Here is a 53,382-nt window from a genome sequence, read left to right as displayed (position 1 = left end):
CGAAGACATGGCCGAGGTGGGAGCCGCAGCGGGCGCAGCGCACTTCGGTGCGGACCATGCCGTGCGAGCGGTCGGCCAGGAGCTCTACGGCGTCGGAGTCCTTGGGGTCGTAGAAGGACGGCCAGCCTGCGTGGTTCGCGGATTCACACTTCTCGGGCGCCTCATGCTGTGCGCCCACGCCCTGGTCCCGCACCAATCGAGTAGGCGAATTCTCTTGTCTCTGGGCGTCCTCCAGCCGGCGACGTCTCGCCCCCGGCCGGGGACCTCAACCACCTACCTCACCAGGGAATCGAGGACCCTCATGTCCGACACCACATCTGACAGCACATCGACGCAGCACCCCGTACCCGAACCGCTGACCGGGCTGACCGAAGCACAAGCCACCATCTACATCGAACTGGTCGGACGCACCGAACCGGCCACGGTCATCGAACTCGCCCTCGCCGCAGGCGTCGGCAAGTCCACTGCCGGAAGGGCACTGGCCATGCTGGAAGACGTGGCCTGGCCGTACGCACCCCGGGCGGTCACGACGGCCCCCGCCGCATGCCCGACCTCTGGTACACCGCCGCCACGGCCAACGAAGCCCCCAGCACGCCGTCGAACGACGACGCCCCCGCACCGGCCCGGCCAGAGCCCTGCACGGACGACACCACCGAGCCCACCAGCAGCTCCCTTGAAGGCAACGACAGCTCCCAGGAAAAGCCCACACCGGGCACCACGGCCCTCGAGACCGACAACACGGACACCTGTGCCGAAGAGGAAGCCAACGCGGCACAGAGCGCCCCGTCTCAGGACACCGAGCACAACGACGGCTACGACACCAGCCAAGACGGTACGCCCAGTGAGGAGGACAGCAACAACACTTCCGCGCCGCAGGAGAACCCCGAGCCGCCAACCGCACCGGCACCACCGGCACCCAGCGCGGAAGGGCGACTCGCGCCGGGAGCACTCCGGCAGATGGTCATCGACCACCTCCGGGCACACCCCGCCGACGCATTCACCGCCACCCAGATCAGCCGCATCATCGAAAAGTCATCAGGCGCCATCGCCAACGCGCTCGACAAACTGGTCAGCCAGGGAATCGCTACGCAGGTGAATGACCGACCGCGCCGATTTCAGCTCGCCAACTCGACCGTGAACACGACGCAGTAGCTGCGCTACCGGTACGGAACCGGGTGCACCCCGCGCACCGCGCGAGGTGCACCCGGACGTCCTCTTGATCACAACCGGGCGGCCGACGCAGTGCGGATCGTGGCGGCCTCAAACAAGCCGACTGACGGGTGTAGGCGGGCGACCAGGTGCCGCTCAGGAGTTATTGATCGCTGCCCATACGGCGCAGGCCACAGCGGCTACCAGCCAGATTTCCGAGAGCCAAGAGACTGCACATTTCCTGCGAATCACAAAGTCAGACACTGCCGCTTTTCCGGCGACATGGTTGCGGACTACCTTTGCCGCCCTGTCCGCGCTGCCCACAAAGGAATCAATGAGGGAGCCGCTGTAGGCTGCCACGAAAATCTCACTGCCGTCTCTCGCCTCGATCTTCATATTCCCCCGGATGTCAACGAAAGCTTCCTTTATCGCCCCGGGTTCAACGTGGTATTCAAAGATGGCGTTCACCACCTGCACGTCACCGGGGGAAAGAATGATACGAGAGCGGAGGATTCGCTGCTCGACGAAGATCGTCCCGAAGATCGCCGTTAGGCCAAGCGGAGCGCCGTTCGGGCCATCGGTGCCCATTTTGGCAACCATCAGAGCAGCCAACGCCAGGAAGAACACGGTGAAGAACCATTGCAGTACTCGATAACCGCTCCTACGCAGCTTCCGTGCTCGCTCTTTACGCTTCATCGGCTTGCTCCCTGATTCCCATCCAAATCGGGATGACCCAGCAAGCGGGCCATCCCGACAGTCGATCTGTCAGCAGAATTTTGGAACGCTTGACGCCACTACGTTCAACAGATTGCCCGCACTAGAGGCGTCTGCTCCACAGAAGCCCACATTGAATGCACCGTTGATACTCATGTTGCCATAGGCCTGTTTCCAGTTTATTGGTCCGCGAAAAGTTTTATCGATGGTCCAGGTTTTCCGTCCGCCGCCTACACCTGCAACTACAGGGATCTTGGTTTTGTACATTCTTGAAGTCCTGGTGAGGGGGCTGCCCCAATAAGCTTCAGACCAGCTCTTCGCCCCTCCGAATGCCCTACCGAAGGCTGCGGCAGTTCCACCGCCCACTAGCGTCCATGCCAAGTCTTTCGAGTATGACTTGACGTCGAAGTTTCCTGTTTTCATTCCGTCACCCGCAAATTTGAGGGTAGCGACAGCCACTCCCGCACCGACACACAATCCTGCCGATGCAGCCAGACATGTGACGAACCCTGCGACCGTCGCAACCGTCTTGATGTCGTCCCAGTGGTCGCTGACCCAGCCCGATGCGGAATTCCACGCCTTCTCCCACCAGGGTTTCGGCTTGGGCGGCGCCGGCTTCGGCTTGGGTTTTCCATACCCGGCGTCCTTCCCCGTGCTCACGTAGTCCCGGTACCAGCTGGAGCTGTAGTAGCTGCGCCAGGTCTTGTTGTAGGAGCTGATGAAGCGCTTGTACTTCCTGGTGGGGTGGCCGTAGCGGTCGGTGTATCCCTGGTCGCGGTACCAGTTCCGGTGGGCTGTGCTGTTGCCGTAGCCGAGGCCGGTCTCGCGGTCCTGGAACTGTTGGCCGTCAGGGTCGGAGGCGGTGACGGGAGTGTTGTTGGCGTAGGCGTAGGCGTTGGACTGCTGGGGGTCGTCGGGGTCGAGGAGCGGGTCGACGGAGAGGAAGGTTCCTAGGGCCGGATCGTACTCGCGGGCGCCTATGTGGGTGAGTCCTGTGCCTTCCTGGGTGCCATCGACGAATCCGTGTGTGCCGGGCCAGGACGTCGGTTGAGCAGTGCGGGGTGCTCCGAAGGGGAGCTGAGTGCGGCGGGTGATTGCCTGGTCGGTGGCAGCCACGGCGGTCAGTGCCGTGCCCTGGTGGTCGGTGAAGAGGTAGGAGAGGCCTCCGGTGCTGGTGCGCACGGCGACGGTGTCCTCGCCGTGGTTGTAGTAGCGGGTACCGACCGTGGAGCCGTCGTCGTAGGTCTTGAGCTCGTTGCCGTTCGGCAGGTAGAGGGTGGTGCTGCCGTCGCTGTTGTGGGTGAGGAGTCGGTCGCCTTCGGTGTCGTAGAGGTAGCTGGTGTCCTTGCCGTCCTCGGTGACCGCCGCGAGGCGTCCTTCGGCGTCCCAGGTGAAGGTCTGGTTGCGGCCCGCTTCTTGGCGGGTGCGGAGGTTGCCGGCTTCGTCGTAGGTGAACTTGTCGACGTCACCGTTGGCAGGGCCGCCCTGAGTGCTGACGGTGGTGACGGCGTGCGGCCGGTCCTTCTTGGCGTCAGGGAAGTCGGAGTTGCGGGTGACGTCTTGTCCTGTGGTGGTTCCGGAGACCTGGTGCTGTGTCTCCTTCTTCCGGTTGCCGACCGCGTCGTAGGTGTAGCTGCGCCAGTAGGGGGCTGGGCCGCCCACGGTGGTTGTCGAGGGCGCGGTGGTGCAGTCCTTGGTGGTCGTCCAGGCTTCGGTCAGGCGGCGCAGGGCGTCCATGGTGAAGCACTGGGTGTCGGTGGTTTTGGTTTTGTCCTGGCCGCTGGTCGTGGTGAGACCGGTGATGTTGCCGGCGTTGTCGTAGGTGTAGGCGATGTCGTCGATGCGCTGGGGGGCTGTGTCGCGGTCGGTGGTCTGCCGCATGAGGTCGCCGGTGTGTTCGTCGTAGCTCTGTGTCTTGTAGAGCTTCTTGCCCAGAGTGCCGCCGTATTCGGTGCGTAGTGGTCGGGAGAAGGGGTCGTGCGAGGTCTGGTTGACCAGGACCTGCGAGCCGGCAGTGGTCTTTTGCGGGAGGTTCCCGTCGCTGAGGACGGTGGTGACACGTTCGGAGGGGAGTCCGCCGAGGGCGGGGTTGAGGGTCCACTCCTGGATGCCGGTGTAGGTGTTGTAGCCGTATTTGAAGGTGTAGTCGGTCGTGGTGCCTTGTTGGCCGGGGAGGGTGACGGTGGTGGAGGTCGGCTGGTAGCGGTCGTTGTAGCCGCCGGTGCTGGTGGTGTATTCCTTGCCGTCTTCGATGCGGGTTTCGGAACTGAGCTGGCCCTTGGCGAGGGTGTCGTAGGTCCACCTGGCGCGGAGGGTGGAGCCCTGCTTGAGGGTGGTTCTGCGGCCCAGGGCGTCGTAGCCGGTGGTCAGGGTGGTGCCCCGTGCGTCGGTGACGGTGGTGGGGCGGTCGGCGTTGTCGTAGGTCGTGGTGGTGGTGCCCTTGTCGGGGTCATGGGCGCTGATCTGGCGGCCGCGGGCGTCCTGGGTGTACGTCCAGGTGTTGCCTGCGGGGTCGGTCATGCTGGCGAGCTTGTCGTGCTGGTCATAGGTGTAGGTGGTGGCCTGGTAGTCGCTCATGCCGCTGGAGGTGTACTGGCGCAGTTCGGTGGTGCGGCCACGGGCATCGGTGAGCGTGGTGGTGGCGGTCGCCCCCTTGGGCGGGATGACGGTGGTGCGGTCGCCGCCGTAGGTGGTGGTGGTGCGCCGGGTTTCGTCTCCGTACCTGCGTGAGATGGCGGCGGTGATGCGGCCGCTGCCGTCGTAGGTGTTCTCGGTGAGGTGGGGAACGGTGTTGTCCGCTGCCTTCACCGGGGTCGCGGAGGGTTGGCCGTCGGCGTAGTAGGGGTTGTAGGTCTTCCAGGTCCAGCCGTGGGTGTCGTAGAGGGTTTCGGCGATGAGGCGTCCGCCGCCGGGGGCCGGTGTCTGGGTTTCGCGTTCGCGCAGCAGGCCGTCGTAGAGGGTGTAGGTGGTGTGGTAGCTGGCGTCGTACTGGAGGGTTTTGGTGGTGACGACGTTGGGTGTGGTGGTGGAGAGGGCGTAGGTGTATTCGGTGGACGGCATGCCGGGGTGGTCGGCCTTGGTCCAGCCGGGCTGCCACAGTTTGGTCAGGCGTCCGAGGGCGTCGTAGGTGGCGTCGGTGCGTTTGCCGTTGGCGTCGATGGTGGCAAGTGGAGTGCCCCGGGCCGGGTCGTCCTGAGTGGTCTCGGTGTGTCCGAGCGGGTTGGTGGTAACGGTGGTGAGGGGGGTGGCGCCGGTGGCGGGGGTGAAGTCGGTGGTGGTCGTGGCTCCTGTGGCGTCGGTGGAGGTGTGGACCCGGCCGTAGGCGTCGTAGGTCCGGGTCTCGGTGGTCAGGAAGCCGGTGCCGGCTGCGTCCTGGCCGTCGGTGCGGGTGATATCGCCCTTGGTGGGTGGGGCCGCGAGGGTGGTGGAGCCGTCGTAGTAGCTGCGTTCGACCGAGACCAGGTCTTTGGGCAGAGCGGGGGTGGCGTCACAGTCGACGGCTACGGTCTTGGCCTCGGCGACGAGGTCGAGGATGTTGGCTTGAGTGTTGCGTGCGTAGCGGGTGGTGGTGCAGCGTTCGTCGCCGGTCTTCGCCGTGTCACCGGTCTCGGAGGAGGTGGTGATCTGGCCGTAGTCGTCGAAGGTGTTGTCAGTGCGGGTGCGTCGCCATGCTCCGCCGGTGATGGCCTCGCGGGTGGCGGTGGTCTTGGTGTCGGTCATGTAGGCGACCAGGTCGGGCAGTCCGGCGCGGGCGTGGGCGGCGGTGGGGGCGGAGCGCCAGGGAGTGGTGACCGTGGCCTTGAGGATCTTGTCGCTGTCGCCGTCGTAGGTGATTTCCTCGCGGGGCATCCCGGCGAAGGCTTCGTGGTCGTCGGTGGTGTTGCCTTCCGAGTCAGGGACCTTGGATCCGTTGATGCCTCGGAAGTACCGGGTTTCGGTGAGGGTGGTCTTGTCGTTGCCGGCACCGACGCGTTCTTGGACTCTGGCGTAGCCGCGCTGGTCCCCGTAAGTGCGGTATTTGGCCTTGGTGAAGGGGTCCTGGTCCTTGGCCCATGCTGCTCCGCCTGGGTAGCTGTAGGCGGTCTGCTTGATGGGCGCTCCGGCGGTGTTGTCGGATTCGAGGACCTGCGTGACGACGTAGGAGTGGAACCAGTCGAGGTAGGGCTCGCCGTTGGGGCCCGGGGAGTCGGGTGGCGACCACATCACCGGGTAGCAGCGGGTGATGTTGCTGTCGGGCTGGGGAAGTGAGGTGGCGGTGCAGCCTGGCTGGGAGTAGGTGACGCCGATCGTGCCGCCGCTCTCGGTGTCGATGCCGTAGATGCGGTAGCGCACGAGCGGGGGTATCTCTTCGTGGACGCGCTCGACGCGGTTGGCCAGCTGCTGGCCGCGGAAGGAGACGGCGGGCAGGGTGACGGCCGGGTCGGCGGTGTGGCCGGTGCGCTGGATGGAGGCGAGCCACAGTGCGGGATCGGACCCGTCGCCGGTGGAGGGGAACTGGTGGGTCAGTTTCCAGGCGTCCACCGTCTTGTAGGTGCTGCCCACCAGGAGGTGGGTGGTCATGTCGGTGAGGCGTTTGCGGGTCCAGAAGGAGGGCGAGTACCTGTTCTTGCACTCGTCGCCTTCTTTGCAGTACTGGTCGAAGGGTACGTCGGGCCAGTTCTTGGCGTGGGTGGCGTCGAAGGTGGTGCACTCATCGAGGCATCGTTCGGAGGTGCCAAAGGTGACGGTGGCCGTGGCGCCATTGGTGGCGTACATGGCGGTTGCGCGCAGGCCGTATTCGATGCGCTTGAGGCTGCCGCCCCGGACGTACGACGTGGCGGTGGATGTGCCGGTGGTGTCGGAGACGTTGCGCCCGTAGTAGTTGGTCTCCTTGTCCCAGTAGTAGGCCATGGCATTGCCGTGCGGGTCGACCACGTAGTCGAGGTTCCAGCGCCAGGCCTGCTGGCACCAGGAGTCGGCGAAGGCGGTCTGGTGGCAGGGTTCGCCGGGATGGTTTCCGAAGACGGGCACGGTCCAGGTGGAGTTGGTTTCGGTCTTGCCGCCGCTCCAGCCGGGCAGACGGTTGTAGCCGTAGTAATAGCTGGTGCCGTCGGGTGTGGTGACGCGCCAGTATTCGCCGTTGTTGTCGCCGTTGCCACGGTCGGTGTTGCTGAGCTGTTCGACCTTCGTGCCGTCGTCGTCCTTCAAGTGCCAGACGGTGGGCTTGTCGCTGTCTTTGTTCTCCGTGTCGTCCTTGACGAGTTCGTGGGACTTGCCGGCGAGGGAGAGGGTGGCGTTGTCGGTCTTCCAGCACAGGTCGCCGACTTTGGTGGTGTTGTTGCCGCCACTGTCGTCGTCCATGCAAGGGGTGTAGCGACGTTCTATGCCGCCTGGTTCCATCGACCAGCCGTCGCCGATCCAGTTTGCCTGGTTGTTGGTTGCCGCGGTGCGGCCATCGACGGACTGGGAGGAGTAAGACAGGCCGAGGTCGGGGGCAAGGTCTCCCGGTACATCCGGAACGTCGAGGTCGTAGCTCCAGGAAAAGGCTCCGGAGGAGCCGCCGGCTGTCCATGTGCCGGAGGGAGAAAGGGCGGTGGCTTTGAAGTCACCGGACGCTCCGGCAGGTGCTGCGGTGGCGGCGAGCAGGGTCACGTCGTTGCTCGCCGCGGTGAGGCCTTGGGGGGCTTTCGCCGACGTGGGTGTGTGAGCCAAGAGGGCTTTGCCTGAGGGTGCTGTGCGTGCGGGCTTGAGGCTGAGGGCGCCGGAGAGCTTGCCCGCGGGGACATCGTTGTGGGTGTCGAGCGGGATAGCGGGGCCGCAGGGGTGCGACGCTTTGGTGGTCAAGGCGCATGCGGGGAGGCGGCGCAGGGTCAGGCGTGACGCCCAGTCGCCGCCGTAGGCGTGGCGGAAGCCCGAGTAGTCGAGTTCGACCTCGACCTTGCCTGCGGATCCGCCTTTGCCTCGTACTGCGAGGACCACGCCCTCCATGCCGAGGGCCTTGGTGGCGTTGCGGTCGAGGACCTGGATGTCGAGGCGCTGGGGGCCGGTCGGCTCGCTGGTGCGGGCACCTGAGAGGCTCCGGGCCTTGAGGGGTAGCGTTCCGGCTGCGGCGAACGAAGGGACAGCCTTGCCGTCGGCTTGCAAGGAGACTGTCGCGGTCTGGGCCTTGGGCCAGGTCACCGTTGGGGGGCGTTTCCACGCGTGCGCGCGGGCTTGGTCAGGCTTGGGGACACTACGGCCTGGGCTGGCTTTGACGGGTACGGGCTTGGTCTTCTGTTGTGCGGGCAACTCCAGGCCGGCCGCTGCTGCCGCTATCGGTTCTCCGAGAAGCCCGCCTAACAGGCAAGCGGCGAGCACCGTCGCGATTCCTGTCCGTGCGCTTCTTCGTCTGCCTCTGGCGCGCCCGCATTCAGCCATGAACACATTCCCCCCATTGATTTCACAACATCCCCATCAAGTGGCCCGGAAGCTAAAAGCGCCCTCGCGAGTCACGCCAGGGCCAGTGAGACCACACAGATCCCTGGCCGCCCTGGCCGCTGTCGCCACGATGACGACGGTCTTGTCCGCCCTGGCCGAACCATCGACCGCATCAGCGACGACGAACAGTGCCGCACATGCATCAGCCGCCACCGCAGTCCGCGACTCTCTGGCAACGCAGGCGGCAAAGGCCTCTCAGCAGGCGGCGGATACCGGGGAGCCGGTCGAGGTTCTCGGCCAGCGCACAGAGACCTCGCAGGTGTTCGCCAACCCGTCGGGCACCTACACCGAGGAGCGCTACGCAACCGCCCAATGGGTCCACAAAGACGGCAAGTTAGCCAGCATCGACACTTCTCTCGAGAGTGACGGCCGCGGCCGATTCAACGCCAAGGCAACCGAGGTGGCGGTGTCGTTGTCAGGGGGTGGCAGCGGGCCGCTTGCCACCGTCACGCGCGATGGCCGGAGCATCTCCCTTGCCTGGCCCAAGGCCCTCCCGACCCCCGAGGTGGACGGCGACACCGCCACCTACCCCAACGTCCTTCCGGACGTGGACCTGAAAGTGCGCGCCGACCCGGCCGGTTTTGGGCAACTCCTGGTGGTCAAAACACCCGAAGCGGCCACCAACCCGGACCTTGCCACGTTGCAGTACAGCATGGCCAGCAACGGAGTCGACGTATCCGTCGACGAGCATGACAACCTTCGAGCGGTCAATCCGGCAGGTCAGGAAGTCTTCACCGGCCCCACGCCGCGGATGTGGGACAGCACCACAGAACCTGCAGGACAGCCGGCCGCCAAGGTCCCTGCCTCGGCGTCTCCACCGACCCAGGGCGCAAGGAACGACGACGAGTTCATCCCCGGGCCCGGAGCCAAGCAAGCACCGGTTCAGATCGACGTCCACGGCAAGAGCCTCCAACTCACCCCGGACCAAGAGCTCCTCAAGGGCAAGGACACCAAGTACCCGCTCTACATCGATCCGTACATCGAAGGCTCGCGCTACGCCTGGACCATCGCCTACGAGAAGTACCCCAACAGCGCCTTCTACAACGGTGCCGGCTGGATCGAACGCGATGGCAAAAAAGGGACCACGACCGCCCGGGTCGGCTACGAGAACGAAACCAACGGCCTGGGACGTTCCTACTTCCGCATGAACACCAAGAACCTGTGGAGTACCAACAAGAAGGTCCTCCACTCCACGTTCCGGATCATGAACAAGTGGTCGTGGTCGTGCAGCAGCCGCCCGGTGGACATGTACCGGACCGACACCATCAGCTCCGCCACCACCTGGAACAACCAACCCGCCAAACGCGGCAAGCTCGACACGGTCAATGACGCCAAGGGCTGGGGCACTGGATGCCCTGCCGGTAATTTGGCCTTCGACACCACAACAGCGGCCAAGGACGCCGCGTCGGGGCACTGGAGCACCATCACCCTGCTGCTCCAGGCCGCCGACGAATCAGACGTCTACGGGTGGAAGAAGTTCGACGCGAAGTCGGCGGTGCTGTCTACCGAGTACAACACCGTCCCCAACGCTCCCACCGGCCTGTACACCCATCCCTCCAGCGGGTCCAAGTGCGGTGCCACCGCGCCCTACACGGTGATCGGCAACACCGACATCACTCTCGGCGCGAAATTCGGCGATCGCGACGGCGGTACGGTCAAGGCCCAGTTCGTCCTGTGGCCCACCGGCCACGGCGGCGCCGACAACGAAGTCCGCAAAACCATCTCTGTCACCTCCAACACCCTCGGCAAGCTCGTCGTCCCCAAAGCCACTCTCACCTCCCTTCTCAAGAACGCCGGAGTGGCCGGCACCGGCACCTTCAGCTGGTGGGCGCAGACCTCCGACGGCTCCCTGGTCAGCGCCTGGAGCCCCCAGTGTCACTTCCAGTTCGACGCCACACGCCCCAGCCACCCCCCTACAGTGACCTCACCTCAGTTCCCCGACGGCAGCGACGGCTGGCCCGCAGTCACCGGCTCCGTCCGCAGCCCCGGCACCTTCACCGTCGCCAGCGGCGGAGTGAGCGACGTCGTCTCCTACACCTACTGGACAGAGACCGACGACACCCGCCGCACCACCAAACCCGCCACTACCGGCGGCTCAGCAACCCTGGCACTCACCCCCACCCTCACCGGCGCCAACCAGCTCTACGTCCAAAGCTCCGACCGCGCCGGCAACCGCTCCGACACCACCACCTACCTCTTCTACGCCAACGGCCCCAAACAGCCCGACAAGCCGGGAGATCTCAACGGTGACGGCAACGCCGACCTGTGGGGCGTCGACAAAGACGGCACCCTGCACCGCTTCTACGGAAGCGGCAACGGCACCCTCACCGAAGCCAACGCCACCGCCTCCCAGGCCACCTGGAACAACACCAAGATCACCCACCGCGGCGACTGGACCTCCGACGGCTACGAAGACCTCATCTCCCTGAGCAACGACCCCGCTCTGGGCGCCCAACGCCTATGGGTCCAACCGAACAACGGATACGGCTACGCCTGCACCGACTGCAGCGGCGACGGCACCCAGCGACAAGAACTCACCGTCTACGACGAAGCCAACAACCACTGGAAGAACGGGGCCAAACAGATCCTCGCCGTAGGCGACGTCGACGGCCCCCTCGACACCAACGGCGACGGCACACCCGACACACCCGGCTACCCCGACCTGGTCGTCAACGACGGCACCTACGTCTGGCTCTACTACGGCGGCCCCGACTACCGCCTCGACACCGAAGCCGCCCCCGTCCTCCTCGGCGGCCCCGACGACCCCCTGGCCGAAGGCGCATCAAAGATCAGCGAAATCACCCTCGCCGCAGCCGGAGACTGGAACGCCGACGGGACACCCGACCTGGTCGCCCGCTACGACCGCGCCGACGCCGGCGGCCTGTACGTCTTCAACGCCACCAAGGAAGACGGCGACTACGGCATCAGCCTCTCCCACCGCACTCCCATCGGCCCCAACTTCTCCACCACCACCGTCCCCAACTTCACCGCAGCCCCCGACGCCAACAACAACGGCAAACTCGACCTGTGGGCCACCACACCCAACTCCGGAAGACTCCGCGCCTTCCTCGACCTCACCAGCACAGGTACCGGCCAAGTGATCAGTGCCTCTGAAAACTTCGCTGGTTACCAAACCATCAGCTGACCCTTCCCACACAACGGTCAGGGATGGCGACAGACGCCTGGGTGCTCTCACCGCGCGGGGAGAGCACCCAGATGGCATCAACCTCAGACCTTCAGCCCCCGTCGCTTCACACGTCATGTCGCTGGTGGGGCGATACGGTGGAGCACGCGCGGGGGATGGTCCCGTGCGGAGGTACGGATGCCTGGAGTGTCCGAACTACTCCCCACGCGTCAGCAAGTGGCCCCGAGATGCTGCTGGACACGCTGGTCTATGGCCTGTGCTCCCCATGCGAGCGAGGACGGTCCTCCTCAGGGAGCAGCCGCAACGAGATCGAGTTGATGCAGTACCGCTGGTCCGTAGGCGTCGGGTACCCCTCGCCCTCGAAGACATGGCCGAGGTGGGAGCCGCAGCGGGCGCAGCGCACTTCGGTGCGGACCATGCCGTGCGAGCGGTCGGCCAGGAGCTCTACGGCGTCGGAGTCCTTGGGGTCGTAGAAGGACGGCCAGCCGCAGTGGCTCTCGAACTTGGTGTCGGAGCGGAAGAGTTCGGCGCCGCAGGCGCGGCAGGAGTAGATTCCCGACGTCTTGGTGTCGGTGTATTCGCCGACGAAGGCGGGCTCGGTGCCGGCCTGGCGGAGTACCTGGTACTCGGCGGGGGTCAGCTCGGCGCGCCACTGCTCATCGGGCTTGTCGATCTCGTACGGCATCTGGGGGCCTCCTCCGGCTCAGCTGCCCAGTCGGGTCAGGATGGCGGGGCCGAGGTCGGTCACATCGCCCGCGCCCATGGTGAGAACAAGGTCACCGGGCCGGGCCATTCCTGCGATGACGTCCGGGACGGCGGTCTTGTCGCTCTCGGCGGTGACCTCGGCGCCGGCGGCGCGCGCGGCGTCGATGATCAGGTCGCTGGTGACGCCCGGGATCGGGTCCTCGCGGGCCGGGTAGATGTCCAGCACGACGGAGGCGTCGGCGAGGGCGAGCGCCTGGCCCATTTCCGTGCCGAGCTCCTGGGTGCGGGAGAAGAGGTGCGGCTGGAAGACGACCAGGACGCGGGCGTCCTCGGCGGCGCCGCGGATCGCTTCGAGGTCGGCGGTCATCTCCGTCGGGTGGTGGGCGTAGGAGTCGATGACCTGGACGCCGGCCGCCTCGCCCTTGAGCTGGAGGCGGCGCTTGACGCCGGTGTACTTGCCGAGGGCGGTGGAGAGGTTGTGCGGCGGCAGGTCGAGGGCGACGCCGGCGGCGAGGGCGGCGACGGCGTTGTGGGCGTAGTGCCGGCCGGGGACGGAGACGGTGAAGGTGAGGATCTTGCCGCTGGTGAGGCTGACCGTGACGTCGCTGGTCAGGCCGTGCGGGGTGACCTGGAGGATGCGGACGTCGGCGTCCTTGGACTCGCCGTAGGTGACGATCTCGATGTCCTCGCGGCCGGAGACCCGGGCGGTCAGCTCGCGGGCGCCGGGGTGGTCGGCGGCGATGACCAGGGTGCCGCCGGGGCGGATGCGGCCGACGAAGGTCTCGAAGGACTCGTAGATCTCGTCCATCGAGGCGTAGTTGGCGTGGTGGTCCAGCTCGACGTTGAGGACGATGGCGACCTCGGGGGCGTACTTGTGGAAGCTGCGGTCGCTCTCGTCGGCCTCGGCGACGAAGATCTCGCCGGCGCCGTGCTCGGCGTTGGAGCCGGGGGCGTCGAGGTCGCCGCCGATGGCGTAGGACGGCTTGAGGCCGAGGGCGCCGAGGGAGACGGCGAGCATGGAGGTGGTCGTGGTCTTGCCGTGCGTGCCGGCCACGGCGATCGGGCGCAGGCCGTCCATGAGGGCGGCGAGGGCGTCGGAGCGGTGCACGACGGGGATGCCGCGCTCATGGGCGGCGGCCAGCTCGGGGTTGTCGGGGCGGATCGCGGAGGAGACCACGACGCTGGTGGCGTCGGCGGCGAGGTGCTCGGCGGCGTGGCCGAGGTGGACGGTGACGCCGAGGGCGCGCAGGGCCTCGGCGGTCGGGGAGTCCTTGGCGTCGCTGCCGGCCACCCGGGCGCCGCGCTGGGCGAGGATCTTGGCGATGCCCGACATGCCGGCTCCGCCGATACCGATGAAGTGCGGTCGGTCCATCGAGGCTGGGATGGCGGGTGCCATGGGCGGGTCTCCCTGATCGTCGATCATCGCGAGCGGTGGTGCGGTCGTGCGGTTCTGCTGCCGGGCCGCCGGTACCGGCCCTGGTGCGGCCGGCGCGGCTGTCCCGCTGCCGAAGATTGTCGCACCCGGCACCGACAGCGGCGGTCCACGGACCCCGGACGACCGCGGACCGGGCCGCACCGGGCCCCGAGTCGGTGGTCAGCGGGTCAGCGGGTCAGCGGCGGATCAGGCCCTTCGCGGTGGCCGCGGCGACCGCGGACGTACGGGAGTCCACCCCCAGCTTGGAGTAGATGTGGACAAGGTGGGATTTGACGGTCGCCTGGCTGAGGAAGAGCCGCTTGCTGATCGCGGCGTTCGACAGGCCGTCCGCGACGAGCTGGAGGACCTCGGTCTCGCGGCGGGAGAGCGCGGTGGCGGGCGCGCGCATCCGGTCCATCAGGCGCAGCGCAATGGTGGGCGCGAGCGCGGACTTCCCGGCCGCGGCGGTGCGCACCGCGGCGGCCAGCTCCTCGGGCGGGGCGTCCTTGAGGAGGTAGCCGGTGGCGCCGGCCTCGATGGCGGCGAGGATGTCGGCATCGGTGTCGTACGTGGTCAGGACCAGGACGCGCGGGGCGCCGGCCCGGGCGGTGATCGCAGCGGTGGCCTGCGAGCCCAGCATCCGCCCGCCGAACTGGAGGTCCATGAGGACCACGTCCACCGCGCACCGGCCGGCGAGCTCGACGGCCTCCTCGGCGGTGGGCACGTCCGCGACGACCTCGAAGCCCGGTTCGGTCTCCAGGACGGCGCGCAGCCCGGCCCGTACTACGGGGTGGTCGTCGGCGAGCAGCAGCCGGATGGGGGGCGCGGGGCTGGTCACGGGGTGGCCTCCGGGGTGGCGGGCGCTGCCGGGCAGGGCAGGGTGACGGCGATGGCGGTGCCCTCTCCCGGGGCGGACTCGACGGCGAGGGTGCCCTGGAGGGCGCGGGCCCGGGCGCGCATCGCGGCGAGCCCGAATCCGGTGCCCGAGGCCGCGGCGGAGCCCGGTGCGGGCACCTCGGCCGGGACGAATCCGGCGCCGTCGTCGACGACGTCGAGGGCGACCTCGGTGTCCATGTAGCTGAGGGTCAGCTCGACCCGGCCGGCCGCGGCGTGCCGGACGGTGTTGGCGAGCGCGGACTGGGCGATGCGCAGCAGGGCGACCTCTTGCGGGGTGGGCAGCGGGGTGGGCGCGCCGGAGACCTGGCAGTGCACGGCCAGGCCGGAGGTGCGCGCCGTGGTGGCGCACAGCCGCTCCAGGGCGGCGGGCAGCGATCCGGTCTCCAGATCGGGCGGGCTGAGCGCGCGGACGAACCGGCGGGCCTCGGCGAGGTTGTCGACCGCGGCCGTACGGGCCTGCCGGACATGCCCGAGCGCCGCCCCGGGCCGCTCGGGGAGGGCGCGCTCGGCGGCGCGCAGCAGCAGCTGGATGCTGGACAGGCCCTGCGCGAGGGTGTCGTGGATCTCCCGGGCCAGCCGCTCCCGCTCGGCGAGCACGCCGGCGGCGTGCTCCGCGGCGGCCAGCTCGCTGCGGGCCGCGGTCAGCTCCTCGATGAGGCGGCGGCGCTGTTCGCTCTCGCGGTAGAGGGCTTGGTATCCGAGGACCACGGCGACCGCGACCGCCGCCCCGAGGGCCGGTCCGAGGACCGTGCCGACGCCGAGGGTGTGGGTGTGCCATCCGAAACCGGCGACGGCGGCGAGGGTGGTGGCCGCGACGACGGGCAGCGCCCAGCGCAGCGGGAGGAGGTGCAGCTGGACGAAGAACAGCGGGAAGGCCAGCCAGACGCCGTCCGGGGTGAGGGCCAGCAGCACCAGCCAGACCAGCCCGACGGCGGTGAGCCAGAGCGCGGCGGCGCCGGTGGAGCCGCGCAGCCTGGGCAGCCGGGGGCCGGCGACGTAGAGCGCGAACAGCACGACGGCGGTGGCCAGGATCGCGGGTGCGTGCGGGCGGTGCTCGGCGAGCGCGCGGACGGCGGCGAGCCCGAGCAGCGCGGCCACCATCAGATGGAGGCAGCTGCGCAGGACCCGCAGGACGGGGGTGAGGGAGTGGGCGGTCACGGCTTCTTCGGTCACGGCCTCTTCAGGCTACGGGCGGGTACGGCCTCGGGCATCAACCGAAGGGTTGATGCCAGGGCGCACCTTTCGATCTCCACGGACCACTCCGCGGCGCGATGCCGCGGCCCCCTCCGGCGGGCGACGGTGGGGTCCAGCCGCCGGGCAGTGGGTCCGGCGTCCGACCCGGAGGATGGCCGAGCCCGTGTTCGTCGCCTGGAGAGATCTGAGATTCGCCAAGGGGCGGTTCGCCCTGATGGGCACCGTCGTGGTGCTGATCACCGTGCTGGTGGGTCTGCTGTCGGGCCTGACGGCGGGCCTGGGCCGGGAGAACACCTCGGCGATCACCGGCCTGCCCGCCGACCACCTGGTGTTCTCGGCGCCCCTGGAGGGCCGTGCGGTCACCTTCACCGACTCCCGGCTGACCGAACGGACCGTACGGGAGTGGGCCCGGGTGCCCGGCGTACGGCGGGCCGAGCCGCTGTCGATCGCCACGACGAAGGCGGAGGCGGGCGACCGGACGGCCGCGGTGTCGGCGTTCGGGGTGCGCCCCGGATCGCCGCTGGCCCCGGCGCCGGGGCGGACCGGTGACGGCACGGTGGTGCTCTCGGAGAAGGCCGCGGCCTCACTAGGGGCGCGGGCCGGCGGCTCGGTGTCGCTGGGCGGGCGCACGTTCCGGGTGGCGGCGGTGTCGGGCGTGGCCATGTACAGCCACACCCCGGTGGTCTGGACGTCGCTCGCCGACTGGCGGGGCCTGACGGGCGGCACCGGGAGCGGCGGCTCCCCGGGCGCGACGGTGCTGGCGCTCTCCACCACGGGGACGCCGGGCCTCGCCGCCGCCGACCGGCGGCTGGGCACGAAGACGGTGCCCCTCGACGACGCCCTGCAGGCCATCGGCTCGTACACCGCCGAGAACGGCTCGCTCCAGCTGATGCGCGGCTTCCTGTTCGCCATCTCCGCGCTGGTGATCGGCGCGTTCTTCACGGTGTGGACGATCCAGCGCAGCGGCGACGTCGCGGTGCTGAAGGCGCTGGGCGCCTCGACCCGCTATCTGCTGCGGGACGCGCTCGGGCAGGCCGTCGTCCTGCTGGTGATCGGGACGGGCCTGGGCACCGCCGTGGCGGCGGGGGTGGGCGCGGGGATCGGCGGCGCGGTGCCGTTCGTGCTCGATCCGCCGACGGTGCTGGTCCCGGCCCTGGTCATGATCGCGCTCGGCGCCGCCGGGGCCGCGCTGTCCATCCGCCGCATCACGTCCGTCGACCCGCTGACCGCCCTGGGGAGTGCCCGATGAGCCTGGAACTGACCGATGTGACCCTGACCTACCCCGACGGCGAGGAGCGGCTGACCGCGCTGGACGCGGTCTCGCTGACCGTGCCCGCCGGCTGTCTGACCGCGGTGATCGGGCCGTCCGGGTCGGGCAAGTCCAGCCTGCTGGCGGTCGCCGCGACGCTGATCCGCCCGGACCGCGGACGGGTGGTGATCGACGGCACGGACACCACGGGCCTCGGCCGCGCCGAGCTGACCGTGCTGCGCCGGACGGCCCTCGGCATGGTCTTCCAGCAGCCGAACCTGCTGCCGTCCCTGACCGCCGCCGAGCAGCTGGAGGTGATGGCCCATCTGGACGGCCGCTCGCCGCGCAAGGCCCGGGCCAGGGCGCGGGAGCTGCTGGCGGCGGTCGGTCTGGAGGGGCTGGCCGGCCGGCGGCCGCACCAGCTGTCGGGCGGTCAGCGGCAGCGGATCAACATCGCCCGGGCGCTGATGAACGACCCCGCGGTGCTGCTGGTGGACGAGCCGACCAGCGCGCTGGACCACGAGCGGGGCGCCGCGGTGCTGGAGCTGCTGCTGACCCTGACCCACCAGCGGGCGACGGCGACGGTGCTGGTCACCCACGACCACAGCCATCTGGACGTGGCGGACGACATCGCGGAGGTGCACGACGGGCGGCTGCGCTCCCGCCCGGCCGCCCGGCTGTGACGGTGCCGGGGGCCGGGCCCGGGGGCGCGGTCAGCCCCCGGGCGTCCCCTGGGGCTGGTCGTCGGCGGCGTGCGAGAAGAGCTTGAGGACCGGGACGCCGACCTTGTGGCGGGCGCGGGAGGCCCAGTCGCGGTGGAAGAACTCCTCGACGAAGTGCGGGGCGGTCAGCACGATCACCTCGTCCGCCCCGGTCTCGTCCACGACGGAGCGCAGCAGGTCCAGCGGATGGTCCTCGACGACCTGTCCGACGGCCTGCGCACCGGCCGCGCGCAGTGCCTGGAGGGTCTGCGACAGCCCGACCTCGGCGGGGGCCCCGCCCTGTGCCCCGCCCGGTTCGGCCCCCTCGCGCACGGCGTCGTCGAACTCCCCGAGGGCGACGTCGTCGATCGCCCGCAGCAGGACGTCCTGCTTGCCGCGGGGCTGCATGAGCACGACGAAGGAGACCCGGTCGTCGCCGTGCAGGGTGGTCACGAACTCCACGTCGGCGGGCGTCAGTGGTTTCTCGATCATCAATACGCTCGTGAACACGACGGACGCCCTTCTTCTCTTCAGCGCCGCATTGCGCGGAGCCCGACAGACACCATCCTGCCCCGTCGCCACGCGGGACCTGTTGGCTTTTAGTGTGCCCAATGGAAGCTAAGCGGAACAGATAATTCCGCTGTTTGTCAGGGCCGACGGTAGCGAGTGAACAGGAACCCGGCCTCCTCCAATACGGATGCCAGGGTGAACCGCTCGGGAACCTCGACGGCCGGCCCCTTCATGATCCTCGGCGCCTCTCCGACGGTTACCACAGGAGCGAGCGTCAGACACATCTCGTCCAGCGCACCGGCCGCCGCGAACTGCCCCAGCAGCATCGGCCCGCCCTCGGTGAGCAGCCGGGTGTGACCGCGTTCGGCCAGGACACCGGCCACCCGCGCCGGGTCGACGCCCAGCCCCTCGCCGGCGAACAGCACCTCCACGCCGGCCGCCCGGGCCTTGGCCACCCGGTCGGCGGGGGCGCCCGCGCCGGTCAGGACGACGGTCGGCGCCGGCGCCTCGGTGAACAGGGGCAGCCCGAAGTCCAGCCCGAGCCCGGCGGTGACCACCGCGATCGCGGGCGCCGTGGTCTGCCCGGCGGCGGCCCGGCGGGCGGCGAACGCCTCCCGGACGCGGGCCGGCCGGTAGCCCTCCTGGCGCACCGTCTCCGCCCCCACCACCACGACGTCGGCGACGGCCCGCAGCACCCCGAAGATCCGCATGTCGGCGTCGCTGGAGAGCGGCTGCGAGCGCCCCTCGTGGTGGGCCGCGCCGTCCAGGGAGGACACCATGTTGGCGCGCAGCCAGCCGGAGCGCCCCGCGCGCGCCGGGTCGTCCGCCGCCGGGTAGGCGTAGGCGTCGGCCAGCTCGTCCAGCGTCCACTCACGGTCGTCGGCACCGGTCACCGCGGGCGCGGCGGCCGTCCCGTCGGCGGCGGGTACGGGCGGGGCGGGGAGGGGGAACAGGCGTCGCATGGCGGCAGTGTGACATGCCTCGCCACACGGTCCGGCACCTCGGGCGAACGAGATAGGCTGGACGGCTGTGTCACCTTCCCAGCCCTCCGCGCCGCAGTCCGACCCGATAGCCGGACCGCCGGCCGACGCGGACGACGCGGCCCCCGCCGCGCTCACCGCCCGCGCCCCGCACGTCCCGGCCGACCGCCTGGTCGCCGAGATGGTGCCGCCGCCGCGCTTCCAGGACGCCCGGTTCGACACGTACATCCCGGACCCGAAGCAGCCCAGCCAGGCCGAGGCGGTCCAGGTCCTGAGCGACTTCGCGGACTCCATCGCCGGCGGGGCGGACACCGGCGGCAAGCGCCGCTGGTTCGCCAGGAGCCCCAGGAAGGCCGTCCCCAAGGGCCCCCGCGGCGTCTATCTGGACGGCGGCTACGGCGTCGGCAAGACCCATCTGCTCGCCTCCCTGTGGCACGCCGCCCCGGCGCCCGCCGAACAGAAGGCGTTCGGCACCTTCGTCGAGCTGACGAACCTGGTGGGCGCGCTCGGCTTCCAGCAGACCGTCCGCACGCTCGGCGAGCACAAGCTGCTGTGCATCGACGAGTTCGAGCTGGACGACCCCGGCGACACGGTGCTGGTCTCCACGCTGCTCGGCAAGCTGGTGGAGGCCGGTGTGGCGCTGGCCGCCACCTCCAACACGCTGCCCGGCAAGCTCGGCGAGGGCCGGTTCGCCGCCGTCGACTTCCTGCGCGAGATCCAGGGCCTGAGCGCCCACTTCCGCCCGCTGCGGATCGACGGCGAGGACTACCGCCACCGCGGTCTGCCCGAGGCGCCCGCCCCGTTCGACGACGAGACCGTCACCCGCACCGCGTACCGCACGCCCGGGGCCTCGCTCGACGACTTCCCCTCCCTCCTGGACCACCTGTCGAAGGTGCACCCCAGCCGGTACGGCGCGATGTGCGACGGCATCGAGGCGGTCTGCCTGACCGACGTCCAGGCGGTGCCCGACCAGTCCACCGCGCTGCGCCTGGTGGTCCTCGCGGACCGGCTCTACGACCGCGAGGTGCCGGTGCTGGCCTCCGGCAAGCCCTTCGACGAGCTGTTCAGCGAGGAGATGCTGCGCGGCGGCTACCGGAAGAAGTACTTCCGGGCGATCTCCCGGCTGACGGCCCTGGCGCGCGACGCGAAGTCCCTGGTGACCGACGAGGTCCGCTAGGCGCGGTCCGCCGGGCGAGGTCCGTCAGGGGGTTCCGACGGGACCGTCGGTCGGCCTGGTTCCCGGGCGGCCGGGTGCGTGGTACACACAAGCGGGTCACGTCACCTGTCCGCCATCAGGGAGTTGCCCATGTCTGCGACACGGCGTCAGATCCTGGCAAGAACCGGTGCGTTGGGGGCGTCTCTCGCCTTCTCCGGAAGCCTCGGTGCGGTCTTCGCGGGGACCGCGACCGCGCGGGGGATGGGACGGCGCGGGTACGGCCCGCTGGTGCCCGACCCGGACGGCCTGCTCGACCTCCCCGAGGGCTTCCGCTACCGGGTCCTCTCCCGGGAGGGCGAGCCGCTGCGCTCCGGCGAGGGCAGGGTGCCCGGCAACTGCGACGGCATGGCCGCCTTCCCCGCCCCCGGCCGGCGCGGCGGGACCTGCCTCGTCCGCAACCACGAGAACCGTACGGGCTCCCGCTCCGCCGTCCCCCGGGTGCGCGAGCTGACCTACGACCCCGGTGGCGAGGGGGGCTGTACCGCCCTGGAACTGGACCGCGACAACACGGTGCGCTCGGAACGGGTCGCCATCGCCGGCACCTCCACCAACTGCGCGGGCGGCCCCACCCCTTGGCACACCTGGCTGACCTGCGAGGAGACCGAGTTCCGGGCCGGCGACGAGAACTACACCAAGGACCACGGCTTCATCTTCGAGGTGGACCCGTACGACCCGCGGCGCACCGGGGCGGTACCGCTGACCGCGATGGGCCGCTTCCAGCACGAGGCGATCGCCGTGGACCCCGGCACCGGCACCGTCTACGAGACCGAGGACGCCTTCGAGAAGCCCTTCGGGCTCTTCTACCGCTTCCTGCCCGACAAGCCGCTGGGCGGCCGGGGTTCGCTCCGGGCCGGCGGACGCCTCCAGGCGCTCCGGGTGCCCGGCGTGCCCGACCTGTCCACCGTCCAGGCGCCCGGCACCGTCTTCGACCACGTCAGCTGGGTGGACGTGCCCGACCCGCTGGCCCGGACCACGCCGATCCGCTTCCAGGACTTCGGTACCGGCGGCATCACCCACGCGCAGAAACTGGAGGGCTGCTACTGGGGCGGTTCCTGCGTCCACTTCGTCTCCAGCTTCGCGCACCGCTCCGCCGGTTCGGCGGCCGACCACTACGGCCAGGTCTGGCGGTACGACCCGCGGCGGCGCCGGCTCACCCTCGTCGTCGTCTTCGGCCCGGACACCGACCTCCAACTGCCCGGCGAGTCCCCCGACAACATCTGCCTGGCGCCCAGCGGGGGCCTGATGGTCTGCGAGGACGGCGACGGTGCCCAGCACGTCTTCGGGCTCACCCGGGGCGGCGAGGTCTACCCGATGGCCCGTGGGCGGCAGAACATCGGCACGCCCCAGAAGCCGGAGTGGGGCGAGTTCGCGGGCGTGACCTTCGCGCCCGACCACCGCACGATGTACGTCAACTGCTACAGGCCGGGCACGACGTTCGCGGTGACCGGGCCCTGGCACCACTGACGCCGCCGCGGCCGCGCCGCCCCACGGATCAGCCGGAGCACGCGGTCCGCTGCGCCTCCTGCCACTCGCACACCGGGCAGAGCACGATCCCCGGCCGGTCGACCGGGTACGCGGTGGGCCGGCCGCAGTGCAGGCAGTCGGCTACGGGGGCGTCGGGGGCCGGGGCAGCGGGATCGGGAGCGGCGGGCGGGTGCGGCATGGGGCCGAGGGTACGCCCACCGGTCCCGGGGCGGCCCGCCCTCCCCCGTGGTTCAGCTGCGACGGGACGCCAGGGCGCAGGCGGCGGCGGTGGCGGCGGCCGCGAGCAGGGCGGCCGCGGCGGCCGGGAGCCAGGGGACGGTGATCGTGCCGTGCAGGGAGCCGGTGACCAGGCCCGTCATGGCGGCGTTGGCGGGCGAGCCGCCCAGGACGAGCAGCAGCAGCGAGCCGAGGAGCCCGGCCGGAACCCCCCAGCCCGGGACGCGCAGCACCGGCCAGGTGCACAGCGCGCCGATCGCCAGGCCCGTCAGCAGACAGGCCAGCACGGCGCACAGGCCGGCGCCGGTCGCGGGCAGGACGGGTACCGCCACCCGGCCCTTGGCGGAGTGCGGATCGGACAGCAGCACCACAAGGGCCGTACCGAGCAGCCCGAGCAGCAGCGCGGCACCGGCCGCGGTCAGCACGGAGGCGAGGTGCACGCGGCCGGGCCCGGCGGCGGCCGCCGTGCAACTGCGGGCGGCGGGCGGCTCGTTGGCGACGCAGATCCGGGTCAGCCAGACGGTGACCGGCAGCACACCGACCGCGGCGTAGCCGAACGCGTCGAGGATCGGGCCGCCGCTCTGGATGCCGATGGCCAGGAACGCCGCGTAGAGGATGACCGGCGGCAGCCAGCGGTGCGAGCCGACGAGCAGCGCCGCCTGATAGCGGAGGAGAGCGGTCACGGGAGGGGGGCCTCGTCGGGGTCGGGGGCGGGCGGGTTTGCCGCAGCCGGCGGTGCGGCCGGGCCGGGGGCGGCGGAGACGGCGCGGATGTGCCACGGCGGACGGGCGGTGAGCAGGGCGCGCAGCAGCGCGTCGGAGTGGACGGCGGGGACCGTGAGCCGGAACGCGCCGTCCGGGCCGCGAGTGATCTCCGGGCCGCCCGGTAGCCGCGGGGCTCCGGGGGGTGTCCCGGGCGGCCCGGTCGGCGGGGCGGCGCCCGGTGGGCCCTCGGCCTCGACGGTCACCCGGGGGCCGGTCGCGGCGCCCGGATCCGCGGGCGTACCGGGCCGGTCCTCCTGGGCCAGCAGCCGCCCGTCCGTGACCCGGTAGCGGGCGTCGGCCGCGCCGGCCAAACGCTGCGGGTCGTGGTCGACGAACACCACCGTGCCGCCGTCCGCGACCCGTTCGGCGACCGCCCGGTCGAGCACCTCACGGGCGCCGCGGTCCAGGCCGGTCCACGCCTCGTCCAGGACGAGGAGTTCGGGCTCGGCGAGCAGCGCCTGGGCGACCGCGACCTTCTGGCTGGTCCCCTTGGACAGCTCGGCCAGCCGGGTACGGGCGTGCCCGGCCGCGCCGAAGCGTTCCAGCCACTCGGCGGCCCGCCGGGCCGCTGCCGCGCCGGTCAGGCCGTGGACGCGGCCGAGGCGGGTGAGGTAGCCGACGGCCGTGAAGGGCATGGCGGCCGGGAAGCGTTCGGGGACGTAGGCGCGGCGCGGCCGGCCGGTGATGCGTCCGGTGCTGGGCCGGTCGATCCCGGCGAGCAGCCGCAGGAGGGTGGACTTCCCGGTGCCGTTGGTCCCCTCGATGCGCAGCAACGCGCCTTCGGGCACCGTGAGGTGGACCTCGCGCAGCACCCAGGGGCCGCGGACCCCGTAGCGCCGCCCCACCCCGTCCAGCCGCATCCGCTCCGGCATCCGCTGCCTCCCCGTGTCCCCGCGCTGCCCGGCCCGGCACCCGATCGCCCGTGCCGGCCCGCCCGTTGGCGTACGGCGTCGGTCCACCGCCGTACGGCATCGGTCCCCTGCCGTACCGCGTCGGTCCGCCCGCCGTCCCCGACGGTAGCGGGACCGGCCGCCGGGCGCCCGCTCGGCGACGCGGCGGGCGACGCGGTGCGGGCGGGCTGGTCCGCGCGGGCGAGCGGGCTGGTCCGCGCGGGCGGGCCTGCGCGCGAAGGGGGCAGCATGGGCGGGCCCGCGGCGGCGCGTCAGGGGTGCGCGGGCGGGCCTGCGCGGGCCGGGCCGGGGGCGTTGTCAGTGGCGGCTGGCAGACTGATCGGGTGACCAGGACCGAGACCGCCGGACAGTCCGGCAACGATTCCACCAGCCCGTTCCGGCCCGACGAGAGCGACCGGGACGCGGCCTTGCAGTTCGTGCTGCCGCTCGTCGTTCGGCTGGAGCGGGCCGATCCCCCGGCGCGTACGGACGCGCTGGAGACGGCGGCCCGGGCGGTGCTGGTGCTGCTGTCGGACGAGCGGTCGGCCGGGGACGGCGAGTGGGCGGCGGCGGTGCGGGACTGGCAGGACGCCAGGATCCGGAAGGTGGTGCGGCGGGCCCGCGGCGCGGAGTGGCGGCGGGCCGAGGCGCTGCCCGGGATCACGGTCACCGGGCGCCGGGCCGAGGTGCGGGTCTATCCCCCGGTGCTGTTGGACGGCTGGCCCAAGGACCTGGTGAAGCTCCAGGTCTCCGGCACGGAGCTGGACGACCCCGAGCCGCCCGGGCCGCCCGCCGACGGCACGCCGGTGCTGTGGCTGAACCCGGCGCTGGAGATGTCGGCGGGCAAGGAGATGGCGCAGGCCGGCCACGGCGCCCAGTTGGCGTGGTGGGAGCTTTCCGAGGCGGAGCGGGCGGCCTGGCGCGCGGCCGGGTTCCCGCTGGCCGTCCGCTCCGCGGATCCCGCCCGCTGGGAGGCGCTGACCCGCAGCGGGCTGCCCGTGGTCCGCGATGCCGGGTTCACGGAGATCGCGCCGGGCTCCTGCACCGTCGTCGCGGACCACCCGGCGCTGCGCGACGCGCTGTCGCGGGGGCGGTGAGTTCGGCGTGCTGACCTCCCTGCTCGGCTTCACCCTGGTGGCCGCGGTGCTGACCGTTTCGCCCGGCCCCGACTTCGCGGTGGTCCTGCGGACCGCGCTCGGCTCGGGGCGGCGCGCCGCGCTGTGCAGTGCGCTGGGCATAGCCGCCGGATGCTTCGTGTGGGGGCTGGCCGGTGCGGTCGGGCTGACCGCGATGCTCGCCGCGTCGACGACGGCGTACGACGTCCTGCGGGTGGCCGGCGCGCTGTATCTGATGTGGCTCGGGATACAGGCGCTGCGCAGCGCCCGGCGCCTACGGACCGACGGTGCTCAGGAGGCCGGGGCGGCGCCCGCCGCGGCCCGGGGGCGGTCCCGTGACGGCGAGGGGCCGCGGCCGGCGACCCCGCTGCGGGCGTTGCGGACGGGCCTGTTGACCAATGTCCTCAACCCCAAGGTCGGGGTGGTCTACATGTCGCTGCTGCCGCAGTTCATCCCGCACGGCGCGCCGGTGCTCGCGACGACGCTGCTGCTGGTCGCCGTGCATGCCGTGCTGGGCGTGCTGTGGCTCGGCGGGATCGCCGTCGCGGTGCACCGCGCGCGGGCCGTCTTCCAGCGGCCGCGCATACGGCGGCGGCTGGATCAGGCCACCGGCGGGGTGCTGCTGGCGCTGGGGGCCGCGGTGGGGTTCGAGACCGCCCGCTGACCGGCGGAAGCGGCCGGCGGATTCCCATGGGGCGGCGGGGGCCCCGGCGGGAAGCTCAAATGAAGCTCTGAACTCGGCAGGTGCAGGGTTCGGCCCGTCATGACGTGGCCATGAGTACCCCGACCACGGAGCGAGAGGGGGAACCATGGTGCGTCAAGGAACGGACATCGAGCGCCTGGGGACGGGCATCGGCTGGCGGCCGGAAATCGCCGCGGAGATCGCCGGGCTACCCGGTGTGGACTGGGTCGAGGTGGTGGCGGAGAACATCTGCCCCGGCCATCTCCCGGTCGCCCTGCGGGAGTTGCGCGAGCGCGGGACGACCGTCGTCCCGCACGGTGTCTCGCTCGGTCTCGGCGGCGCCGACCGTCCGGACGCCGGCCGGCTGGCCGCCCTCGCCGAGCGCGCCGAGGTACTGGGCGCCCCGCTGGTCACCGAGCACATCGCGTTCGTCCGGGCCGGCGGGCCGCTGACCGCCTCGCCGCTGATGGAGGCCGGGCATCTGCTGCCGGTCCCCCGCACCCGCGACGCGCTGGACGTGCTCTGCGAGAACGTCCGCATCGCCCAGGACGCCCTGCCGGTGCCGCTGGCCCTCGAGAACATCGCGGCCCTGGTCAACTGGCCGGACGAGGAGCTCACCGAGGGGCAGTTCCTGGCCGAACTGGTCGAGCGGACGGGGGTGCGGCTGCTCATCGACGTCGCCAACCTGCACACCAACCACGTCAACCGCGGTGAGGACCCGGCCGTGGCGCTGGACGAGCTGCCGGTCGAGGCGATCGCGTACGTCCATGTGGCGGGCGGCGTGGAGCGCGACGGGGTCTGGCACGACAGCCACGCCCATCCGGTGACCCGGCCGGTGCTGGACGTGCTCGCCGAGCTGTGTGCCCGGATCACCCCGCCCGGTGTGCTGCTGGAGCGCGATGACGACTTCCCCGAGGCCGGCGAGCTGGCCGGGGAGCTCGACGCGATCCGCACCGTCCTGAAGGAGGCCCGCCATGTCCAGGCGGCTTGAGCCCGTACGGGAGCCGGGCGCCGGCTCCCGCTCCGCCGTGGCCCCCACCGCCTCGGCCCCCGCCATCCCCGCCACCGGCACCGACGCGGCGCGGCAGCGGCTGGCGCTGGCGCAGACCGCGCTGCTCTCCGCACTGGTCGCCGGCACCCCGGCGCCCGAGGGCTTCGACCGCACCCGGCTGGGCGTGCAGAGCCGGGCGCTGACCGCCAAGCGGTCCGCGGTGGTCGCCAAGGTCGCGCCCGAACTACCCGAGATCCTCGGCGACGACTTCCGCCCGGCGTTCGCCGGCTATGCCCGCAACCGGCCGATGCGCGGCGGCTACCGCCAGGACGCACTGGACTTCGCGGCGCACCTGCTGGCCCAGGGCCGCCCCGCGGACCCCGCCGCCCGGCAACGGCTGACCCGCTGGTGGCGGGACCGCGCGGGCCCCACCCCGCCGTCCGCCGGGCCCGCGGCCCGGCTCGCCCGCGCCGTCCACGCCGTCCGCCAGGCACTGAAGGGAAGGTGGCGGTGATGTCCTTCACGCAAGCGGTGTACGTGGGCCTCGGTGCCTCCTCGCTGGTACTGCTGCTCGGCACGATCCTGGTGCGGCGCGGCACCCCGTCCGTCCGCAGGGGCGAGGCGCAGGCCCGCAACGTGTGGGAGATGGCGTTCCTCGCCGGCGGCCCCGGGCGGGTGGTGGACGCCGCGCTCGCCGGGATGTGCGAGGACGGCCGGCTGGCGGTGGGCGGCCCGGGCGTGGTGACCGTCCGCCAGGCCACCGCACAGCACGCGGTCGAGTCCGCCGTCCTGGACGCGGTCGCGCGGACGCCCGGCGGGGCGCTGGCCGCGGTGCGCGCCGAGGCGATGCGCAGCCCCGCGGTCCAGGGCGTCGGCGACCGGCTGGCGGCCCGCGGGCTGATGCGCCATCCGCGGCGGGGCCAGGGCTGGCGCCAGTTCGCGGGCGCCCAGCGGGCCGTGTGCGTGGCGCTGTTCGTCCTCGGGGTGCTGCTCTCGATCGCGGACGCCGGCCCTGACGACGGTGTCGACGAGGGGTTCGGCCCACCGGTGGTGATCACGATCATGCCCGCGCTGATCGGCGGTCTGATCGTGGCCTCGCTGTGCCGGAGGGTCTTCCGGAACCGCGTCACCAAGGCGGGCGCCCTCGCGGTGCGCTCCGCGCGGGCCACCCACGCCCAGGGCGGCACGGGCGACGCATGGCAGGCCGCCGGGCTGGTGGTGGCGCTCGGCGGTACGGCGCTGATAGCGGACGAGCTGCTGCGCCAGCAGTTCGAGGAGGCCCAGCGGGCCACCGCACTGGCCACCGCCGGCGGCTCGTCGTCGTCCGGCAGCGCGTCGTCCGGCTATGACTCCGGGGGCGGCGCGGGCGGCGACAGCTCCTTCTGGTGCGGCTCGTCCGACGGCGGCTCCGGTTCGTCCTGCGGCGGCTCGTCCTGCGGCTCCGGTTCGTCGTGCGGCGGCGGTTCGAGTTGCGGGGGCGGGTCCTCGTGCGGCGGCGGCTCGTCCTGCGGCGGGGGCTCCGGCTGCGGAAGCAGCTGAGCGACGGCGGCGCAGGGGGCGCCTCCCCGATCGGACCGGCTCCGGGAGCCGACCACGGCCGGCAGGCCCTACGGCCGGCAGGCTCCTGCGCCCGGGAAGGCCCCTACGCCCGAAGCTGTCCGGTTTGCGGGCCGCACCGGCCCTGATCAGGGACGGGAGCACGTGATGTGGTCCACACAAGGGGAAAATTAATGGCCATTGTCATGGACCTTCCCGTAGAAAATGGTCCATGTGGCTCCTCTTCCTCCTCGTCGCCGCGGTCGCGGCGGTGTTCTCCTGTGCGCGGGTGTGCCGGGCCGCGGTCGCCGCGGCCCGGACCGGACGGCCGGCCCGGCCGCCGGCCCCCGCTCCGGCCCCGGACCCGGCCGGTGACGACGGGCACGCGCCCGGACTGACCCTCTACGAGATGGCCTACCTGTCCGGCGGGCCGCAGCGGCTCGCCGACGTGGTGCTGGTGCTGATGGCCCAGAAGCGGCGGCTGCTGCTCGCCCACACCGGCTGGGCCACCGTCGTCGAGCCGGTCGCGCAGGACCCGGTCGAGCGGGCGACACTCAGCGCGATAGGCCCGGACGGACAGCGCCCGATACCCGCGGTGCGGGAGGCCCTGGTGGCCGACGAGGCGGTGCGGGCGGTGGCCGACAAGCTGGTGGCCGACGGGCTGGCGCTGCCGGCCGCGGCCCGCCCCGGCATCCGCAGCGGGATCCGCCAGGTGTGGGCCGCCGCCCTCCTGGTCGTACTGACCGCCGCCGCGGCCTACTGGATGGCGCCGCCCGGCACGGACACCGCGCTGCTCCTGGGGTGGTTCTCGCTGCCGCTGGTGCTCTGCCTCGGGACCCTGGCCGTGGCCCGCTTCGAGCTCCACCCGTACCGGGACTGGGCCACCGACGAGGGCGAACAGCGCCTTCCGGGGAAGGCCGATCCGCCCGGCTCACGGCTCCCCTCCGCCCCTCTGGCACCCCTCACCTCCCTCATCTCCCTCGCCCTGCACGGCCCCAGCGCCCTCACCGATCCCGCCCTTCGCGCCGCGCTCCACTCTTCCGGGGCATAGCGTCCGACACCGGTGCCCGGTGCTTTACATCGCCAATCACCGCCCCAACTATCCCTTTTGTATGCACACACGAAGGGACGGCCAGTGAGAGCACTTGCGTTGTACGGCACCATCGGGTCGCTGATCGTGACCGCCCTCGCCACTGCCCCGGCGGGCGGCACCACGCAGGCGGCCGGGGCACCGCCCGCGCCCGTCGCGCACCGCATCGACTTCGGCCGGTGCGCGCCGGTGGAACACCTGCCGTCGTCCGTCGAGTGCGGCAAGCTCACCGTCCCCCTGGACTACGCGCGCCCCGACGGCAAGAAGATCCAGCTCACGGTCAGCCGGGCGCGCGCCACCGCGCACCGCGAGCGGCAGGGCTCGCTGGTGTTCAACCCGGGCGGCCCCGGCGCCTCCAGCCTGGAGTTCCCGCTCTACGGCGCACTGCCCAAATGGAGCAGGCTGGCCCGGGCCTACGACTTCGTCGGCTACGCGCCGCGCGGGGTGGGCCGTTCGGCGCCGCTGTCGTGCCAGGACCCCAAGGAATTCGCCAAGGCGCCCACCGACAGCCGGATGTACCCCGACGCGGCGTTCAAGCGGAAGAAGCGGGCGCAGGCCATGGCGTACGCCCGCGGCTGCGCCCGGCGGGCCGGCGCGGACCTGCCGTTCTACAACTCGGTCAACAACGCCCGGGACCTGGACATGCTGCGGGCCGCCCTCGGCGAGAAGAAGCTGACCTTCATCGGCGCCTCGTACGGGACGTACTTCGGCGCGGTCTACGCGACGCTCTACCCCGGCCACGTGCGGCGGATGATCTTCGACAGCGTGGTCAACCCGGAGCCGCGGCAGATCTGGTACCGCAACAACCTCGACCAGGACATCGCCTTCGAGCGCCGCTGGGGCGACTGGCTGGGCTGGGTCGCCAAGCACGACGACCACTACCACCTCGGCACGACCAAGAAGGCCGTGCAGCAGGCGTACGACACGGTCGCCGGGAAGCTGCGCCGCCACCCGGTCGACGGCAAGATCGGCGCCGGCGAGCTGCAGTCCGCCTTCCTCAAGACCGGCTACAACGACGGCTTCTGGCCGCTGCGCGCCGAGGCGCTCGCGAGCTATCTGCACGGTGACCCCAAGCCGCTGATCGCCCAGGCCCTGCCCCAGCAGACCGGCGCCAAGGACGCGGAGAACGCCAACGCGGTCTACACGGCCGTGGAGTGCAACGACGCGCCTTGGCCGCGGTCCTGGCGGACCTGGGACCGGGACAACACCGACGTCGCCGAGATCGCACCGTTCGAGACCTGGGACAACGCCTGGATGAACCTGCCGTGCGCGTTCTGGCCGGAACGGACGCAGTCCGCGGCGGCCGGGGTCGAGGCGGCGGCCCGCCGGGTGGGGCAGGGCTCGGGCCAGGAGCTGGCGGACGCCGCCGGCCACGCCGCCGCCACCGAGCTGGACGGTGCGCTGCACGGCCGGCGCCTCCCGCTCGACGTCCACACGGAACCCGGTGCGCTGCCCCCGGTGCTGCTGCTGGCGGCGGAGCGGGACGCGGCGACGCCGTACCGGGGCGCGCTGGAGCTGCAGCGCCGGCTGCCCGGCTCGTCGCTGGTCACCGAGAACGGCGCGGGCACGCACGGCATCGGCTTCGGCGAGAACGACTGCGTGAACCGCTACGCCGAGGCGTATCTGCTGCACGGGAAGATCCCGGCGCACAAGGTGTACTGCGCGCCGCGCGCGGAGCCGGTGCCCGGCGAGCAGACGACCCGGGCCCAGCACGCGCGCCCGGGGAAGTAGCCGCGCACGACCGACGAGCGGGCCGCCCCGGGGCAGGGGCGGCCCGCTCGTCCGTGCCGGGCGGTCAGGCCAGCCCGGCGACCAGCTCGGCGACCGCCTTGCGACGGCCGGTGTAGAACGGGACCTCCTCGCGGACGTGCATCCGCGCCTCGGAGCCGCGCAGATGACGCATCAGGTCGACGATGCGGTAGAGCTCGTCGGCCTCGAAGGCGAGCACCCACTCGTAGTCACCGAGCGAGAACGACGGCACGGTGTTGGCGCGGACGTCCGGGAAGCCGCGGGCCATCTTGCCGTGGTCGGCGAGCATCCGGCGGCGGTCCTCGTCGGGGAGGAGGTACCACTCGTAGGAGCGCACGAAGGGGTAGACGCTCACATAGGCGCGCGGCCGCTCGTCGGCCAGGAAGGCCGGGATGTGCGACTTGTTGAACTCGGCGGGGCGGTGCAGCGCCATGTTGGACCACACCGGGTCGAGCGCGCGGCCGAGCCGGGTGCGGCGGAAGAGGTTGTAGGCGTCCTGGAGGGCGTCCGAGCTCTCCGAGTGCCACCAGATCATGACGTCGGCGTCGGCGCGCAGGCCGGAGACGTCGTAGGTGCCGCGGACCACCACGTCCTTGGCGGCGAGCTGCGCGAACAGCTCCTCGACCTCGTCGGCGTAGCCGGTGCGGTCCTCGGGGAGGACGTCGCGCAGCTTGAACACCGACCAGAGGGTGTAGCGGATGACCTCGTTCAGGTCCTTGGCCTTCTTGCCGGCGTTCGGTGCCTTGTCGGGCTCCGCAGGGTTCTGCGGTGCGGAAGCGGGGGTGGAAGCGTCTGTCATGTCGTCCATTCTCACTCGCCGGGGCGGCCGGCCGGCCGCAGGGTGCCGAGGATGTCCTCGGCGGCCTTGCGGGCCGAGGCGATACAGGCCGGGATGCCGACGCCGTCGTAGAGCGCACCGCACACCCGCAGGCCCGGCAGCCGCCCGACGGCCTCCCGGATGCGGGCCACCCGCTCCAGATGGCCGACCGGGTACTGGGGCAGGCCGCCCTCCCAACGGGTGATCCGGGCGGCGACCGGCGCGGCGGTCAGCCCGATCGCCTCGCGCAGGTCGGCGCGGGCCAGGGCGGCCAGCTCGGCGTCCTCGCGCGCCAGGTCGGCCTCGTCGCCGTAGCGGCCGAGGGAGGTGCGCAGCACGAAGAGATCCGGGGCGGCGCGGTCGATCCAGCCCCACTTGTTGCCGGCGAAGGTGGCCGCCTTGATCCTCCGGCCGTCCACGGGCGGTACGAGGAAGCCGCTGCCGGTGGGCTGCCGCTCCAGCTCGGAGCGGCGGAAGGCCATGGTGACCAGGGCCATCGAGGCGTATTCGACGGTGGCCAGTTCGCGGGCGGCGGGCGCGCAGTCCTGGGCGAGCAGCCGGGCGGTGTCCGGCGCGGGGGTGGCCAGGACGACGGCGTCCGCGGTGAGCGCCGCGCCGTCCAGCTCGATCCGCCAGCCGTCGGCGGACCGCCGGACCCCGACGACGGGTGTGCCCGTCCGGATCTCGCCGCCCTTCGCGCGCACGGCCTCGGCGACCGCGCCGGGCAGCGTCCCGATCCCGCCCGCGATCCCCATGAACACCGGGGCGCCCTGGCCACCGCCGCCGGCCGCCGGGCCGATCTGGTGCATCGTGGCCGCGGCCCGGGCCTGGATGCCGCGGACGCCCTCCAGCAGCGAGCGGTGGGCCCGCGCGGCCTCGAACAGCTGCGGTACGGCGGCCCGCATGGAGATCTGGTACGCATCGCCGGCGTAGACCCCGCCCAGCAGCGGCTCCACCAGGCGGTCGACCACCTCGCGGCCCAGGCGCCGGGCGACGTACGCACCGACCGCGACGTCCGCGCCGATCTCCGTCCGGGGCAGCTCGGTGTCCTCCTCGATGCGGGCGAGGCCCTCGGGAGAGACGACACCGGAGGCGGCGAGCGGGGCGAGGTCCCCGGGGACGCCCATGACATGGCCCTTGGGCATCGGGCGCAGCGCACCGCGGGTCCAGAGCGAGGCGGTGGCGGTCGTGGGCGGCTGGAGCCGGTCGCCGATCCCGACGGCGCGCGCGAGCTCCACCGCCTCCGGCCGCCTGGCCAGCATCGATTCGGCGCCGAGGTCGACCGGGACGCCCGCGATCTCACCGGCCCGCAGCTTGCCGCCGAGCCGGTCCGACGCCTCCAGGACGGTCACCCTGGCGCCGCCCTCGAGCAGCCGGTGGGCGGCGGCCAGTCCGGAGATGCCGCCGCCGATGACGACGACATGCCCGCCGCCGCTCCCGGGGGCCGTACTCGTGTGCGCTGCGCTCATGGCTCCACTCTCTCAAAGGGCACCGACAGCGCCGTGACCGGATCGCGACCCGGCACAGCGCAACCCCTCTCCAGGCGCCCCCGTCGAAGAAGCGCCGGTCGAAGAAGCGCCACCGGCACGTCACTTCACGGGGAGCGCACATGCGGGGAACAGCACGAGCAGGGCGACCGGCGACGGCGGGGCTGCTGCTCGTCGTCGCCCTCACGGCTGCCGGGTGCGGCGCGTCGGCCGGCCCGAGTAACGGACGGGGCTGCGGCGCCCGGCAAGGCGGCGCCGAACCGGGCCGCGGCCGACGCCCGGACCGGTGCCCGGGGCGCCGCGGAGGGCGCCGCCGCCCGCCCGGGCGGCACGCCCGCCAAGGTGCCGAGGGCGGCCTCGTCGCAGATCGTCCGGACCGCGACGCTCACCGTGCGGGCCGAGGACGTCCCCGGGGCGGTGGACCGGGCGCGGGCGGTCGTCGACGGCGCGGGCGGCTACCCGGCCGCCGAGACCACCGACCGGGACCCGGAGGGTCATGAGCGGTCGCGGCTGGTCCTGCGGGTGCCGCCGGCGGAGTACGACGCCGTACTGGTGCGGCTGGCCCGCCTCGGCACCGTGGTGTCCCGTCAGGTCTCGGCGAAGGACGTCACCGATCAGGTGGTGGACGTCGACAGCCGGGTCCGGACGCAGCGGGCGAGCGTGGCGCGGGTCCGGGCGCTGATGGAGAAGGCGACGTCGATCGGCGACATCGTCTCGCTGGAGTCCGAACTGAGCAGCCGGCAGGCGGATCTGGAGTCCCTGGAGGCGCAGCTGAAGTCGCTCAGGGACCGGACCGCGATGGCCACCGTCACGCTGCTGCTGCGGCAACCGGACGCCGCCCCCGACGGCGCCTCGGACGACGACACGAGGTCCTTCGGGGACGCGCTGTCCGGCGGCTGGCGCGCCTTCCTGGCGGCCGTGAAGTGGCTGCTGGTGGCGCTCGGCGCGGTGCTGCCGTTCGCGGTGGCCGTGGGGCTGCTGTACGGCCTGTGGCGGCTGGTCCGCGGCCGGCTGCCGTCGGCGCTCCGCCGCCGGACCCGGGCCGCGGACTCCCGGGACGAGCCGGGACCGGCCGCCGGGGAGCACGCCGCGGACGACGGGCCGGCGGGCGCCCCGCGGGACCCGGACCGGACCGTGCCGGCCGGGGAGGGTGACCGAGGACCCCGTTGACAGCGGGCGGCGGCGGGCAAAGACTCGGTCCGGCGGCGGCGATCTTCGTACCGTCCGCCGACCGTTCGAGAGCCGGGACAGCGAGGACAGCGCCTGATGACCGAGCCACGCCTGCGGGATGTCTACATCGTCGACGCCGTACGGACCCCCGTCGGCAAATACGGCGGCGCGCTGGCCGGCGTCCGGCCCGACGACCTCGCCGCCCATGTGGTGCGGTCCCTGGTCGACCGCGCCCCCGACCTCGACCCGGCGCGGATCGACGACGTGTACTTCGGTGACGCGAACGGCGCCGGCGAGGACAACCGCAATGTCGCGCGGATGGCCGTGCTGCTCGCCGGGCTGCCGGTGACCGTGCCCGGCGTCACCGTCAACCGCCTGTGCGGCTCCGGCCTGGAAGCGGTCATCCAGGGGGCCCGGGCGATCGCGCACGGCGACGCGCAGATCGTGGTGGCGGGCGGAGTGGAGTCGATGAGCCGCGCGCCGTACGTCCTGCGCAAGCCCGAGCGGGCCTTCCCCGCCGGCCACCAGGAGATGTTCTCCTCGACGCTGGGCTGGCGGATGGTCAATCCTCGGATGCGCCCGGAGTGGACGGTGGCGCTGGGCGAGGGCGCCGAGCTGATCGCCGACGCGCACGGCATCACCCGGGAACAGCAGGACGTGTTCGCGCTGGCCAGCCACCAGAAGGCGGTCCGGGCCTGGCAGGAGGGCGGCTACGACGCCGAGGTGGTCCCGCTCCCCGGCGTCGATCTGCTCCGGGACGAGACGATCCGTGAGGGCTCCTCCCTGGAGTCGCTGTCCAAGCTGAAGCCGGTCTTCCGGACGGCCGGGGGCACGGTCACCGCCGGCAACTCCTCCCCGCTCAACGACGGTGCGGCCGCACTCCTGTTGGTCGACGAGGAGGGACTGCGCGCCACCGGGCGGGAGCCGCTGGCCCGGATCCGGGCGAGCGCGGTGACCGGTATCGAGCCCCAGCTGTTCGGGCTGGGCCCGGTGGAGGCGGTCCGGCGCGCGCTGGACCGGTCCGGGCGCGGCTTCGCCGACCTGGCCACGTGCGAACTGAACGAGGCGTTCGCGGCCCAGGCGTTGGGCTGCCTGGGCCAGTGGCCGGAGCTCGATCCGTCCGTGGTGAACCCGCGCGGCGGCGCGATCGCCATCGGCCACCCCCTCGGTGCCTCCGGCGCCCGCCTGGCCGGCGCGGTCGCCCACCAGCTCGCCGCCGCGGGCTCGGGCACCGGCCTGGCCGCCCTGTGCATCGGCGTCGGCCAGGGCCTGGCACTCGTACTGGAGCGGTGACGGGACCGTCCGTCGGCCGGGACCCCCGCGGCCGGCGGCGGCCCGGCGCGCCCGCCCCCGGGCCGATCCGGCATCCGCACGGACACGCGGTAGACGCGAGCGACGACCGGGTACCCAGCAAGCGAACAGACCGGCACATCAGGTGCATGCGGCATATCCGGAACATCCGGCGAAGGGACACGGCATGGCGACGGCCGAGCGGCTGGTGATCGTCGGGGGCGATGCGGCGGGGATGTCGGCCGCGTCGCAGGCGCGCCGGCTGAAGAAGCCCGAGGAGCTCGCGATCACCGCGTTCGAGCGCAGCCACTTCACGTCCTACTCCGCCTGCGGCATCCCGTACTGGGTGGGCGGCCAGGTCGACGGGCCGGACGCGCTGATCGCCCGTACGGCGAAGGAGCACCGCGCCCGGGACATCGATCTGCGGATGCGCACCGAGGTCACCGAACTCGACCTGGACCGGGGGCGGGTGCGCAGCCGGGAGCTGGACGACGGCGGGCGGGAGACCTGGACCGGTTTCGACAAGCTGGTGCTGGCCACCGGCGCGACGCCCAAGCGGCCCCCGCTGCCGGGGATCGACGCCCCCGGTGTGCACGGCGTGCAGACCCTGGACGACGGCCAGGCACTCCTGGACACGCTGGAGAGGTCCGCGGGCCGGCGGGCCGTGGTCGTCGGGGCGGGCTACATCGGCGTGGAGATGGCCGAGGCGCTGATCCACCGTGGTTACGAGGTCACCGTCCTGGAGCAGGCCGGCCAGCCGATGTCGACCCTCGACCCGGACATGGGCGCGCTGGTCCACGAGGCGATGTGCGGGATGGGCATCGAGACGGTGCTCGGCGCGACCGTCACGGGCGTACTGACCGATGAGGACGGCCGGGCCCGCGCGGTCACCACCGAGGACGCCGAGTACCCGGCGGACGTGGTGGTCCTGGGTCTGGGCGTACGGCCGCAGACGGCGCTGGCCGAGGCGGCGGGGCTACCGCTGGGCGAGTCCGGCGGGCTGCTGACCGATCTGGCGATGCGGGTGCGCGGCCACGACAACGTGTGGGCCGGCGGCGACTGCGTCGAGGTCATGGACCTGGTCTCGGGCCGCACCCGCCACATCGCGCTGGGCACCCACGCCAACAAGCACGGCCAGGTCATCGGCGCCAATGTGGCCGGCGGCTACGCAACCTTCCCGGGGGTCGTCGGCACGGCGGTCAGCAAGGTCTGCGATCTGGAGATCGCCCGGACCGGACTGCTGGAGAGCCAGGCGCACGCCGCCGGACTGCGGTTCGTCTCGGTCACCGTCGAGGCGACCAGCCGCGCCGGCTACTACCCCGGCACCCGGCCGATGCACGTCAAGATGCTCGCCGAGCGCCGGACCGGCCGGCTGCTCGGCGTGCAGATCGTCGGCCGGGAGGGCGCCGGCAAGCGCGTGGACATCGCCGCGGTCGCGCTCACCGCCGGGATGACGGTGGAGCAGATGACCGCCCTCGACCTGGGCTACGCCCCGCCGTTCTCCCCGGTCTGGGACCCGGTCCTGGTGGCCGCCCGCAAGGCCACGGGAGCGGTACGGGCGGCGGGCACCTGACCGCGGCGCGGCGGCCGCGCGCCTACCGGTCGGCGTGCCGTCCGGTCAGCGCGCGGTCCGGGTGTGGACGTACTCGACGAGGCGGGTGAGCGCGTCCGGGTCGGTGTTCGGCAGGACGCCGTGGCCGAGGTTGAAGATGTGGCCTTCGAGGCCGGCGGCGGCGTCGAGGACCTCGCCGGCCTTGGTCTCGACGGCCTCACGGGGGGCGAAGAGGACGGCCGGGTCGAGGTTGCCCTGGAGCGCCTTGCCGGGGCCGACCCGGCGGGCCGCCTCGTCGAGCGGCACCCGCCAGTCGACGCCGACCACGTCCGCGCCCGCCTCGCCCAGCAGGCCGAGGAGTTCACCGGTGCCGACGCCGAAGTGGATCCGCGGGACGCCGTAATCGGCGACGGCCCGGAAGACCTTGGCGGAGGCGGGCATCACGGAGCGGCGGTAGTCGGCGGGGGCGAGCGCGCCGACCCAGGAGTCGAAGAGCTGCACGGCGCTCGCGCCGGCCTCGATCTGCACCTTCAGGAACGCGGAGGTGATGTCGGCGAGCCGGTCCAGCAGGTCGGCCCAGAGCTGCGGGTCGCCGTACATCAGCGCCTTGGTGTTCTCGTGGTTGCGGGACGGGCCGCCCTCCACGAGGTAGCTGGCGAGCGTGAACGGCGCGCCGGCGAAGCCGATGAGGGGCTTGGGCCCCAGCTCGGCGGTGAGCAGGCCGACGGCCTCGGTGACGTAGGAGACGTCCTCGGGGGTCAGGTCGCGCAGCTGCGCCAGGTCGGCGCGGCTGCGGATCGGGTTCGCGACGACCGGGCCGACACCGGGCTTGATGTCGAGGTCGATGCCGATGGCCTTGAGCGGCACGACGATGTCGCTGTAGTAGATGGCCGCGTCGACGTCGTGTCGGCGGACCGGCTGCAGCGTGATCTCGGTGACCAGCTCGGGTCGCGCGCACGACTCCAGCATGGGAATGCCCTCGCGCACCTTGCGGTACTCGGGCAGCGACCGACCCGCCTGCCGCATGAACCACACCGGCGTGTGCGGTACCGGCTCGCGCCGGCAGGCCCGGAGGAAGGCCGAGTCGTGGGTACCGGTCTGCTGCGTGCCCTCGGGGCTGTCGTTGGCGCTCACGCCCCAAATCTTCGCATGCGCTCCGGCGCGCCTCCGAATGGGCGACGCGTGTACCGGGTGTCCTCCCCGTATGCGGGCCCGGTTCCGCCTAATCTTCCGGGCATGGCTGCGGCTCACGAACACCTCGCGGACAGCGCGGACGAGGCCCCGATCCCCTTCCGTCAGGCGGTCGAGGCGCTCCGCGCGGCACGACTGCGGCCGGAGGTCGAGATCGACCCGGCACCCGCGCCCAGACGGCTCGCCCCGTACGCGTACGCGCTGGAGGCGGCGGTCGTCGAGCGGGCGACGGCGCCGGGCGAGGAGGACCGGGATCTGGCGGACGGCCGGCTGGTGCTGCTGCACAATCCGGCCGGCGAGGACACCTGGCAGGGCACGTTCCGTCTGGTGACGCTGGTACGGGCGGAACTGGAGCCGGAGATGGGCGCCGATCCGCTGCTGCCGGAGGTGTCCTGGTCGTGGCTGACGGGTGCGCTGGAGGCCCGGGGGGTGCGGTACGGCGCGCCGAGCGGGACGGTGACCCGGGCCGGGTCGCACTACTTCGGGGGGCTCGCGGCGCGCGAGCCGGCGACCCAGATCGAGATCCGGGCGTCCTGGACGCCGGCCGAGGGGCCCGGCGGGGCGCTGGACCTGGGCGTGCACCTGGTCGCCTGGTGCGATCTGCTGGCGCAGGTGGCGGGACTGCCGCCGGCCGCGCCGGAGGCGGGACCGCGCGGCGGGGTCGTCCCGTTGCCGCAGCGCCGCGGCGCCCATCCCCGCTGACCACCGTCGGGGCCGGCCGTGCTCCGGCCGTATTGATCACGTTCGCGCCGGCTCTGATCACCTCGGTATGCACTGGGTGCCCACCTGATCGATCACGCATCCGATTTGCCCGAATTGCCCCTAACTAAATCGTGATCAAAGTCTAAAGTCCCGCCGGATTGCTGCCGAAGAGGTCAGTGACCCTTCAAACACGGATCATTCCGGCTCCCCCCAGTCGGCTTCCGTCCCCGCCACTCCCCCAGGAGGCCCGGTGTCTGTTCTCCTTGAGCAACCTTCGAGCCTGGTCGCCTACCGCCCGAACAAGCCGACGGCCATGGTCGTCGTGGCCGACCCCCGCGTTCGCTCCACCGTCACCCGCCACCTGTGGGCCCTCGGAGTGCGTGACGTGATCGAGGCGTCGTCCATCGCGGAGGCGCGCCCCCGCGTTGGCAACCCGCGTGACATCTGCGTTGCCGACGTCCACCTTCCCGACGGCTCCGGCCTCACCCTGCTGTCCGAGACCCGGGCGGCCGGCTGGCCCAACGGCCTGGCCCTGTCCGCCGCCGACGACATCGGCGCCGTCCGCAACGCCCTGGCCGGCGGCGTCAAGGGCTATGTCGTCACCGGAACCCGTACCAATCTGGGCATCCCCGGCCGTCCGGGCGCCTCTCCCATCGGGGCCAACGCGGCCCGTATGCAGCGCCGTCCTCCGGGCGCCCCCGGGCACCCCGGCGGTTACCGGGAGCTGTCGGGCCGTGAGGTCGAGGTGTTGCGGCTGGTGGCGGAGGGCCAGTCCAACAAGGCCATCGGCGTGTCGATGGGGCTGTCCGCCCTGACCGTCAAGAGCCACCTCGCCCGGATCGCCCGCAAGCTCGGCACCGGCGACCGGGCCGGCATGGTCGCGGTCGCGCTGCGCACCGGCATCATCCACTGACCCGCTTTACACGACCGGCTCGCCCGTCGAGGGAACGTTCCCTCGACGGGCGACGTGCATACACAGATACCCTTGACTGGTGACCGACGCCCAAAAGACCGCAGCAGACACGACACTGCGAGCCCCCGGAGACTCCCCTCCGGATCCCCGACCGGCGCCGGTCCCTCTCCTGGAGCCCCGCGAGGGCATCCCCCCGGTGGTCGCGACGGACGAGGCGCTCGCCGAGGTGGTGGCGGCCTTCGCGGCGGGCACCGGCCCGGTGGCCGTCGACGCCGAGCGCGCCTCGGGCTACCGCTACGGCCAGCGCGCCTACCTCGTGCAGCTGCGCCGCGAGGGCGCCGGCAGCGCGCTGATCGACCCGGTCGGCTGCCCCGACCTGTCGGCCCTGGGCGAGGCGATCGGTGACGCCGAGTGGGTGCTGCACGCCGCCACCCAGGACCTGCCCTGCCTGCGCGACATAGGGATGGTCCCCACCCGGCTGTTCGACACCGAGCTGGCCGGGCGGCTGGCCGGCTTCGCCCGGGTCGGCCTGGGCGCGATGGTCGAGAACGTCCTCGGCTTCGCGCTGGAGAAGGGCCACTCCGCGGTCGACTGGTCCACCCGCCCGCTGCCCGAGCCCTGGCTGCGCTACGCCGCGCTCGACGTCGAGCTGCTGGTGGACCTGCGCGACGCGCTGGAGGAGGAGCTGACCCGGCAGGGCAAGCTGGAGTGGGCCCACCAGGAGTTCGCGGCGATCGCCGCCGCTCCCCCGGCGCCGCCCCGCAAGGACCCCTGGCGCCGCACGTCCGGTATGCACAAGGTCCGCCGGCGCCGCCAGATGGCGGTCGTACGGGAGTTGTGGACGGCCCGCGACCAGGTCGCCCAGCGGCGCGACGTCTCCCCGGGCAAGGTGCTGGGCGACGCGGCGATCGTGGAGGCGGCGCTGAACCTCCCGCCCAACAGCCACGCGCTGGCGGCGCTGCCCGGCTTCGGCCACCGCATGGGCCGTCGCCAGCTGGAGCAGTGGCAGGCCGCCGTCGACCGTGCCCGGGCGCTCCCCGAGAACGAGCTGCCGCAGCCCGGCCAGCCGCTCAACGGCCCCCCGCCGCCCCGCTCCTGGGCCGACAAGGACCCGGCCGCGGCGGCCCGGCTGTCGGCCGCCCGCACCGCGGTCACCGCGCTGGCCGAGGAGCTCAACCTGCCGCAGGAGAACCTCATCACGCCGGACACGGTGCGCCGGCTGTGCTGGGAGCCGCCCGCCGCGCCCAGCCGCGAGACGGTCGCCGAGATCCTCACCGGTTACGGCGCCCGCCCCTGGCAGATCGAGCAGGTCGCCCCGATCCTCACCGAGGCTCTGCTGACGGGCGGCGAGGACGGCTGAGCCGCCCGGCCCAACCACACGTCGACCAGGACCGATCCGGGGATCAGTCCTGGTCGACGTGCATCCGGAGGACCTTGCGGTTGGTCGCGTCGATGTCGTAGGTGGTCTTGTTCCAGTCGTCGGTGGTGACCACGTCGACGGACCAGGCGGCCTTCCTGCTGCCGTTGTCGGCCTCGCCCAGCTCGACGGCGCTGACCGTGCCCTTCGTCTTGGCGGTGGCCGTCTCGACGGCCTGCTGCGCGGTGACGGTGGCCTCGCCGAGCCGGGCGGCCAGTTCCTTCTTGTCGTCGGCGTCGTCGGACTCGGTGCGCGGCGGATCGGCCTTGCCGGAGACCGCGTTGACGCGGACGGCGTGCGCGGTCCCGTCGGACGTCGCGACCGCCGTCTGCCAGTAGGGGCTCTTCGGCGTGCCCTTGAGTTCGGCCGCGACCGGCTCCGAGGCCGGCACCGCGGCGACCGCCGCCCGCAGCGCCCGCGCGTAGTCCACCTTGGCGGCCGGGATCAGCGCCTTCCGTTCGGTCTGGTCCGCGGTCAGCGTGGTGCCCGGTGTGCCAGGGGCCGAGGCGGCCACCGCCCGGGACGGGGCCGCGCTGTCCCGGCCGGACGTCCCGGTGCCCTTGGTGGTCCCGTTTCCGCAGCCCGCCAGCAGGGCGCCGCCCAGGGCGACGGCGGTGCAGAGCGCCGCACTCCTCTTTGTATCCATACGGTCACTTTAAGTGTGATGTGGTGCGGTTTACGCCAGGACCCGACGGCATCCGGACGTTTTCGATCATCGGTTTCCCGCCGCCCCGTTCCCCGTCCGCGGCGCGCCGTCCCGGCGGCCCCACACCTCCATCCGGTGTGACCTTCACCGCTCCGGCCGGTGGGGGTGGGCAGGTTGGTTACCCGTAAGTAGCATGTCGGTGGGAAGCGTCCCTGGGGGCGCCCCGCAGCAGTGCCATCCCGCACCTGGAGGAGAGCCAACGTGCCTCGTACCGCTAGGGACGTCGTCTTCGTCGACGGCGTCCGCACCCCGTTCGGCAAGGCGGGCCCGAAGGGCATCTACCACGAGACCCGCGCCGACGACCTGGTCGTGAAGTCGATCCGGGAGCTGCTGCGCCGCAACCCCGGTCTCGACCCGGCGAAGATCGACGAGGTCGCCATCGCCGCCACCACCCAGATCGGCGACCAGGGCCTGACCCTCGGCCGCACCGCCGGCATCCTCGCGGGCCTCCCGCAGTCGGTGCCCGGCTACTCCATCGACCGCATGTGTGCCGGTGCGCTGACGGCCGTCACGACCACCGCGGGCTCCATCGCCTTCGGCGCCTACGACGCCGTCATCGCCGGCGGTGTCGAGCACATGGGCCGCCACCCCATGGGCGAGGCGGTCGACCCCAACCCCCGCTTCGTCAGCGAGAAGCTCGTCGACGAGTCCGCCCTGTTCATGGGCATGACCGCGGAGAACCTCCACGACCGCTACCCGCAGATCACCAAGGAGCGTTCCGACGCCTACGCGGTGCGCTCGCAGGAGAAGGCGGCGAAGGCGTACGCCAACGGGAAGATCCAGCAGGACCTGGTCCCGATCTCGGTGCGCAACACCAACGCCGAGGTGGGCGAGACCGGTTGGGGTCTGGTCACCTCCGACGAGCCGATGCGCCCGGGCACCACCCTGGAGAACCTCGCGGGCCTCAAGACCCCGTTCCGTACGCACGGCCGGGTCACCGCCGGTAACGCCGCCGGTCTCAACGACGGTGCCACCGCCTCGATCATCGCGTCCGAGGACTTCGCGCGGGAGCACGACCTCCCGGTGAAGATGCGCCTGGTCTCCTACGCCTTCGCGGGCGTCGAGCCCGAGGTCATGGGCTACGGCCCGATCCCGGCGACGGAGAAGGCGCTCGCCAAGGCGGGCCTGTCCATCTCCGACATCGGCCTGTTCGAGATCAACGAGGCGTTCGCCGTCCAGGTCCTCGCCTTCCTCGACCACTACGGCATCGCGGACGACGACGAGCGCGTCAACCAATACGGCGGCGCCATCGCCTTCGGTCACCCGCTGGCCTCCTCCGGCGTCCGGCTGATGACCCAGCTGGCCCGCCAGTTCGAGGAGCAGCCCGAGGTCCGCTACGGCCTGACCACCATGTGCGTCGGCTTCGGCATGGGCGCGACGGTCATCTGGGAGAACCCGAACCACAAGGACGCCGGAGGCGACAAGTGAGCACCACCACCGCTGAGCTTCTGAAGGGCGCCGCCGAGCTGTTCCCGGACGAGGTCGTGACGTCGGCGCACGTCCGCCACCTCGACCTGCCCTTCGGTGCGGGCCGGTTCGCCCTCATCACGCTGGACAACGGCTTCGACCACACCAAGCCGACCACCTTCGGCCCGGGCTCGCTGGCGAACCTCAACGCCGCGCTCGACCAGGTCGAGAAGGAGGCCGCGGACGGCGAGATCGTCGGCGCCGGCATCACCGGCAAGCCGTTCATCTTCGCGGTCGGCGCCGACCTCAAGGGCGTCGAGCTGCTGAAGCGGCACGAGGACGCGCTGGCCATCGGCAAGGGCGGCCACGAGGTCTTCAAGCGGCTCTCCGGGCTCGCCGTGCCGACCTTCGCGTACTACAACGGTGCCGCGATGGGCGGTGGCGTCGAGGTCGGTCTGCACTGCTCGTACCGCACGGTCTCCAAGGCCCTGCCGGCCTTCTCGCTGCCCGAGGTCTTCCTCGGTCTGGTCCCCGGCTGGGGCGGCTGCGCCCTGCTGCCGAACCTCATCGGTGCGGACAAGGCCGTCTCGGTCATCATCGAGAACTCGCTCAACCAGAACAAGCAGCTCAAGGGCCAGCAGGTCTTCGACCTCGGCATCGCGGACGCGCTCTTCGAGGGCGCGGACTTCCTGGAGCAGTCGCTGATCTGGACCGCGCAGGTGCTCAAGGGTGACGTCACCGTCGAGCGTCCCGAGGTCGACCGCGGCGAGGCCTGGGACCAGGCCGTCGCCAAGGGCCGCTTCATCGCCGACGGCAAGGTGCACGGCGCGGCCCCGGCCGCCTACCGCGCGCTGGACATCATCGCGGCCGCCAAGAGCGGTGACCTGCAGGCCGGTTTCGACGCCGAGGACCAGGCGCTCGCCGACCTCATCATGGGCGGCGAACTCCGCGCCGGCATCTACTCGTTCAACCTGGTGCAGAAGCGCGCCAAGCGGCCGGCCGGCGCCCCGGACAAGAGCCTGGCCCGCCCGGTCACCAAGGTCGGCGTGGTCGGCGCCGGCCTGATGGCCTCCCAGCTGGCGCTGCTGTTCCTGCGCCGCCTGGAGGTGCCGGTGGTCCTCACCGACATCGACCAGGAGCGCATCGACAAGGGCGTCGGTTACGTCCACGGCGAGATCGACAAGCTGCTGGGCAAGGGCCGGATCAACCAGGACAAGGCCAACCGCCTCAAGGCCCTGGTGACCGGTGTCCTCGACAAGGCCGAGGGCTTCGCGGACGCGGACTTCATCATCGAGGCCGTCTTCGAGGAGATCGGCGTCAAGCAGCAGGTCTTCGCCGAGGTCGAGGCGGTCGCCCCGGCGCACGCGATCCTCGCCACCAACACCTCCTCGCTGTCGGTCTCCGAGATGGCGTCGAAGCTCAAGCACCCCGAGCGGGTCGTCGGCTTCCACTTCTTCAACCCGGTCGCGATCCTGCCGCTGCTGGAGATCGTGCGCGGCGAGAAGACGGACGACGCGGCGCTCGCCACGGCCTTCGGCGTCGCCAAGAAGCTGAAGAAGACCGCGGTCCTGACCAAGGACGCCCCGGCGTTCGTCGTGAACCGCATCCTGACCCGCTTCATGGGCGAGATCCAGAACGTCATCGACGAGGGCACCCCGGTCGAGGTCGCCGAGAAGGCCATCGAGCCGCTCGGCCTGCCGATGTCCCCGCTGGTCCTGCTGGAGCTGGTCGGCCCGGCGATCGGTCTGCACGTCTCCGAGACGCTGCACGGCGCCTTCCCCGAGCGCTTCAAGGTGTCGCCGAACCTCAAGGCGGTCGTCGAGGCCGGCAAGCGCGGCTTCTACGTCTACGACAGCGGCAAGCCGGAGCTGGACCCCGAGGTCGCCGCGCTGCTCAAGCAGGGCGACTCGGTGCTGACCGAGGCCCAGGTCCGCGACCGGGTGCTCGACGCGGTCGCGCAGGAGATCGGCCTCATGCTCGACGAGGGCGTGGTGGCCGAGGCCCAGGACATCGACCTGTGCCTGATCACCGGTGCCGGCTGGCCCTTCCACCTGGGCGGCATCACGCCTTACCTGGACCGTGAGGGCGTCTCCGAGCGGGTGACCGGCAAGAAGTTCCTGGCCCCGGGCGTGGCGAGCGTGCCCGCGTAACGAGGCTCAGGACGAGGGCGCGGGCCGGCTCGGCGGAGCCGGCCCGCGCTGCCGTATGTCCGGGCGGGAGCCGTCGGCGCCCCGGCATGGCAGGGTGGCGCCATGGACACCTTGGTCATCGTCGACGCCGCGAACGTCGTGGGCTCGGTCCCCGACGGCTGGTGGCGGGACCGGCACGGCGCGGCGGAACGGCTGCGCGACACCCTGCCGGCCTATGCCGCGGACGGGCTGCCGGGACTCGCCGACCCGCCCCTGGAGTTGGTCCTCGTGGTGGAGGGCGCGGCGCGCGGGGTGACGTCCGTGGAGGGCGTACGGGTGGTGCCGGCACCCGGCAGCGGCGACGACCGGATCGTGGAACTGGTCGCGGACGAGGGCACCGGGCGGGACTGCCTGGTGGTCACCGCGGACCGTGGACTGCGCGACCGCGTCCAGGCGCTGGGCGCCCGGGTGGCCGGCCCGCGGTCGGTCCGGGGAGGCGGACGCGCCTGACGCCCGCGACCGCGGCCGGAGGCGGCGACGGCGGCCGGGTCAGGGCGCCGACGGGGCGGCCGGCGCGTCCGTGAGGCTCAGCAGGAGCATCGCGTCGTGGTCCGGGGTGCCGGGCTCGGCCTGGTAGACGACGAGGCGCTGGCCGTCGGTGCGGGCCACCGTGTACGCCTCGTAGCTCAGATCCATCCGCCCGACCGCCGAATCCGCGAAGCACTTGCGGCCGTTGGTCCGCGAGCGCACGTCGTAGCGCTGCCAGAGGGTCGCGAACTCCCCGCTCTTGACGGTGAGTTCACCGATCAGGATGGTGAGGTCGGGCGCGTCCGGGTGGACGCCGGCGACGGCCCGCAGATGGGCCACGGTCGCCGCGGCGACCTCGTCCCAGTTGCCGTAGAGCGTGCGGGCCCGCGGGTGCAGGAAGGTGTAGCGCGCGGTGTTGCGCTGCCGGACCGGCCACTCCTCGATGCCGGGCAGCAGCCGCATCCCGGCGGTGTTGGCGGCCAGCAGGTCGTTGGACCGGCCCAGGACGTACGCCGGGCAGGGCGCGACGATGTCGAGCATCCGCAGGACTTCCGGGCGCGGCGTGCGCGACGCGGGCCGCGGTTCCCGGGACGGGCCGGGTGCGGACGCCGGGGACGCCGCGCGGGCGAGCGCGAAGAGATGCGCCCGCTCGTCGCCGTCGAGGCGCAGCACGCCCGCGATGGCCTCCAGGACCGCCGCGCTCGGGCGGTGCTGCTTGCCCTGCTCCAGGCGCCGGTAGTACTCGATGCTCACCCCGGCGAGCATCGCCACCTCCTCGCGGCGCAGGCCCGCGGTGCGGCGCCGGCCGGTGGTGCCCGGCAGACCCGCGTCCTGAGGGGCCACCCGGGCGCGGCGGGCACGCAGGAACTCTCCCAACCCCGTGTTGTTCTCCACCTGTTGAGTATGCCCCGGCCCGGATCCTGGTGAGGGGCCCTGCGAGGGCCCCCCTTGGGCGGGTCTCCCACGTCCGGGGCCCCGCGGCGCAGACTTCTTCCGTACCGAGGAGGTGCCGGACCGCGTCGGCGGGACGGCGGAACGGGAGAGTCGAAGTGGCGAGCGTCGCAGTGGTGGGCCTGGGCATCATGGGCCGGGGCATGGCCGAGAACCTGCTGAGGAACGGGCACGAGGTGGTGGTCTGGAACCGCACCCCGGAGCGGGCCGGGGACCTGGTGGCGGCCGGGGCCGTGCCGGCGGAGAGCCCGGCGGCCGCGGCCGCCCGCGCCGAGGTCGTCTTCGAGGTCACGGCGGACGACGCCTCCTCCCGCGGGGTGTGGCTGGGGGCCGACGGCATCCTGGCGGGTGCTCCGGCGTCGGCGGTGCTGATCACCTCGGCGACGCTGTCCGTGGGCTGGGTGGAGGAGCTCGCCGCGGCGTGCGCCGGGCGCGGGTCCGTCTTCTTCGACATGCCGCTCACCGGTGGCGCGGCCGGCGCCCGGACCGGGAACCTGGTGCTGCTGGCCGGTGGCGACCTGGCCTGGAGCAGCTATCTCACCCCGCCGGAGCCGGTCAACTTCTCGGCGGAGTGGGCCCACAAGGACCTGGCGTACGCGGCCCGCATGGCCGGCGGACTCCCGCACCCGGTCCTGGACGGCGTGCTGTCCCTGTTCGCCACGGCACTGGCCGAGGGCCGCGGCAAGGAGGACTGGAGCACGGTCAACCCGACGGCGGCCGGCTCGTAGGGGTTGTCGGGCAGGGGGTTCTCACGGATCACCCGGGTCGGGCAGGTCCGGTCGGGGTCCCGGCCGGCCCGGGTGATCCGTGCGACGGGCCCGCGCTAGCCGTTGTTCTGCCGGTTGCGGAGGCCGAGGCGGCTGTGCGATCTGCTGTAGAGGAAGTAGACGACGAAGCCGATGGCCATCCAGATCGCGAACCGGATCCACGTCTCGGCGGGCAGGTTGAGCATCAGCCACAGCGAGGCGAGGACCGACACCACCGGCACCACTGGCACCCACGGGGTGCGGAAGGAGCGCGGCAGGTCGGGGCGGGAGCGGCGGAGCAGGATGACGCCGACGGCGACGACCACGAACGCGAAGAGCGTGCCGATGTTGACCAGCTCGGCGAGCACGTCGATCGAGGTGAAGCCGGAGACGATGGCGACGACGACGCCCAGGGCGATGGTCGAGCGGTAGGGCGTGCCGAACCGCGGGTGGGCGACGGAGAACACCCGCGGCAGCAGGCCGTCCCGGCTCATCGCGAAGAACACCCGGCTCTGGCCGAGCAGCAGGATCATGCAGACCGAGGTCAGGCCGACCGCGGCGCCGAAGCTGATGACGTCGGCGAAGAACGGCTTGCCGAGGTCCTTGAACGCGTCCGCGAGCGGGGCGTCGACCGACAGCCTGCTGTACTTCTCCATGCCGGTGACCACGACCGAGACCGCGACGTACAGGACGGTGCAGATGGCCAGGGAGCCGAGGATGCCGCGCGGTACGTCCCGTTGCGGATGGCGGGTCTCCTCGGATGCGGTGGCCACGACGTCGAAGCCGATGAACGCGAAGAAGACCACGGCCGCCCCGGCGAAGATGCCCATGGTGCCGAAGTGGGACGGGGTGAACCCGAAGAGGAGCTCGATGAGAGGTGCGGACGCCCCGGCACCGGCCCCGCTGGGCTGGCTGGGCGGGACGAACGGGTGGTAGTTGGCACCGCTGATCAGGAAGGACCCGGCGATGATGACCAGCAGGACCACGGTCACCTTGACCGCCACGACCACGCCGGTCACCCGGGAGGACAGCTTCATCCCGAGGACCAGGATGACGGTCAGGGCGAGGACGAGCACGCAGGCGAGCAGGTCGAACCCGAAGTGCCCCTCGTGCGTGCCGGCAAGGCCGGCGGGCAGGTGCCATCCGGCGGTGTCCAGCAGCGAGCGGATGTAGCCGGACCAGCCGACCGCGACCACCGCGCAGCCCAGGGCGAGTTCCAGGATCAGGTCCCAGCCGATGATCCAGGCGGGCAGTTCGCCCAGTGAGGCGTAGGAGAAGGTGTAGGCCGAGCCGGCGACCGGCACGGTGGAGGCGAACTCCGCATAGCACAGCGCCGCCAGCGCGCAGACCACGCCGGCGGCGATGAAGGACAGCGCGACCGAGGGGCCGGCCTGCTCCTTGGCGATCTTTCCGGTGAGGACGAAGATGCCGGTGCCGATGATGACACCGACGCCGAATACGGTCAGGTCGAGCGCCGAGAGGGACTTCTTGAGAGTGTGTTCCGGTTCTTCGGTGTCCTGGATCGACTGCTCGACGGACTTGGTGCGGAACAGTCCGTTGTCCCGCCGCGCCGTGTGTCGTGGTCCGATGTCTGGTCCGTGCTGTGTGCTCATGGGCGAACCTCCGCCTGGACGACCCTGGCAACTCTCCTGAACTGACCGAGTCTCCGCAATGGCGTGAAACAGTCAGCTTCGGCGGGCCCCCAGGCGGCGGGGATTCACCCGATGGGGTGCGGTTACCGTGATGCCGATGGGCCGGGCGGAACATCCGTACGGATGACCGGCCGGCCCATCGGCGTCGGTGCGCGGGGTTCAGTCGCGGGCGACCTCGGCGGGCTCCGCCGTGCCCTGGGCACCGGCGGCGTCCTCGGTCGCCGCGGTGCCGGCGGCGTCCTCGTCACGGTTGTCGATCTTGGCGACCAGGCCGGTCACCTGGCGGGCGATGTCGGGGGCGGTGAGCCCGATCTCCGCCATGACCTCCTTGCGGGAGGCGTGGTCGAGGAAGCGCTCGGGGATGCCGAAGTCCCGCAGCGGCAGGTCCACCCCGGCGTCCCGCAGCGCCTGCGCGATCGCCGAACCGACGCCGCCGCTACGGGAGTTGTCCTCGACGGTGATGACGACCCGGTGCCGCGCGGCCAGGCCGGGCAGCGCCTCGTCGACCGGCTTGACCCACCGCGGGTCCACGACGGTCGTGGAGATGCCCTGCTTGTCGAGGAGGTCGGCGATCTCCAGGCACATCGGGGCGAGCGCGCCCACGGACACCAGCAGCACGTCCGGCCGCTCGGCCTCGGCGGCGGGCTCGCGCAGCACGTCCATGCCGCCGACCCGGCGCACCGCCTCGACGGCCGGGCCGACCTTGCCCTTGGAGTAGCGCACGACGGTCGGCGCGTCCTTGACCTCGACGGCCTCGCGCAGCTGCGCGCGCACCTGGTCGGCGTCGCGCGGGGCGGCGATCCGCAGGCCCGGGACGACCTGGAGCAGGGACATGTCCCACATGCCGTTGTGCGAGGCGCCGTCGTCGCCGGTGACGCCGGCCCGGTCCAGGACGAAGGTGACGCCGCACTTGTGCAGCGCGACGTCCATCAGGACCTGGTCGAAGGCGCGATTGAGGAAGGTGGCGTAGACCGCGAAGACCGGGTGCAGACCGCCGGTGGCCAGGCCCGCGGCGGAGGTCGCCGCGTGCTGCTCGGCGATGCCGACGTCGTAGACCCGGTCCGGGAACGCCTTGGCGAACTTGCCCAGGCCGACCGGCTGGAGCATCGCCGCGGTGATCGCCACGATGTCGTCGCGCTCCCGGCCCAGCTCGACCATCTCGTCGCCGAAGACGGAGGTCCAGCTGGCACCGCCGGAGGCCACCGGCAGACCGGTGTCGGGGTGGATGACGCCGATGCCGTGGAAGCGGTCCGCCTCGTCCTGCTCGGCCGGCTTGTAGCCGCGGCCCTTCTCGGTGAGGCAGTGCACGATGACCGGGCCGCCGAACCGCTTGGCGCGCTGCAGCGCGGACTCCAGGGCGTCGAGGTCGTGACCGTCGATCGGGCCGACGTACTTCAGGCCCAGGTCCTCGAACATGCCTTGCGGTGCGATGAAGTCCTTCAGGCCCTTCTTCGCGCCGTGCAGGGTCTCGTAGAGCGGCTTGCCGACGACCGGGGTGCGCTCCAGCAGGTCCTTGCCGCGGGCCAGGAAGCGCTCGTAACCGTCGGTGGTGCGCAGGGTGGCCAGGTGGTCGGCCAGGCCGCCGATGGTCGGCGCGTAGGAGCGCTCGTTGTCGTTGACGACGATGACGAGCGGGCGGTCCTTGGCGACCGCGATGTTGTTCAGCGCCTCCCAGGCCATACCGCCGGTCAGCGCGCCGTCGCCGATGACCGCGACGACGTGGTCCTTCTTCCCGCGCACCTGGTTGGCCTTGGCCAGACCGTCCGCCCAGCCCAGGACCGTCGAGGCGTGGCTGTTCTCGATGACGTCGTGCGCCGACTCCGCCCGCGAGGGGTAGCCCGACAGACCGCCCTTGGCCCGCAGCTTGGAGAAGTCCTGACGGCCGGTGAGCAGCTTGTGCACATACGACTGGTGGCCGGTGTCGAAGAGGACCCGGTCCCTGGGCGAGTCGAAGACCCGGTGCAGGGCGATGGTCAGCTCGACCACACCGAGATTCGGGCCGAGGTGGCCGCCGGTCTTGGAGACCGCGTCGACAAGGAAGGTACGGATCTCCCCCGCCAGCTGCTCCAGCTGCTCCGGGCCCAGTCGGTCCAGATCGCGCGGTCCCCTGATACGGGAAAGCAACGCCACCCCTGCCTCCTTGCTGCTTGCTGCTGCTGCCGTCGATCGATCGAGCTTGCCGATCAGATGAGTCTAATGTCGCGCCCGCTGCCGCGACGCCCGGGCCTTGCGATGTATGTCACTCGGGTGAAGCCGTCTTTCGGCCGCCCCTGGAATGCCCCCCGGGAACATGATTCGGCCCCCACCGGGACACGCCCGGTGGGGGCCGGTAACCAGCCGTCGGGGGACGACGGCGTGAGGTCAGGTGCGCCCAGCAGCGCCGCCGCACCCGAAAAACAACCCGCGGTTACGTGCGCCCAGCGGTCTTCTGCGTCCGCCGCGACACCGAGTCGATCACGACGGCGGCCAGCAGCACCGCGCCGGTGATCATGTACTGGATCTCACTGGCCATGCCCAGCAGGTTCAGGCCCTGCTGGATGGACTGGATGACCAGCATGCCCAGCAGCGCGGACCAGATCTTGCCGCGGCCGCCGAAGAGGCTGGTGCCGCCGATGACCGCCGCCGCGATGACGTTCATCAGGGTGTTGCCGGAGCCGAGGTTCTTCGTGGCGCCACCGGAGAGGCTGGCGATGAAGAGTCCACCGAAGGCGGCGAGCATCCCGGAGATCGCGAAGACGCTGATCCGGATCTTGTTCACGTTGATACCGGCCCGGCGGGCCGCCTCGGCGTTGCCGCCGACCGCGAAGATCTGCCGTCCGTACGTGGTGCGGCGCACCACGAAGTCGGCGATGACCAGGACGGCCAGGAACAGCACCAGGGCCAGCGGGAGCCCGCGGGCGCCGGCCGGCTCGTTGAGGACATAGGCGACCACGAAGGCGATCACCGCGACCACGCCGGTGCGCAGCAGGATCTCGCTGAGCGGCCGGGACGGCAGCGCGGCGGCCTTGCGGCGCTTGCTGTCCAGCAGCAGCGAGCCGGCGTACGCGAGGACCGCGACCAGCGCCAGGCCGTACGCGGCGGCCTTGTCCTCGAAGTAGTAACCGGTGAGGTTCTCGACCAGGCTGCCGCTCGGCGTGTTGATCGAGCCTTCCTGGCCCATCATCCAGATCTGCAGACCGCTCCAACCGAGGAATCCGGCCAGGGTGACGACGAACGCCGGCACGCCGATCTTGGCGAAAAAGAAACCGTGGACGACGCCGATGACCACACCGGCCGCGATGGCGATCAGGACCGCGAGCCAGTCGTTGACGCCGTGGGTGACGCTGAGCACAGCCCAGACGGCCGCGCCGACACCGGCGACCGAGCCGACGGAGAGATCGATCTCACCGAGCAGCAGGACGAAGACGATGCCGACGGCCATGATGCCGAGGCCGGAGGTGTAGACACCGATGTTCGCGAGGCTGTCCGCCGACAGGAAGCTGCTGTTCTTGAGCTGGAAGACGATCGCGATGACGATCAGGCCGATGACGACCGGCAGCGAGCCCAGCTCACCGCCGCGCAGCCGGCGCTTGAAGTCGGCGAGGTAGCCGGCCAGGCCCGCTTCCCGGACCAGCAGCCGGGGGTCGACGGCGGCGGGCTGGGGGGCATCGACGGCGGTGGCCTGCGCGGTCTCCGCCGGGGCCTCGGCCGCGGTCTCCGCAGCGCTGTCGGCCGCGGTCTCCGTAGCGCTGTCGGCCGCGGTCTCCGTAGCGCTGTCGGCCGCGGTCTCCGTAGCCTCGCCCGAAGGCTCCTTGGTGAGGTCGCTCATGCTCCGGCCTCCTTCTTCACCTGGTCCGTGCGCGCCTTGCGGCGGGTCACCGCGTTGTCCGAGGCACC

At 71.9% G+C, this 53,382-nt stretch carries 41 protein-coding genes and 2 pseudogenes (1 of these 43 running past the window's edge); 22 read left to right on the top strand and 21 right to left on the bottom strand.

Annotated elements, in window-relative coordinates:
• Nucleotides 1-136: pseudogene (locus V2J85_RS22340) on the bottom strand (peptide-methionine (R)-S-oxide reductase); the annotation flags it as partial.
• A gap of 407 nt (nucleotides 137-543) precedes the next feature.
• Between V2J85_RS22340 and V2J85_RS22335 the strand changes: the two are divergent.
• Nucleotides 544-1,152: a hypothetical protein gene (locus V2J85_RS22335; RefSeq protein WP_330822543.1), complete on the top strand. Its 609-nt coding sequence runs from the start codon at nucleotides 544-546 to the stop codon at nucleotides 1,150-1,152.
• A 153-nt stretch (nucleotides 1,153-1,305) separates the two neighbouring features.
• Here V2J85_RS22335 and V2J85_RS22330 read toward each other — a convergent pair whose 3' ends face one another.
• Nucleotides 1,306-1,845, bottom strand: a complete 540-nt coding sequence (locus V2J85_RS22330) for a hypothetical protein (RefSeq protein ID WP_261955122.1) — start codon at nucleotides 1,843-1,845, stop codon at nucleotides 1,306-1,308.
• A gap of 69 nt (nucleotides 1,846-1,914) precedes the next feature.
• Entirely contained in the window at nucleotides 1,915-8,022 is a 6,108-nt protein-coding gene (locus tag V2J85_RS22325; RefSeq protein WP_330822542.1) for an RHS repeat domain-containing protein, read from the bottom strand.
• A gap of 556 nt (nucleotides 8,023-8,578) precedes the next feature.
• Between V2J85_RS22325 and V2J85_RS22320 the strand changes: the two genes are divergently transcribed.
• Complete coding sequence (locus V2J85_RS22320) at nucleotides 8,579-11,464, top strand: FG-GAP-like repeat-containing protein (RefSeq protein WP_330822541.1); 2,886 nt, start codon at nucleotides 8,579-8,581, stop codon at nucleotides 11,462-11,464.
• Nucleotides 11,465-11,711: 247 nt separating this feature from the next.
• Here the strand turns inward: V2J85_RS22320 and msrB are convergent, their stop codons facing one another.
• From msrB to V2J85_RS22300, 4 genes are all read right to left on the bottom strand, one after another.
• The gene (gene msrB, locus V2J85_RS22315) at nucleotides 11,712-12,149 is read right to left on the bottom strand and encodes a peptide-methionine (R)-S-oxide reductase MsrB (protein WP_261955125.1); all 438 of its coding nucleotides are present in this window, start codon (nucleotides 12,147-12,149) and stop codon (nucleotides 11,712-11,714) included.
• An 18-nt stretch (nucleotides 12,150-12,167) separates the two neighbouring features.
• Nucleotides 12,168-13,565, bottom strand: coding sequence for a UDP-N-acetylmuramate--L-alanine ligase (gene murC, locus V2J85_RS22310; protein WP_330822540.1), 1,398 nt, complete (start codon nucleotides 13,563-13,565; stop codon nucleotides 12,168-12,170).
• 214 nt (nucleotides 13,566-13,779) lie between these two features.
• A complete protein-coding gene (locus V2J85_RS22305; RefSeq protein ID WP_261955127.1) occupies nucleotides 13,780-14,421 on the bottom strand; it encodes a response regulator in 642 nt (213 codons plus the stop codon).
• A complete protein-coding gene (locus tag V2J85_RS22300; protein WP_261955128.1) occupies nucleotides 14,418-15,653 on the bottom strand; it encodes a sensor histidine kinase in 1,236 nt (411 codons plus the stop codon). Before V2J85_RS22300 ends, V2J85_RS22305 begins: the two co-directional genes overlap by 4 nt.
• 184 nt (nucleotides 15,654-15,837) lie before the next feature.
• Between V2J85_RS22300 and V2J85_RS22295 the strand changes: the two genes are divergently transcribed.
• The gene (locus V2J85_RS22295; RefSeq protein ID WP_330822547.1) at nucleotides 15,838-16,923 is read left to right on the top strand and encodes an ABC transporter permease; all 1,086 of its coding nucleotides are present in this window, start codon (nucleotides 15,838-15,840) and stop codon (nucleotides 16,921-16,923) included.
• A complete protein-coding gene (locus V2J85_RS22290) occupies nucleotides 16,920-17,606 on the top strand; it encodes an ABC transporter ATP-binding protein (RefSeq protein WP_330822539.1) in 687 nt (228 codons plus the stop codon). The genes V2J85_RS22295 and V2J85_RS22290 overlap by 4 nt, the downstream gene beginning before the upstream one ends.
• A gap of 30 nt (nucleotides 17,607-17,636) precedes the next feature.
• Here the strand turns inward: V2J85_RS22290 and V2J85_RS22285 are convergent, their stop codons facing one another.
• On the bottom strand, nucleotides 17,637-18,134 hold the full coding sequence (locus tag V2J85_RS22285; RefSeq protein ID WP_261955130.1) for an indole-3-glycerol phosphate synthase: 498 nt from the start codon (nucleotides 18,132-18,134) through the stop codon (nucleotides 17,637-17,639).
• Nucleotides 18,135-18,271: 137 nt separating this feature from the next.
• Nucleotides 18,272-19,096 carry a dihydrofolate reductase family protein gene (locus tag V2J85_RS22280; protein ID WP_261955131.1) on the bottom strand — a complete coding sequence of 275 codons (825 nt, stop codon included), beginning with the start codon at nucleotides 19,094-19,096 and terminating at the stop codon, nucleotides 18,272-18,274.
• Nucleotides 19,097-19,163: 67 nt separating this feature from the next.
• On the opposite strand from V2J85_RS22280, the gene zapE reads away from it, so the two are divergent.
• Nucleotides 19,164-20,291 carry a cell division protein ZapE gene (gene zapE / locus V2J85_RS22275; RefSeq protein WP_261955132.1) on the top strand — a complete coding sequence of 376 codons (1,128 nt, stop codon included), beginning with the start codon at nucleotides 19,164-19,166 and terminating at the stop codon, nucleotides 20,289-20,291.
• Between the two features lie 129 nt (nucleotides 20,292-20,420).
• Nucleotides 20,421-21,794 (top strand): PhoX family protein, encoded by a 1,374-nt coding sequence (locus V2J85_RS22270; RefSeq protein WP_261955133.1) that lies wholly within the window; start codon nucleotides 20,421-20,423, stop codon nucleotides 21,792-21,794.
• Nucleotides 21,795-21,822: 28 nt separating this feature from the next.
• On the opposite strand, the gene V2J85_RS22265 is transcribed toward V2J85_RS22270, so the two are convergent.
• Genes V2J85_RS22265 through V2J85_RS22255 form a run of 3 tightly spaced genes read right to left on the bottom strand, consistent with a single transcriptional unit; the run spans nucleotide 21,823 to nucleotide 23,667 of the window.
• On the bottom strand, nucleotides 21,823-21,993 hold the full coding sequence (locus V2J85_RS22265) for a hypothetical protein (RefSeq protein ID WP_261955134.1): 171 nt from the start codon (nucleotides 21,991-21,993) through the stop codon (nucleotides 21,823-21,825).
• Between the two features lie 52 nt (nucleotides 21,994-22,045).
• Nucleotides 22,046-22,714 (bottom strand): ABC transporter, encoded by a 669-nt coding sequence (locus V2J85_RS22260; RefSeq protein WP_330822537.1) that lies wholly within the window; start codon nucleotides 22,712-22,714, stop codon nucleotides 22,046-22,048.
• The gene (locus V2J85_RS22255) at nucleotides 22,711-23,667 is read right to left on the bottom strand and encodes an ABC transporter ATP-binding protein (RefSeq protein ID WP_330822536.1); all 957 of its coding nucleotides are present in this window, start codon (nucleotides 23,665-23,667) and stop codon (nucleotides 22,711-22,713) included. Before V2J85_RS22255 ends, V2J85_RS22260 begins: the two co-directional genes overlap by 4 nt.
• A gap of 362 nt (nucleotides 23,668-24,029) precedes the next feature.
• Between V2J85_RS22255 and V2J85_RS22250 the strand changes: the two genes are divergently transcribed.
• The 6 genes and pseudogenes from V2J85_RS22250 to V2J85_RS22225 all read left to right on the top strand — a co-directional run bounded on the left by V2J85_RS22250 (nucleotide 24,030) and on the right by V2J85_RS22225 (nucleotide 30,830).
• The gene (locus tag V2J85_RS22250; RefSeq protein WP_261955137.1) at nucleotides 24,030-24,782 is read left to right on the top strand and encodes a peptidyl-tRNA hydrolase; all 753 of its coding nucleotides are present in this window, start codon (nucleotides 24,030-24,032) and stop codon (nucleotides 24,780-24,782) included.
• A gap of 7 nt (nucleotides 24,783-24,789) precedes the next feature.
• Nucleotides 24,790-25,464 (top strand): LysE family translocator, encoded by a 675-nt coding sequence (locus V2J85_RS22245; RefSeq protein WP_330822535.1) that lies wholly within the window; start codon nucleotides 24,790-24,792, stop codon nucleotides 25,462-25,464.
• Nucleotides 25,465-25,609: 145 nt separating this feature from the next.
• A pseudogene (locus V2J85_RS22240) lies at nucleotides 25,610-26,987 on the top strand (MbnB/TglH/ChrH family RiPP precursor modification enzyme).
• Entirely contained in the window at nucleotides 26,987-28,012 is a 1,026-nt protein-coding gene (locus V2J85_RS22235; protein ID WP_330822534.1) for a TIGR04222 domain-containing membrane protein, read from the top strand. Before V2J85_RS22240 ends, V2J85_RS22235 begins: the two are co-directional and overlap by 1 nt.
• Nucleotides 28,013-28,241: 229 nt before the next feature.
• Entirely contained in the window at nucleotides 28,242-29,060 is an 819-nt protein-coding gene (locus tag V2J85_RS22230; protein WP_261955140.1) for a TIGR04222 domain-containing membrane protein, read from the top strand.
• 84 nt (nucleotides 29,061-29,144) lie between these two features.
• Nucleotides 29,145-30,830, top strand: coding sequence for an alpha/beta hydrolase (locus tag V2J85_RS22225; RefSeq protein WP_261955141.1), 1,686 nt, complete (start codon nucleotides 29,145-29,147; stop codon nucleotides 30,828-30,830).
• Nucleotides 30,831-30,894: 64 nt separating this feature from the next.
• On the opposite strand, the gene hemQ is transcribed toward V2J85_RS22225, so the two are convergent.
• Entirely contained in the window at nucleotides 30,895-31,647 is a 753-nt protein-coding gene (hemQ, locus tag V2J85_RS22220) for a hydrogen peroxide-dependent heme synthase (RefSeq protein WP_261955142.1), read from the bottom strand.
• Nucleotides 31,648-31,658: 11 nt separating this feature from the next.
• The gene (hemG, locus tag V2J85_RS22215; RefSeq protein WP_330822533.1) at nucleotides 31,659-33,134 is read right to left on the bottom strand and encodes a protoporphyrinogen oxidase; all 1,476 of its coding nucleotides are present in this window, start codon (nucleotides 33,132-33,134) and stop codon (nucleotides 31,659-31,661) included.
• A gap of 360 nt (nucleotides 33,135-33,494) precedes the next feature.
• Between hemG and V2J85_RS22210 the strand changes: the two genes are divergently transcribed.
• The 3 genes from V2J85_RS22210 to V2J85_RS22200 all read left to right on the top strand — a co-directional run bounded on the left by V2J85_RS22210 (nucleotide 33,495) and on the right by V2J85_RS22200 (nucleotide 37,185).
• Nucleotides 33,495-34,322 (top strand): DUF4349 domain-containing protein, encoded by an 828-nt coding sequence (locus V2J85_RS22210; protein ID WP_330822532.1) that lies wholly within the window; start codon nucleotides 33,495-33,497, stop codon nucleotides 34,320-34,322.
• A gap of 96 nt (nucleotides 34,323-34,418) precedes the next feature.
• Nucleotides 34,419-35,615 (top strand): thiolase family protein, encoded by a 1,197-nt coding sequence (locus V2J85_RS22205; RefSeq protein ID WP_330822531.1) that lies wholly within the window; start codon nucleotides 34,419-34,421, stop codon nucleotides 35,613-35,615.
• A 184-nt stretch (nucleotides 35,616-35,799) separates the two neighbouring features.
• The gene (locus tag V2J85_RS22200; protein ID WP_261955146.1) at nucleotides 35,800-37,185 is read left to right on the top strand and encodes an FAD-dependent oxidoreductase; all 1,386 of its coding nucleotides are present in this window, start codon (nucleotides 35,800-35,802) and stop codon (nucleotides 37,183-37,185) included.
• Nucleotides 37,186-37,230: 45 nt separating this feature from the next.
• Here V2J85_RS22200 and hemE read toward each other — a convergent pair whose 3' ends face one another.
• Nucleotides 37,231-38,298: a uroporphyrinogen decarboxylase gene (gene hemE, locus V2J85_RS22195; RefSeq protein ID WP_330822530.1), complete on the bottom strand. Its 1,068-nt coding sequence runs from the start codon at nucleotides 38,296-38,298 to the stop codon at nucleotides 37,231-37,233.
• Nucleotides 38,299-38,400: 102 nt separating this feature from the next.
• On the opposite strand from hemE, the gene V2J85_RS22190 reads away from it, so the two are divergent.
• From V2J85_RS22190 to V2J85_RS22180, 3 genes are all read left to right on the top strand, one after another.
• Nucleotides 38,401-39,057 carry a DUF3000 domain-containing protein gene (locus V2J85_RS22190; RefSeq protein WP_261955148.1) on the top strand — a complete coding sequence of 219 codons (657 nt, stop codon included), beginning with the start codon at nucleotides 38,401-38,403 and terminating at the stop codon, nucleotides 39,055-39,057.
• 250 nt (nucleotides 39,058-39,307) lie between these two features.
• Nucleotides 39,308-39,970 carry a response regulator transcription factor gene (locus tag V2J85_RS22185; protein ID WP_084774702.1) on the top strand — a complete coding sequence of 221 codons (663 nt, stop codon included), beginning with the start codon at nucleotides 39,308-39,310 and terminating at the stop codon, nucleotides 39,968-39,970.
• Between the two features lie 79 nt (nucleotides 39,971-40,049).
• Nucleotides 40,050-41,330, top strand: a complete 1,281-nt coding sequence (locus V2J85_RS22180; RefSeq protein WP_261955149.1) for a ribonuclease D — start codon at nucleotides 40,050-40,052, stop codon at nucleotides 41,328-41,330.
• A gap of 43 nt (nucleotides 41,331-41,373) precedes the next feature.
• On the opposite strand, the gene V2J85_RS22175 is transcribed toward V2J85_RS22180, so the two are convergent.
• On the bottom strand, nucleotides 41,374-42,033 hold the full coding sequence (locus tag V2J85_RS22175; RefSeq protein WP_261955150.1) for a PepSY domain-containing protein: 660 nt from the start codon (nucleotides 42,031-42,033) through the stop codon (nucleotides 41,374-41,376).
• A gap of 261 nt (nucleotides 42,034-42,294) precedes the next feature.
• Here V2J85_RS22175 and V2J85_RS22170 point away from each other — a divergent pair, with 261 nt between their 5' ends.
• From V2J85_RS22170 to V2J85_RS22160, 3 genes are all read left to right on the top strand, one after another.
• On the top strand, nucleotides 42,295-43,521 hold the full coding sequence (locus V2J85_RS22170; protein ID WP_261955151.1) for a thiolase family protein: 1,227 nt from the start codon (nucleotides 42,295-42,297) through the stop codon (nucleotides 43,519-43,521).
• Nucleotides 43,518-45,650 carry a 3-hydroxyacyl-CoA dehydrogenase NAD-binding domain-containing protein gene (locus tag V2J85_RS22165; protein ID WP_330822529.1) on the top strand — a complete coding sequence of 711 codons (2,133 nt, stop codon included), beginning with the start codon at nucleotides 43,518-43,520 and terminating at the stop codon, nucleotides 45,648-45,650. The genes V2J85_RS22170 and V2J85_RS22165 overlap by 4 nt, the downstream gene beginning before the upstream one ends.
• A gap of 102 nt (nucleotides 45,651-45,752) precedes the next feature.
• Entirely contained in the window at nucleotides 45,753-46,139 is a 387-nt protein-coding gene (locus V2J85_RS22160; protein ID WP_330822528.1) for an NTP pyrophosphohydrolase, read from the top strand.
• Between the two features lie 39 nt (nucleotides 46,140-46,178).
• Here the strand turns inward: V2J85_RS22160 and V2J85_RS22155 are convergent, their stop codons facing one another.
• The gene (locus tag V2J85_RS22155; RefSeq protein ID WP_330822527.1) at nucleotides 46,179-47,051 is read right to left on the bottom strand and encodes a helix-turn-helix transcriptional regulator; all 873 of its coding nucleotides are present in this window, start codon (nucleotides 47,049-47,051) and stop codon (nucleotides 46,179-46,181) included.
• Nucleotides 47,052-47,080: 29 nt separating this feature from the next.
• Between V2J85_RS22155 and V2J85_RS22150 the strand changes: the two genes are divergently transcribed.
• Complete coding sequence (locus V2J85_RS22150) at nucleotides 47,081-47,836, top strand: NAD(P)-dependent oxidoreductase (RefSeq protein WP_330822526.1); 756 nt, start codon at nucleotides 47,081-47,083, stop codon at nucleotides 47,834-47,836.
• Nucleotides 47,837-47,931: 95 nt separating this feature from the next.
• Here the strand turns inward: V2J85_RS22150 and V2J85_RS22145 are convergent, their stop codons facing one another.
• The 4 genes from V2J85_RS22145 to V2J85_RS22130 form a co-directional block, all read right to left on the bottom strand.
• On the bottom strand, nucleotides 47,932-49,467 hold the full coding sequence (locus tag V2J85_RS22145; protein ID WP_261955156.1) for an amino acid permease: 1,536 nt from the start codon (nucleotides 49,465-49,467) through the stop codon (nucleotides 47,932-47,934).
• A gap of 198 nt (nucleotides 49,468-49,665) precedes the next feature.
• The gene (gene dxs, locus V2J85_RS22140) at nucleotides 49,666-51,636 is read right to left on the bottom strand and encodes a 1-deoxy-D-xylulose-5-phosphate synthase (RefSeq protein ID WP_261955157.1); all 1,971 of its coding nucleotides are present in this window, start codon (nucleotides 51,634-51,636) and stop codon (nucleotides 49,666-49,668) included.
• Nucleotides 51,637-51,913: 277 nt separating this feature from the next.
• Nucleotides 51,914-53,314 carry a sugar ABC transporter permease gene (locus tag V2J85_RS22135; RefSeq protein WP_330822525.1) on the bottom strand — a complete coding sequence of 467 codons (1,401 nt, stop codon included), beginning with the start codon at nucleotides 53,312-53,314 and terminating at the stop codon, nucleotides 51,914-51,916.
• Nucleotides 53,311-53,382, bottom strand: the 3' end of a protein-coding gene (locus V2J85_RS22130; protein WP_265364899.1) for an ATP-binding cassette domain-containing protein. 729 nt of this gene lie beyond the right edge of the window; only the last 72 of its 801 coding nucleotides appear in the window; its start codon lies beyond the right edge, outside the window — the gene reads right to left on this strand; the stop codon is at nucleotides 53,311-53,313. Before V2J85_RS22130 ends, V2J85_RS22135 begins: the two co-directional genes overlap by 4 nt.

Origin of the sequence: Streptomyces bugieae, from assembly GCF_036352915.1 — a bacterium.
GTDB lineage: Bacteria > Actinomycetota > Actinomycetes > Streptomycetales > Streptomycetaceae > Streptomyces > Streptomyces endophytica.
The sequence above is the reverse complement of the archived record's forward strand: the minus strand, read 5'-3'. Positions and strand labels throughout refer to the sequence as shown.

Bases quoted from the DNA above. Each gene is read 5' to 3' on its own strand.
- V2J85_RS22335 (WP_330822543.1), top strand. From the start codon at position 544: ATGCCCGACCTCTGGTACACCGCCGCCACGGCCAACGAAGCCCCCAGC.
- V2J85_RS22330 (WP_261955122.1), bottom strand. From the start codon at position 1,845: ATGAAGCGTAAAGAGCGAGCACGGAAGCTGCGTAGGAGCGGTTATCGA.
- msrB (WP_261955125.1), bottom strand. From the start codon at position 12,149: ATGCCGTACGAGATCGACAAGCCCGATGAGCAGTGGCGCGCCGAGCTG.
- murC (WP_330822540.1), bottom strand. From the start codon at position 13,565: ATGGCACCCGCCATCCCAGCCTCGATGGACCGACCGCACTTCATCGGT.
- V2J85_RS22290 (WP_330822539.1), top strand. From the start codon at position 16,920: ATGAGCCTGGAACTGACCGATGTGACCCTGACCTACCCCGACGGCGAG.
- V2J85_RS22280 (WP_261955131.1), bottom strand. From the start codon at position 19,096: ATGCGACGCCTGTTCCCCCTCCCCGCCCCGCCCGTACCCGCCGCCGAC.
- V2J85_RS22270 (WP_261955133.1), top strand. From the start codon at position 20,421: ATGTCTGCGACACGGCGTCAGATCCTGGCAAGAACCGGTGCGTTGGGG.
- V2J85_RS22265 (WP_261955134.1), bottom strand. From the start codon at position 21,993: ATGCCGCACCCGCCCGCCGCTCCCGATCCCGCTGCCCCGGCCCCCGAC.
- V2J85_RS22255 (WP_330822536.1), bottom strand. From the start codon at position 23,667: ATGCCGGAGCGGATGCGGCTGGACGGGGTGGGGCGGCGCTACGGGGTC.
- V2J85_RS22235 (WP_330822534.1), top strand. From the start codon at position 26,987: ATGTCCTTCACGCAAGCGGTGTACGTGGGCCTCGGTGCCTCCTCGCTG.
- V2J85_RS22230 (WP_261955140.1), top strand. From the start codon at position 28,242: ATGTGGCTCCTCTTCCTCCTCGTCGCCGCGGTCGCGGCGGTGTTCTCC.
- hemQ (WP_261955142.1), bottom strand. From the start codon at position 31,647: ATGACAGACGCTTCCACCCCCGCTTCCGCACCGCAGAACCCTGCGGAG.
- hemG (WP_330822533.1), bottom strand. From the start codon at position 33,134: ATGAGCGCAGCGCACACGAGTACGGCCCCCGGGAGCGGCGGCGGGCAT.
- V2J85_RS22205 (WP_330822531.1), top strand. From the start codon at position 34,419: ATGACCGAGCCACGCCTGCGGGATGTCTACATCGTCGACGCCGTACGG.
- V2J85_RS22200 (WP_261955146.1), top strand. From the start codon at position 35,800: ATGGCGACGGCCGAGCGGCTGGTGATCGTCGGGGGCGATGCGGCGGGG.
- V2J85_RS22190 (WP_261955148.1), top strand. From the start codon at position 38,401: ATGGCTGCGGCTCACGAACACCTCGCGGACAGCGCGGACGAGGCCCCG.
- V2J85_RS22175 (WP_261955150.1), bottom strand. From the start codon at position 42,033: ATGGATACAAAGAGGAGTGCGGCGCTCTGCACCGCCGTCGCCCTGGGC.
- V2J85_RS22160 (WP_330822528.1), top strand. From the start codon at position 45,753: ATGGACACCTTGGTCATCGTCGACGCCGCGAACGTCGTGGGCTCGGTC.
- V2J85_RS22145 (WP_261955156.1), bottom strand. From the start codon at position 49,467: ATGAGCACACAGCACGGACCAGACATCGGACCACGACACACGGCGCGG.
- V2J85_RS22135 (WP_330822525.1), bottom strand. From the start codon at position 53,314: ATGAGCGACCTCACCAAGGAGCCTTCGGGCGAGGCTACGGAGACCGCG.